The sequence below is a fragment of the Xanthomonas sp. WHRI 6106 genome (genome assembly GCF_040202405.1).
Classification (GTDB): Bacteria; Pseudomonadota; Gammaproteobacteria; order Xanthomonadales; family Xanthomonadaceae; genus Xanthomonas; species Xanthomonas cannabis.
In genome coordinates this window covers 494552-539514 of the sequence record NZ_JBEGFC010000002.1, presented here as the reverse complement: position 1 = coordinate 539514, position 44963 = coordinate 494552, and the positions used below count along the sequence as shown (strand labels likewise).

Here is a 44963-nt window from a genome sequence, read left to right as displayed (position 1 = left end):
CTCAGATCCAGGCTCATACGGCAGCCCACGCCGGCTCTCGACACCTACGCTGCCACATTCCGAACAGATAAGGCTCTGGCGCGGCATCCATGCCGCTCAAGGTCCCGCGACGGTGGGCGGGCAAGGACCAGTGAAGTTGGTCGGTGCGCATGGCTTTCGATCAAACAGCCAGCAAAATTTCTGGTGCGGTGAGTTCTTTTTCAATAAAGCCGCCAGCCAACTATCTGGTGCGGTGAGGGCACCGCGCCCTCGACGCTGCGAGTTTGCTGCAGGGCCCTTGCCCGCCCACCATCGCAGGACACGCTGCAAGTACGTCCTTGTAGCTCTGGGGCGGCATCCATGCCGCTCAAGGTCCCGCGACGGTGAGCGGGCAGGACCAGTGGAGATGGTCGGCGTGCAAAGTTTTCAACACGCAGCGAGTAGTGGTCTGGCGCGGCGCCTCTGTTCTTCAATAAACCACCAGCCAACTGTCTGGTGCGGTGTCCTCGCCGATTGCGGGATCGTTGGCGGCATGGGTGCCGCCACCGAGCCCCCATGGACGGGTTAACGGCGTGTCCCGCGAGCGGTGAGGGCACCGCGCACTCGATACACCAGGCTTTCGACCTGAGGCATCTGACGACATAGGAGGCGCCGCTACGACTTGAGATTTCCGTTGCCGCGCAGGTGGGAACAGTCAGGTGCAAAGCGAGTTTCAACGCTTGCATCAACCAAGATTGAGAAGCGCACCTACCCGCATCAGGCGCGCAGGAACACCCGGGTGGGTGGCCGCACCCTTGGCGTTTGTTAAGCTCCGGCCTTTGTGTCCAGAACAAGGCCGACCAGATGACTGCATCCCCAGCCGCGCGCCGCCCGGGCCTGCCCCTGCATTGGAAGATGGGGATCGGCTTCGCCGTCGGCCTGTTGTTGGGTCTTGCGGTCTATTACCTGGCCGGCAGCGACGCCGAGTGGGTGCGTTTGGTGACCAAGTACGTCACCACGCCGTTCTCGCAGGTGTTTCTCAATCTGATCTTCATGCTGATCGTGCCGCTGCTGTTTTCGGCGCTGGTCATGGGCATTTCCGAGATGGGCGACATCCGTGCCCTTGGACGGGTGGGCTGGCGCACCCTGGGCTATACCGTGGTGCTGTCCGGCGTCGCGGTGTTGCTGGGCCTGGTGCTGGTCAACGTGCTCAAGCCCGGCGCCGGCGTGGACCCGCAGCTGGCCAACCAGCTGATCCAGGAAAACGCCGACCGCACCCGCGAAATCATCTCCAGCTCCGGCACCCAGCCGCAGGGCATGGACATGCTGCTGTCGATCGTGCCCAACAACGTGATTGCCGCCGCGTCGAGCAATGGTGCGATCCTGTCGCTGATGTTCTTCGCGGTGATGTTCGGTGTGGGCATGGTGCTGACCGCCGACGAAAAGGTCGCCACGCTCAAGCGCGGCATCGAGGGGATCTTCGAAATTTCGATGACCTTGATCGGGCTGGTGATCCGCCTGGCGCCGTATGCGGTGGCCTGCTTCATGTTCAACCTGGCGGCGTTGTTCGGCTTCGATCTGTTGATCCGCCTAGGCGCCTACGTGGGCGTGGTGGTGCTGGCGCTGGGCCTGCACATGGTGGTGAGCTACGGGCTGGCGGTGAAGTTTGCCGGGCGCTCGCCGCTGGGCTTCTTCAAGCAGACCCAGGCGGCCACGATGATGGCGTTCTCCACCGCGTCGAGTAACGCCACCCTGCCGACTGCGCTGCGCGTGGCCGACGAGATGGGCCTGCCGCCGCGCGTATCGCGCTTCGTGTTGACCGTGGGTGCCACGGCCAACCAGAACGGCACCGCGCTGTTCGAAGGCGTGACGGTGATCTTCCTGGCGCAGTTCTTCAACGTGGACCTGAGCCTGGGCCAGCAGTTCATGGTGATGCTGGTGTGCATCCTGGGCGGCATCGGCACCGCAGGCGTGCCGTCGGGCTCGCTGCCGGTGGTGGCGCTGATCTGCGCAATGGTCGGGGTCAACCCGGTCGGCATCGGCATGATCCTGGGCGTCAATCACTTCCTGGACATGTGCCGCACGGCATTGAATGTGACCGGGGATCTGGCGCTGACGACGTTGGTGGCCAAGGGCGAGGAATAGGGAATCGGGAATCGTTAAAGCGGGCTGTTGCGAGGGTAAGGAGTGATGCGTGGTTTTGCCGCGTCGCCGGAGCGGCCCGGCCCGGTGCGGAGGGGAGTCCATCGACCAACCCGCAACGCTGCATCCGATTCCCCATTCCCGACTCCCGATTCCCATAACGCCGTGTATGGGAGAATAGGTGTCTCCGCTTCCAGCGGTGTTCCCCTCCGCTTCCATAGACGCCCATGACCCAGCCCACCCGCCGCCAGCTGGCCAACGCCATCCGTTTTCTTGCCGCAGACGCGGTCGAAGCCGCCAAGTCCGGTCACCCCGGCATGCCGATGGGCATGGCCGATATCGCCGAAGTGCTGTGGAACGATTATTTCCGGCACAACCCGAACAACCCGCAGTGGTTCAACCGTGACCGTTTCGTGCTGTCCAACGGGCATGGCTCGATGCTGCAGTACGCGCTGCTGCACCTGTCCGGTTACGACCTGCCGATCGAGCAGCTCAAGCAGTTCCGTCAGTTGCACAGCAAGACCGCCGGCCACCCCGAGCGCAGCGAAACCCCCGGCGTGGAGACCACCACCGGTCCGCTTGGGCAGGGCTTTGCCAATGCGGTCGGGTTTGCGCTGGCCGAGAAGTTGCTGGCGCAGCGCTACAACCGCCCGGAACTGGAGATCGTCGATCACCGTACCTGGGTGTTCATGGGCGATGGCTGCCTGATGGAAGGCATTTCGCACGAAGCCGCCTCGCTGGCTGGCACCTGGGGCCTGGGCAAGCTGGTCGCGTTCTGGGACAACAACCAGATCTCCATCGACGGCAACACTGCCGGCTGGTTCAGCGACAACACCCCGGCACGCTTCGAGGCTTATGGCTGGCACGTCATCCGTGACGTGGACGGGCATGACGCCGACAAGATCAAGGCCGCCATCGAGGCCGCGCTGGAAAACAGCGACAAGCCCACGCTGATCTGCTGCTGCACCAAGATCGGTTTCGGTGCGCCCAGCAAGGCCGGCAAGGAATCCTCGCACGGCGCGCCGCTGGGCAAGGAAGAACTGGAAGGCGCCCGCAAGGCGCTCGACTGGCCATACGGCCCGTTCGAAATTCCTGAAGAAATCTATGCCGGCTGGCGCGCCGGCGGCACCGGCACCCTGCGTCAGGCCGAATGGGAGCAGCTGTTCGACAAGTACAGCAAGCAGTACGCCAGCGAAGCCGACGAGCTGACCCGTCGCTCGCACGGCGAACTGCCGGACGACTTCATCGCCAAGGCCGATGCCTACATCGCCAAGGCGCAGGAAGACGGCCAGACCATCGCCTCACGCAAGGCCTCGCAGCTGGCGATCGAAGCGTTTGCGCCGCTGCTGCCGGAGTTGATCGGCGGCTCGGCCGATCTGGCGCATTCCAACCTGACTCTGTGGAAGGCCAGCAAGTCGGTCGCCACCGACGACCCGGACGCCAACTACGTGTATTACGGCGTGCGCGAGTTCGGCATGACCGCCATTGCCAATGGCCTGGCGCTGCATGGCGGCTTCATTCCGTTCGACGCCACCTTCCTGGTGTTCAGCGATTACGCGCGCAACGGCGTGCGTATGAGTGCATTGAACCCGGCACATGCCATCCACGTGTACACGCACGACTCGATCGGCCTGGGCGAAGACGGCCCGACCCACCAGCCGGTGGAACACCTGGCCTCGCTGCGTTACATCCCCAACAACGATGTGTGGCGCCCGGGCGATGCGGTGGAGTCGGCGGTGAGCTGGAAGGCCGCCATCACCCGCAAGGACGGCCCGAGCTGCCTGATCTTCAGCCGCCAGAACCTGCAGCACCAGCCGCGCAGCGCCGAGCAGATCAAGCTGATCGAACGCGGTGGCTACGTGCTGGCCGATGCCGAAGGCGGCACGCCGGACGTGATCCTGATCGGTACCGGGTCGGAAGTGGGTCTTGCGGTGGAAGCCAAGAAGACCCTGGATGCCGCGGGTCTGAAGACGCGCGTGGTGTCGATGCCGTCCACCGATGTGTTCGACCGCCAGGATGCGGCGTACCGCGAATCCGTGCTGCCGAAGGCAGTGCGCAAGCGCGTGGCGGTGGAAGCCGGTGTGACCGGTTTCTGGCGCAAGTACGTGGGCCTGGACGGCGATGTGATCGGGATCGATACCTTCGGTGCCTCGGCGCCGGCCGATCAGTTGTATGCGTACTTCAAGATCACTGCCGAGCACGTGGTGAACGCGGCGAAGGCGCTGTAAATCCGCGCAGTGTGGCATTGAAAAACGCCGGCGTTTGCCGGCGTTTTTTGTTGATTACCTCAGCGCGTCGCGTGTCCTGTGCGGGCATTGCCATGGGCCGATGACACCGAGCGTGTGCATGCAGGAGCGCTTGAATACATGCCGCGTGTGCGCGCGCGCGCGCGGGGCAGGGAGGTGTCGGTGCGGGCGCACGTGGGCTTGCCAGGAACGCTGAAGCGCCAACTACGGCTACGTCGCAGTCAGGCAGGTGCAGGCGACACTTCCCCAGCACGGTACAGCGTGCATGGAGTACACCCGGTCACTGGCCGCGCATGCCCGAGCTGCCGGCGCACTAGCCGCCAGCAAACATAGATCGAAGATCCGGGCATCGACAGGCTGGTGCCGCCAGTCGCGGACCCGGGTGAAATCTCCCCTCGGCAAACGGGACGCAGGGAGCTTGCTGTCGCGGTCGCCTCTGCGCCGGAGACGTCGGCACGGGTGGACCTGATGGGTCCGGTCGCGGTGCCAGACGGCGTCCTCACAGGGGTAAACCTTGGCCCGGCAAAGGCCTGCGCGGCCCGAAATCCTGCTGAAGCGTTCGCTTCGACGCGCAGCCGCGCCAGGAGATGCGCACTGCCTGTTTAAAATGTGAATCATTCCCATTAAAATGCGGCGCTGCCACGATTCCGTGGCGTGTCCTTCCCCCTTGTCTGCCGCCGCACATCCTGCGGCGGGCCGCCCTCGATTGTCTGCGCCGGAGCTGTGATGAACCGTCCTACCGTAATGCGTCTTCTTCCCATCGCGCGGCGCCCGCGCGCGCTGTCGCATGCGGTGTTCGCTGCGCTGTGCACACTGGCCGCCGGCCAGGCACTTGCCGAAACGCCGGCCGGCGAAGCCGAGGTCACCACCCTGGACCGGCTCAACGTGCAGGGTGAGCAGGCCAAGGGCTACACCGTGGAAAAGACCACCGCCGGTACGCGCATGAACCTGGCGCTGCGCGAGATTCCGCAGTCGGTCACCGTGATCACGCGCGACCGCATGGACGACCAGAACCTGCAGAGCATCACCGACGTGCTCAACAACGTCACCGGCATCTCAGTGGCGCAGAGCGACAGCGAGCGGCTGGAGTTCTTCGCGCGCGGTTTCTACATCGACAACTACCAGTTCGACGGCATCCCGGCCTACATGGAGCAGGCCTGGAGCTACGGCGATTCGGCACTGGACGTGGCGCTGTACGACCGTGTGGAAGTGGTGCGCGGCGCCACCGGCCTGCTCACCGGTTCGGGCAATCCGTCGGCGTCGATCAACCTGGTGCGCAAGCATGCGGTGAGCCGCGACTTCACCGGCACCGTGTCGGTGGGCGGCGGCGACTTCAACAAGACCCGCAGCGTGGCCGATGTCACCGTGCCGCTGAGCCCCGAAGGCACCGTGCGCGCGCGCGTGGTAGGCGTGTATCAGGACGGCGAGTCCGACATGGACCGCTACAACCTGCGCAAGAAGATCGGTTCGGCCATCATCGATGCCGACCTCACCGACAGCACCTTGCTGAGCGTGGGCTACGAATACCAGAAGAAGGAATCGGACGATGTCACCTGGGGCGGCTTCCCGCTGTTCTACAGCGATGGCACGCGCACCAACTACGACCGCTCGTTTAACCCGGCCGCCGATTGGACGTTCTGGGACACGCGCCTGCAGCGCACCTTCGCCAGCCTGCAGCAGAGCTTCGACAGCGGCTGGACCCTCAAGGCCAACGTGAGCCACGAGAAGACCGAAGCGGCCAACCACCTGTTCTACCCGTTCTATACGATCTTCGGCTTCGACCGCGCCACCGGCGGCGGTGTGGTGCCGTATTCGGGCAACTACCTGACCGAGCGCAAGGCCGATGGCGCCGATGTGTACGCGGAAGGCCCGTTCCAGCTGTTTGGCCGTGAGCATCACCTGGTGGCCGGCGCCAGCTACAACCGCCGCGAGTACGTCAACAACGGCACCTTCGATTTCCCGGCGCCGCTGGACAGCTACTTCGGTTGGACCGGAGCCTATCCGGAGCCCAACTGGAGCCCGCGCTCGGTGCAGAGCGACGGCACCATCACGCAGAAGGCCGCTTACGTGGCCGCACGTTTCTCGCTGGCCGACCCGCTGACGCTGCTGGTGGGCGCGCGCTATACCGACTGGCAGATCGATGGCCGCAACGTCGATGCGGTGCAGGGGCTTGTACCGTTCTCCGACACGCAGACCGAAGTCACCCCGTACGCCGGGCTGGTGTACGACATCGACGATGTGTGGTCGACCTACGTCAGCTACACCGAAATCTTCAACCCGCAGACGCTGCGCGATGCCAATGGCGGCTACCTGGACCCGTTGAGCGGCAAGGGCTACGAAGCCGGCGTCAAGGCCGCATGGTTCGACGATCAGCTCAATGCTTCGTTGGCCCTGTTCCGCATCGAGCAGGACAACCTGGGCGTGGCCACCGGTGGTTTCGTGCCGGGCAGCAGCGAGTCCGCATTCGTGGCTGCCAGCGGCGTGGTCAGCGAAGGCTTCGACTTCGAGCTCTCCGGTCGCCTGACCCAGGGTTGGAACGCCACCTTCGGCGCCTCGCACTACACCGCGCGCGACGACAGCGGCACCTCGATCAACACCCACCTGCCGCGCACCACCATCAAGCTGTTCAGCAGCTACACCCCGCAGGGTGCGTGGAGCGATCTCACCGTCGGTGGTGGCGTCAACTGGCAGAACCGTGCGTACTACGTGGACCCGGTCTACGGCACCTTCCAGCAGAGCGCCTATGCCTTGGTGAGCGCATTCGCACGCTACCGTCTGTCGCCGCAGTTTTCCGTGCAACTCAACGTCGACAACCTGCTCGACAAGCGTTACTACGCGCAGTTCAACGGCGGCTATGGCGCATGGGGTGCATCGCGCAACGGCATGCTGACCTTCAACTACACGTTCTGATCCACGGCCACGCCGGGCGCCCTGCTGCCCGGTCTTGTCGCGCAAAAACACAGGCAGCCGGAACGGTGCCTGTGTTTTTTATGTCCGTCCACGCAGTGACGGGAATGGCGGGTCTGCCGTGGAGCGAAGCGTTTTGTCAGTGGCAGCCCTTGGCTGTCGCGCTGGAACGGCGTGGTGCGGCCGGGAACGCGCACGACCCGGTTGGCATGACCGCGGTGCGGCGTCTGCAGCGCGCCATGCCTGCAGCCCCCAACGACACTGCGCCGCATCGCTGCGGTGACCATCGCTCAACGCACCACCGGTTCCAGTTGCGGTGCCAGCACCTGCGCCACCCATTCCATGAAGGCGCTGACGCGCTGCGGCAGATGGCGGCGCTGCGCATACAACAACGTCACCGGCATTGGTTCGGCGGGGTGGTCGGCAAGCACGACACGCAGCGCGCCGCTGTCCAGATACGGGCGCAACGGGCTGGCCGGCGCCTGGATGATGCCCAGCCCTGCGAGCGCGGCGGCAAGATAGGCATCACCGTTGTTCACCGTCACCGGGCCCTGCATCGGCAGCAGCTGATAGCGCTGCCCGTCGTGATATTCGAAGCCGGGCGAGCGCTGCCCCAGCGTTGGCACGTAATGCACCAGGTCGTGCTGGGCGAGATCGTCCAGGCAGCTTGGCGTGCCGCGGCGGGCAAGATAGTCGGCGCTGGCGCAGCTGACGATGCGGACCGCACCCAGCGGGCGCGCGACCAGGCTGGTGTCTTCAAGCGTGCCCACGCGCAGCACGCAATCGAAGCCTTCGCGCACCACATCGACGCGACGGTCGGTGCTGCTGATCTCGACGTCCAGCTGCGGATGCCGGGCCAGAAACGACGGCAGCGCCGGGATCACGAAGTTGCGGGCGATGCCGGACGACATATCCACCCGCAGGCGACCGCGCAGCTGGCCGCGTTCGTGCTGAAACATGCCGTGCAACTCCTCCATGTCGTCGAGAAGGTCGCGGGCGCGTTGCGAGAACGCGGTGCCATCGCCGGTGAGCTGCACGCGTCGCGTGGTGCGATGCAGGAGCTGGGTACCGAGCGAAGCTTCCAGCCGTTGCACGGCGGTCGAGACGCTGGCCTTGGGCAGGCCCAGGGTGTCGGCGGCACGGGTGAAACTGCCCAGCTCGGCAACGCGCAGGAAGGCGCGCAACGACTCCATGGTGTCCATCGATTGGTCGGCGATCTTGAACGGTGAAGTCAGATTGAGCTGATTTATGCAGCACGGCAAGCGCACTAGCCTGGGCGCGTTCGTAACGCATTGCGCGGTTGCCTTATCTGATCGTCGCCACGCCACCTATCACCGTCATCACCAGGAGTTTGCCCATGTCGACCACCACCACACCCATCACCGTGATCACCGGCGGCAGCCGCGGGCTGGGGCGCAATGCCGCGCTTGCGCTCGCTGCCGATGGCAACGACATCGTGCTGACCTACCGCAGCCAGGCCGACGAAGCCACAGCGGTGGTGGCGCAGATTCAAGCGTTGGGCCGGCGCGCGCACGCGTTGCAGCTGGATGTCGCCAAGGCCGATGACTTTGCCGGATTCGCCGCGCAGCTGAAGGCGGTGCTGGCCGGGTGGGGGTGCACCCAGTTCGATGCGCTGGTCAACAACGCGGGCACCGGCCTGCATGCCGCCATCGCCGACACCACGCCGGCGCAGTTCGACGCGCTGGTCGACACCCATCTCAAGGGGCCGTACTTCCTGACCCAGGCGTTGTTGCCACTGATCGCCGACGGTGGGCGCATCCTCAACGTTTCCAGCGGGCTGGCGCGTTTCGCGCTGCCGGGTTCCTCCGCCTACGCGATGATGAAGGGCGGGGTGGAAGTGTTTACCCGCTATCTCGCCAAGGAGCTGGGTGCACGCGGCATCCGTGCCAACACGTTGGCGCCGGGAGCGATCGAGACCGATTTCAACGGCGGCACGGTGCGCGACAACGCGCAGGTCAATGCGATGGTGGCTTCGGTCACCGCATTGGGCCGGACGGGCCTGCCGGACGATATCGGGCCGGTGGTGGCGGCCTTGCTGGCACCGGGCACGGGCTGGATCAACGCGCAGCGCATCGAGGTCTCCGGCGGGATGCTGATCTGAGGCGTCTGCGCAATGCGGCGATGTCGTTGGTCAAAACGCCATCGCCGCGTGCGGCAGGTCCAGCTGCAATGACGCTGCACTCCGGTACGAGGGCGCAGCGTCAGGGGAATCACTGCAGTGGCTGGTCGCCATGCAGGATGGGATAGGGATTGAGCACATCGCCTTTCCACCACTGCTTTTCCGGGCCCAGGCGGTGGATTTCGAAATGCAGATGCGGCGCGGCCGGATTTGCGTTGCCGGTGCTGCCTACATAGCCGATGACCTGGCCACGCTGGATGGATTGCGTCTCTGCCAGCCCATCGGCATAGCGTTCCAGGTGGGCGTAGTAATAGCAGTACGTGCCACCCGGCGCGAACTGATACACGGTCAGACCACCACGTTCGCTGTTGAACAGCTTTTCCACTGTCCCGTCGGCGACCGCAAGTACAGGTGTGCCGCTCGGCGCCAGGATATCGATGGCGTCATGCACCCGGCCTTCGCTGCGCGCATCGGTGAAGGTGTCCTGCAACTGGTCGCGGCCAATGCCTTGCACCGGAATCAGCAGGCCGGAGCCCGCCGCCGACGCATCGGCTGTCGGGGCTGAGGCGGCAGGCGCCGGGGCAGCGCTCACGGGCTCTGCCGCGGCCGCGACAGTGGGTGCGGGTGCGGGCGCAGCTTTCGACACGGCCGCAGTTGCCGTGGACGGCGCTGCAACGGCCGGTGCAGCGCTCGCTGGCGACGGCACCTGCGCCTCTGGCGCGCTGCGCTCCAGCCACCAATAGCCGCCTGCGCCGATCGCCACGCCCGCGATCAAGATCATCAGCAGTTTCATGCTTACTCCTGCATCACCACCGGCAGGGACGGACCGACCACACTGGCCAGATTGACCACATCCCAGTTGGTCAGGCGCACGCAACCATGCGATTCGGTCTTGCCCACATGGCCCGGTTCCGGCGTGCCGTGCAGGCCGTAGTGCGGCTTGGACAGATCGATCCACACGCGCCCGACCGGGTTGTTCGGGCCTGCCGGCAACGTGGCCTTCTTATCGTCTTTCTTCGCGTCCCAGAACAACTTGGGGTTGTACTTGAACACCGGGTCGCGCGCGACGCCCAGCACCTTCCAGCGGCCGATCGGCAGCGGATCGTGCTTGCTGCCGGAAGACACCGGGAACTGTGCATACACCTTGCCGTCGGCATCGAACAGGCGCAGCGTCGATTCGGACTTGTCCACCACCAGCTTGGCCGGCTTGGCCAGGGGCGCGACGCCGTCGATGTTCGGCACCTGGATGACGCTGCCGGCCTTGCCCAGATCCACGCCGGGGTTGAGCTGGCGCAGCAGTTCCGGCGCGGCATGGAAACGTTCGCCCAGCGCCTCGTCCACCGATGCGTAGCCCAGCGCAGACAACGTGGCCTGCTCGGCCGGGCCTTTGGGAATCGGCTGGAAGGGGCCGGCAACGTCGGCGTCGGTCAGCGTGTACTGCACCAGCGCCGGCGTGCTGTCGGCCTGCAGCGCCTGCCAGGTGGCGTCATCCAGCTCGCCGGTCACCTTGATCTTGTGTGCAGCCTGAAAGCCGGACACCGCCCGCTTCTGGTTGGAGCCACGTTCGCCATCGATCTGGCCCGGCGAAAAATGCGCGCGGTCCAGCAGCACCTGCGCATGCAGATCCGATCGCGGCCCGGTGTCCACCGGCTTGGCGGGGGGCGCCGCTGCCGGCGCCGGCGCAGCGGCCGCGGCAGGTTGCGGTACCTGCGCCAGCGCAGACAGCGACGCGCTCAGCGCCAGGGCAAGCAAGCAGACACGAGCGAAGGAGCGTGATGGCATGTGCAGATCCAGGGGAGACATGCGCGCACCTTGCCGCAGCCGCCTGCGTCTTCTGCGTGAAATGGCTGCACCGGAACTGAGCAGTTGGGCAGGCGGTTTGGCTTCGACACGGCATGGCTGGCGGGAATGGGGAATCGGGAATCGGGAATCGTGAGAGCGGGGGATTGCGCCGGCGGATGCGTTGCAGGGAATCAGGCACGGTGGCGTATGGCCACCTGTGCTGTTCAAGAGCTACTGCTGCTTGGTATTGCGGCGCGCGCGTCAATGCGCGCGCCGCAATACCGCTCAGTAGGTGTAGCCCAGCGTCAGCATGTAGACGCGCCCGGTCTGCACATAGGCACCGTCGGCGCCGGGATCGTAGGCCATGTAGCGCCTGGACTTGCCCTGGGTCTCGTAGAAGGTGGCGGCGTTGAGCAGGTTCTTGGCCGACACGCCCACATCCACATGGTGCGGCAGGTGATAGGTGGCATTGAAGTCCAGCGACTTCACCGGCTGCAGGTAGTAGTTGAGCCGGTCGGTGGTCAGACCCAGCAATTGCAGGCCGGTGTAGTTGTAGCTCAGGTCGGTGCGCAGGTGCGTGTCGTCGTAGAACAGGTCCAGGTTGTAAAGGCGCTCGGGCGCACGTGGGAGCCAGGTCTTTTCCGGCTGATCGCTGCGTCTGCTGTCTGCCTGGCTATGTTGCAGCGTGAGGTTGGCGGTGACGCCCAGGTTGCCCAAGATTCCCGGCAACTGCTGCAGCCGTTTGCTCGCTGCCAACTCAAGGCCGTAGAGCGTTGCGGTGCCGCCGTTCTGCGGCATGGTCACCGGCACGCCGTTTTCGAAGGTGGTACCGGTCGGCACCAGGCCGCCCAGCGTGTTGTCGTTGCTGGTGGCCGATTGCGAGGTATAGATGAAGCCGGAGATGCGCTTGTAGTAGGTGGAGGCGCTGAGCACACCGCCGCTGTGGTCGTAGAACTCGGCAGACAGATCGGCATTGTCGGCCTTGCTTGGCTGCAGATCCGGATTGGGCTTGGAGATGCCGACCACCTGTTGCGTGTCGTCGATGGAATACACGGTTTGCCCGGAAATCAGGCCGAATGCCGGGCGGCTGAAACTGCGCCGGAACGAGGCGCGATACACGGTGAGATCGTCTGGACGATAGTTGATGCTCACACCCGGCAGCCATTGCCCATAGGTGCTGCCGGTCCCGACAAAGCGGCCGGTGACGCCATCGCCGCTGGACTGCCACGCATCGGCCGAGTAGCGGGTCAGTTCGTAACGCACGCCGGGCAGGATGCTCACCGAACCAAGATGCAAGGCGGCCATCGCATAACCGGCGTAGATCGCCTCGGTGCTGGAGGTGGTGTTGGCGTTGTAGTCGTTGGCGGTGTAGCGGCCGGCGCCGTTCGGATCGTCGATGTATTTGTACGGCACGGCCTGGGCGCGCATCCAGCGGCGATCCAGCAGCTTGAACGGGCCGGCATAGTGGCCGTCGAATGCGTTGTAGGTCAGCCGCCCGGGGATCGCGCTCAGTGGCGGGCCGCCGGCGGTGGGAAATGCGTAATTGGACCCGCCGAAATAGGGACCGTTGGTGACGAAGTTGCCGTCCTTGTGGAAGAACGGATGATCGTACGCCTCCCGTGCCGAATGATCGGCCGACAGGCCCAGCTTGACGCTGTCCAGCACCGGGCCGTCGGTGCGATAGGTGATGTCGGTGTGCGCATTGGCGCGATTATCGTGGCTGCCGGCATCGTGGCCCTGCACCTTCCACAGCAATGACGAATCCAGGTCGTAGAAGAATTCCGTCAAGGCCGGCGTGCTCGGGCCAATGCTCGGGTAGGTGGGGTCGCTGAGGTCGAAGGCGAAGCTGCCGGGGGTAAAGCCATACAGGCTGGCCGATACATAGTCCGGCCGATTGCGGGTGCCGCGACCGAACGAGCTGCCGTAGTCCAGGCGCAGACGATCCAGGGTGGTCTGTCCGCCCAGCTGCAGCGTCGCCAGGGTCTCGTCGATGTCGTGGGTGTTGAAGTAGCCGCCGCGCACGGCGGTGGGCTGGGTGCGAATGGTCTCCAGGCGCGCGCTGGACTGATCCTGCTGGCCGGTGACGCCGTAGCTGCCATAGATGGCACGCGCATACAGCGCGCTGGTGTCGCCTTGCCAGTCCAGCGAGAGGCTGCCGCCGTAACGCTCGATCTGGCTGGTATAGAGGCTGTATTTGTAGCGGGTGCTGATCAACGGGCCGACGTTGCGCAGGTCGGTGGCGTCGGCAAGCGCCGGGTCGGCCGGAACGTATTTGCTGTTGGGCGCCGGGGCCTGCGCCATGTTGTTGTTCCTGCCGTAATACGCCGAGGCATACAGCCCGAACGCGTGCCCGTCGCCGAACATCCAGGCCAGCTCCTGTTGCACGGTGCCGCCGCCATCGGAACCGCCCAGATGCGAGGCCAATGCATTGAGCTGGCCGCGCGCGGTGGTCCTGGCATAGAGATCCTGCGCGAAATCGAAGGCATTCGGCGTGCGCATGTCGATGGCGCCGCCGATGGAATCGCCCGGCATATCGGGCGTGGGCGATTTGGACACCTGTACCGACTGGATGCCGAACGGTGCGAGCATGTTCAACGAGATCGCGCGCGTGGACGAGTCGGTTTCCGGCATGGCGAAGCCATTGAGCGTGTACGCGTTATAGCTGGCGTCCATGCCGCGGATGCTGACGTAGGCATTTTCGCCGGTGGTGGCCTGGCCCAGATGCATGTCGCTGTAGGCCGACAGGCCCGGCATGTGCGAGACCACATCGGCGATGCCCCCGGAAGGAATCGCGTCGATCTGCTGCTTGCTCATCACGCTGTTGACGCTGTTGGACAGGCGCTGCTCATTCAGCGATCCCGGCGCCGCGGCGTGGGTGGCTTGCACGTTGACCGAATCCAACGTGGTGGTCAGCTCTGCAGCGTGTGCAAACGCTGGTGCGGAAAGCACCACGGCAATGGCACAGCTCAGGCGATGGAAGGGACGGAAAGACTGCATGCTGAGGGCTCGCGGAAGTGGGAAGGAGTGCCCGCATCCGGTGAACGGGCGCGGGCTTAGATCGCCGACGCCTTCCATTGCGACAGGTCTGATGCGTGGGGCAGCTGGCGCGTGTATGCGCGGCCCTGCGCTCAGTGGCGCAGGTCGAGGCCGCTGCAGTGCACGCGCGGTCGCTGCGGATTACAGCGCGCCACCGCAGCGTGATCGAAGTGCACCACGTAGCCGTTATCGGCCGGCTCATTGATCGGGAAATCGGTACTGAGCAATTGCGCGCCGCTGGCCAGCATGGCATCGCGCCGGGAGGTGTCGTTGCGCTGCGCTTCTTTCAGGTCGGCATCGGTACGCGTACGCACCAGATAACCGGCCTTGACCAACTGCGCGATGTCATCGACGGGGCCGTCGTTACGCTCGACAAATGCCGCATCGTCCTCGCCCGGTACCGCGTTGGTGAAACACACGCGGCCGCGCAGCGATGGATGGCCGGGCAGGTAGCTGGCGCCTGCAACGCGTTGGTCGAGCAGAAACACCACTTTGCCGCGCGCTTGATTCAACGACGGCCAGCCATGCGCGAGCACGCCTGCATTGAGGGTACGCGCGCTGCCCCGCACCTGATCGGGGCTGATGTACTCACCGGGCTGGGACACCGAGCGTAGTTCGGTATCCAGCGCATCCATCGCTTTTGTGTCGAACGGTTCGGGTTGCGTGGTGGGGAATGCCAGCGCTATCGGCGTCTGCTTGGTTTCCAGCAGGATGAAGATCGGCACATGACCCGGGTGCTGCTTCGACCAGGTGCGGATGTCCTGCAGGCAGGCAATCAACGGTTGGCAATTGCTGCGCTGGTCAAGATCCTGCACATGCATGACCTTGAAGCCCGGCGTCTCCATCACCCCGGCCGGCGCGCTTGCCGGTGCGGCCGGTAGTCCGGCTTTGGCGATCTGCGCGACGATGGACGGGTGCGCATAGCGCCCGCCCTGTGCATCGGCGAAGACGTCCAGCTCGAGTTGGCGCACGCCAGCGTCGAGTTGTTGCGTCAATGCGGGATGGCGGTAATCCAGTGCAGCAAACAGTGCCGGGTCCATTTGCTTCAACACAGCCGCTTCGCTGGGTGCAAGGCCGGCGTGGTAGCTGTTGTGGCTGCCGATATACTGCAGATCGGTGAGACGCGGCGCAGCTTGCACGGGAACATTGCTCAGCACCAGCGCGGTGAAGCAGACGATACACGTGGTGGTTCTTCGCTTCGCGCGCACCAGCTTCGGTTTGCGGGTGATGCCTGACGTGACAGCAGTAAAAGCGCCAAAAAGATGCATGCAGCACAGCCGGAAAGCGACGAGGTCGCCATCATCGCGGCCCAGCTTGACGCATCTCTTTCCGCAGTGTGTCCGTGATGCGTCAGGTCTTACTGCAATCGGTATCGTGTCGTTTGCAACATCGTGGCACTGTTTTTCATGACGGGGCGGTCTGTTGCAGCGCATAGGTCAGCAACCGCGCCTGCACGCGGTCGCCCAGGCTGCGTGGCGCACGCAGCGCCATGCGTTGCAGGCAGGCAATATCATTCGCATCCGACGCTTTGCGTGCGAGCAGTGCGCGGCACACCGTGGCGATTTTTCCGCCGGTGCCAGCTGTTGCGCATTTGAGCCAGCTCAATGCACGCAGCAGACGTTGCTCGATCTCGGTGAAATCGCTGCCGAGCGGGTAATCGGGTAGGCTGCCGTCGCGTCGAAACGGCGCCAGCGCCTGTTCCAGTGCCTGTGGCGTGTTGCGTTGCGCACGCGCCGGCAGCACCGGGTCGGTGCGCAGCTTGCGCGACTGTTTCGCCTGGGCAAGCAGCTCGTCCTGGAAGCGCGCATCGCAAATGCCGGCCATTTCCAGCACGCAGTCCTGATCGGTCTTGTGGCGCAGATCGGCGATGCCGTATTCGGTGATGTAGACATCGCGCAGGTGGCGCGGAATGGTGGTGTGGCCGTAATTCCAGCGCACATTGCTGTCCACATGTGCGCCGGTCTCGCGGGTGGCACGCAGCATCAACGTACTGCGTGCCTGCGGCAAGGCATGCGCCATCGCCACGAAGTTGTACTGCCCGCCCACGCCGGAGACCACGCGTCCATCGTCCAGGCCGTCGGACACCGCCGCGCCCAGCGCGGTGGCCATCATGCAGGAATTGAAGAAGCGCGCATCGTGGCGCTGCAAGCGCTCCAGCGCTTCATTGCCGCCGTAGAGCTGGTTGATCTGGCTGATGCGGCGCATGCCGATGGCAGCGCGCGTGGCGGGCGGAAGGTCGCGCAGCCATTGATAGAAGTCCGGCGAGCCAAGATAGAACGCGCCATGCAGGAACTCGCCCTCCTGCGCCAGCCGCGCGTGGTCGGCAGCGTCGGCGCGGCCGTCGGCCATGCGCTGCATCAGCGCTAGATCGTCGTGCACCTTGCGGCGGATCACGCCACTGTCCACCAGTTGTTTGAAGCCTTCGTTGAGCATTTCGCTGCAGCCGTACAGGCCCACATCAAACGGCGCCAGGCCACCGCTGGCGCGTACGGCAGGGTGCTGTTCCAGATCCGGGTCCAGCGCCTGCAGCACACGCCGATAGGTGGCGTTGTCGGTATGCCGCAGGACCAGCGCATGGCTCAGCGCGTCGGCCAGGGTGCCGATGCCGATCTGCAGCGTGCCGCCATCGCGTACCAGCGTGCTCGCATACAGGCCGATGGCGTAATCGACGCTGGTCACCGGCTGCCGCGGCAGTCCGAACAGCCGCGGCGACGGGCCGGGCAGGTCGATGACCAGGTCGAAGAACGCCGCATCCACCGCCGCCGTGCCGCCGATCCACGGCAGCTGCGGGTCCACTTCGGCTACCAGCAATGGACGCGGCAGGCCCAGCGCCTGCACCGCGTCCAGGGTGTCCTGGGTGATGTCGTTGTTGCACGACAACGACAGCCGCGCGCCGCCGGGTTCGCGTGCGACCTTCTGCACGATCAGGTTCGGCGCACGCTGTGCCACTGCCGCGGCGGCGTGGGTGTAATTGAGGCTGGTGTAGTCGGCCTGGGCCTGGCTGGAATGCAGCAACCCGCCGGACTGCATGTAGAACTCTTCCACCTGCACATGCGCGGGCAAGGCGTCGCGCAGCATCGCGTCCACATACGCCAGACGCGGGAACTCCTCGCCGAAGTGACGCGCTATGAACGGTGCGGCAAAACGGCCCTCCATCCCCGCGCCCGGCCTGGGCGGGTTGAGCGAGAGCGCGGTGTACAGCGCCAGCGGCCGTGACGGGGTGTCCTTGAGTTGCGCGTACAGCGCGTTCAACAACCGGTGCGGTTTGCCGATGCCCAGGGGCGCGCCCACCCGGAGCGGGCCATCGATGCGCTGCAGGATCCGCTCCACGGCGGTGGACAGGCTGGTGAGGTGTTCGGTCATCGGTGCAGGGTAGCCGAGCCGATGGGAGAGCGCGTGTTGCAGAGCCGGCGCGACGACCGTGCACGATGGGCCTTGGTCAGCGCTTGACATGCTTTTCGTTTACGCGCGTAATCGCAAAAAATGACGGGTGTCATTGCATGGCGATCAGCGACGCAGAGGCAGTGGTGATGCAGGTGCTGTGGGACCGGGCACCTCGGACCGCAGAGGAGGTGGTGGCGGCACTGGCAAGCACCGACTGGGCCGAGCCGACCATCAAGACCTTGCTCAACCGCCTGCTCACCAAGGGCGCCATCGCGGCGCAGAAGGACGGACGCAAATACCGTTACACCCCGGTGTTGCAGCGCGAGCACTGGGTGCAGCAGCAAAGCGAAGGATTGCTGCAACGGTTGTTCGGTGGACGGGTGGCGCCGCTGGTGGCGCACTTCAGCGAGCGTGGAAAGCTCAGCGCGTCCGACATTGCCGAATTGAGGCGGCTGCTCAAGGAGTTGGACGATGAGTCTTGATCCCGTGCTGTGGCTGCGCGCCGCGCTCTACACCACCGCAGCGCTGCTGGCCTGCCTACTACTGCGCCGGCCGCTGCGTGGCCGGCTCGGGGCAGGGGCCGCCTATGCACTCTGGGGCGCGGTGCCGCTGGCCCTGGTGGCGGGGTTGCTGCCAGGTCCCCCGATGGAGATCACGCTGTTGAAGATGCCGGCGCTGGTGCCCGTGCCGGTTGCGGCGCATCCGGTCGGGCAGGGCGCCGGCTGGCAGCGCATGCTGCTCGCCGTGTGGCTGGCCGGTGCGCTGCTGACCGGCCTTTCCCTCTGGCGTGGACAGCGGCGTTTCGTGCGCAGCCTCGGGCCCTTGCGTGCGCTGGACAGTACCGTGTGGGTGGCCACGCACGACGGCGGCCTTCCGGCGTCGCTGGGCATCTGGCGTCCGCGGATCGTGCTGCCGGGCGATTTCACCACGCGTTACAGCGCCGGGGAGCGTGCGTTGATCCTGGCGCACGAGCGCCTGCATCTGCGCCGCGGCGATCTGCATGCCAATCTGCTGGCCAGCGCGCTGCTCTGCCTTGGCTGGTTCCACCCGTTATTGCATCTGGCATGGCGCGCGTTTCGCCTGGATCAGGAGCTGGCCTGCGATGCAGCGGTTCTGGCACGCCATCCGGGCCAGCGCCGCCGCTATGCCGGTGCGATGCTCAAATGTCAGTTCGCCGGCAGCACCTCGCCGCTGGCCTGCCACTGGGCGGCGAGGCCTGCATTGTTGCAGCGGCTGGCGGCCGTGCATGCGCCAGCGCCGGATGCGCGGCGTGCACGCCGGAACCTGCGCAGCGTGGTGGCGCTGACGCTTCTGGTCAGCGTCGGCGGCTGGTTGCTCCAGCCTGCGCCTGTGCAGGCCACGCACGGCTCGGCGGCTGCCTTCGACTACAGGACGATGCAGGCGCCGCGGTACCCGGCGAACGCGATCGCCGCCAATCTCGGTGGCGTTGTCGAACTGCAGATTGCGGTGAGCCCGCGTGGCGCGCCCGACCACATCGCCATCGTGCACAGCCGGCCCGCCGGCGTATTCGATCAGGTGGTGCTGGAGGCCGCGCGTCACTGGCGCTTCCAGCCCGCGCTGGTGGATGGGCAGCCAGTGGCCGCGCAGATACGCGTGCCGGTGCGGTTCGATCCGGACCCGCCGGAACCGCTGGCCACTGACGCCGGTGCCGGTGGTGATGGTCGGCATGCTCCAGCGTCCGGGCGCCTTGCCGCCTGCGCGACAACCGGATGCGTACCGCAGGAGATGCTGCAATGAACGACCGGCGTGGGTGGTGGATTGTGGGTGTGCTGTTGATCAGCGGATGCGCCAGCCAGCGCGTGGCCGAGCCGCAGCGCCACCAGCGCGAGGATTCGGTGGATCAGCGCATGCTGCCGTCGCAGCCGGGTGCGGGGAGCGCTTCCACCGCCTCCTACACGCTGTCGCAGACGCAGCGCTTCCGCATGCCACGCGCGCTGCGCAGCGAAACGCCGGCGCTGCCGCCGGACTCGCCACGCCAGACCCTGCCGCCAACCACCGTGTGCGCGCATGTGATCCTGTCCGCTGACGGCGCCGTGCAACGCGTGGACCCGATGTCCGATCGCGGCGAGTGCGCCGCCGGGCTGTTGCCGAGCAATGCGGATCTGATGCAGGCCGTACGCAGCACGGTGCAGCACTGGCAGTTCGTCCCGGCGGCCCTGTGTACGTACGCGCCCGGCGCGGCGCAGCCGTCCGCCCCTGATGACTGCACCGGGGCGACTCGGCAGGAACCAGTGCCGGTCACGCTATCGTTTGCGTTCACCTTCGAGGTGCGGCAGGGCAAGGTGAGCGTGCGTACCGGCAAGGTTGCGCGGTGACGGCAACTTTTTGCAGGCCTGCGTCAGCCCGTGTTGCGTCGGTCTTCGGTAGGCGGATGGATTACGCCGTCCTGCAACGGGTGGGTCTCCAGCCGGGGGCGCTCACGCCAGCACGTGCACGCTGTCGGCAATGCGCTGCACTTCGTCCGGGTTGTGGCTGACGTAGAGCATCGGCAGGCGGATTTCATCGCGCACGCGCTGCAGGTAAGGAATCAGCTCTTCGCGACGTGCCTGGTCCAGCGCCGACAACGGTTCGTCGAACAACAGGATGGCCGGTTGCGACAGCAACGCACGCCCGATCGCCACCCGTTGCGCCTCGCCGCCGGACAGGTTGCGCGGCCGGCGCTGCAGCAGCGGCGCGATGCCGAGCAGGGCCACCACATCGTCGAACCCGAATGGCGCCGCCCCCCGCGCATGCCGGCCGTAGCGCAGGTTGCGCCGCACATCCAGGTGCGGGAACAGCCGCGCATCCTGGAATACGTAGCCGATCCGGCGTTTGTGCGTGGGCAGGTCCACGCCGTGCCGGTCGTCGAACAGGCAGCGTCCATCGATGCGGATATGCCCGGCATGCGGGCGCACCAAGCCTGCGATCGCATTGAGCACGGTGGTCTTCCCGGCGCCGGACGGCCCCACCAGTGCCACCACCCGCGCCGCATCCTGGATGAGGATGTGCCGCCGGAACTGGCCGCGCTGCAGCTGCAGATCGATCTCCAGCATCAGTCCTCCTCACGCGGGTGCGGCCGCCGCACCAGCCATTCGGACAGCAGCAAGGCCGCCAGCGAAATCGCCAGCGCCACGCCGGCAAGACGCCACACGCCCGATTCCATGCCCGGCACCTGCATCAAGCCGTAGATGGCCGACGACAGCGTCTGCGTCTGGCCCGGGATATTGGAAACGAAGGTGATGGTGGCACCGAACTCACCCAGCGCCTTGGCAAAGGCCAGCACCATGCCGGCCACCAGGCCGGGCCAGGCCAGCGGCAAGGTGATGCTGAAGAACACCCGCCACGGGCCGGCACCCAGCGTGGCGGCCGCCGCTTCCAGGCGGCGATCGGTAGCTTCGATCGACAGCCGGATCGCGCGCACCATCAACGGAAATCCCATCACCGCGCAGGCCAGCGCCGCACCGGTCCAGCGGAACGCGAACTGCACGCCGAAGTGTTCCAGCAACCAGCTGCCGACCGGCCCCTGCGTGCCCAGCAGGACCAGCAGCGCATACCCGGTCACCACCGGTGGCATCACCAACGGCAGATGCAACACCGCGTCCAGCACTGCCTTGCCCGGGAAACGCCGCCGTGCCAGCAGCCAGCCACAGGCAATCCCTGCCGGCAGGCTGGCCAGCGCGGCCACGCCAGCCACCTTCAGACTCAGGGCGATGGCGGTCAGCTCTTCCGGGGTGAACATCGACAAACGGTGCGCCTCAATCCTTCGGCAAGAAGCCGCGACGGGTGAAGATCGCCCGGGCAGGTGCGCTGCGCAGCCACTGCACGAACGCTGCCGTCTGCGGGTTGCGGCTGTTCTTCAGCGCGGCCACCGGATACACGATCGGCGCATGACTGGCAGCGGGAAAGGTGGCCACCACGCGCACCTTGGGGTCGGCGCGCGCGTCCGAGCCATAGACGATGCCCAGCGGCGCCTCGCCGCGCGAGACCAGCATCAGTGCTGCCCGCACACTCTCCGACTCGGCCAGGTGCGCACGCAATACGTCCCACTGGCCGAGCGTGCGCAGCGCGGCGGCCGCGTATTTGCCGGCCGGCACGCTGGTGGTTTGGCCGACCGCCATGCGCCCGTCCTTGCCCAACGCCTTGGCAATGCTGCCCGGCGGACCCAGATCCAGCTGCAACTTGCTGGCGGCCGGTGCGATCAGTACCAGCGTGTTGCCGAGCAGATCGTGGCGTTGCGCCGGCGCGACCAGGCCGCGCTGTTGCAGATAGTCCATCCATTCCAGATCCGCGGAAAAAAACACATCCGCTGGCGCGCCCTGTTCGATCTGACGCGCCAACGCCGAGCTCGCCGCGTACGACACGCGCACCGGCGTGCCGGTGGCCTTCTCGAACGCGGCCGCGGCCTCGTCCATCGATTCCTTCAGACTGGCCGCCGCAAACACCGTCACCGGCGCAGCTTGCGCAACGGCCAGTACGGGCAGGGCAAGCATCAGCACGCACAACGCGCGCTGCCAGAAACCGATCGTGCGCATGGGCAACTCCAGCAGGGGCAGACACCGATCATAGCGGCTGCACCGTGACCGGCGTGGCGAACGCCAGCGAATGCTACCGAGCCAGGTCGTCGCAGCGGCCGGCCTGCAGGTTGGCCTGCAAGGCCGGGCGGATCAGTCTGGGCTCCGGCAAGGTGGCATCGCGGGCCTGGCGCTGGGCCACGAAACTCTCGATGTCCACGCCGTCGCGCACATGGATGTTGCTGCGCCGCTGCACGCCGATGGTGGTCTCATGCGCCACGGCCCGACCACCGGGGCCATAGTCGTGGCAGACGAACACCCGCGTGTCGTCCGCCAACGCGTACAGCCGCTGGATCGATGCATACAGTTGCCGTGCGTCGCCGCCGGGGAAGTCGCAGCGTGCGGTTCCCGCGTCGGGCATGAACAGCGAGTCGCCGGGAAACAGCGCGTCGCCGATCAGGTACGCGATGCTGTCGCTGGTGTGCCCGGGCACGGCAATGACGCGTGCGGCGATGCCGCCGAGCATGAAACGCTCGTCATCGGCAAACAGATGATCGAACTGCGAGCCATCGGCACGGAAGTGCTGCGGCAGTGCGTAGCGTGGTGCAAGCGCCTGCTGCACCTGGCGGATGCCTTCGCCGATCGCGATGCGCGCCTGCGGCCAGTGCTGCTTCAGCCACTGCGCTGCCGACAGGTGATCGGCATGTGCATGGGTTTCCAGCAGCCAGTGCAGGTGCCAGCCGCGCTGCCGGATGGCATCGGCGATGGCCTGCGCGGCACGGGTTTCGATGACGCCGCTGTCGGCTGCATAGTCCAGTGCCGGATCGATCACCGCGGCCGCGCCGGACGCCGGATCGGCGACCACGTAGGTGAAGGTGTTGCTCTCGGCATGGAAGAACGCAAGCACCTCAGGCTGCATCGGTGTCTCCAGGTCAGGGGGTGGCCAGTGCTGCGTTGAGCACGGCGGCCAGTCGGTCGCCGGCCAGGCGCAGCTGTGTCTCGGCCATCGGTCGATAGGTGGCGATGTAGCTGGCCGGCAGGACGTGCGTGGCCGGATACACGCCCGGTGTCACGGCGATCCTGCACGAAGCCTGCGCCCAGGCGGCGGCGGGCGGCGGCAGGACCGGCGACACGGCGGAGGCCGCCGGCAGGGCCAGCAGCCGTTGCAGGTAGTCCGCGTCGCCGAGGTGACGGTCGTTGAGCATGCCGCTGTCCCACAGCGCATGCAGGTTGCTGCCCTTGCCATCGACCTGCAGCTGGAAGTCGTTGCCGCCCTTGTCGTGCGCGTAGCCGGCGTGCATGGGCTGATGGATGTCGCCGACAAAATGCACCACGAACTTCAACGCCTGACGACGCACCTCCAGCGGCTGGCTGCGGTCGGCCAGCAGGGCGGTCTGCCGATCGAGAGCGGCGATCACGCAGTTGCCATCCGGGCAGTCGCGCGGCGGCGCATAGCTGCAGTCGTGTTCGCCCAGGTTGACGTAATGCCACGGCCCGGAACGCTTGCCCAGGTCCGGGTCATGCTCGCGCAATTCATCGGCCCAGGTCGCGACGCCATGCAAGGTCGCATCGGGCTCGCCGGCAAGCAACTGCGCCACCTGCGCGCGTGCCTGCGGGCTCAGCTCGGTCTCGGCCACGCGTGCTACCAGGCGGTGCCCCTGCGGGCCCCAGGCGAACGCGGTGATGGGCTGGATCGCCGCGGTCAGCGCCACGGCAAGGACAACGAAAGCGGGGGAGAAGGTCTTCATCCCCCGATTGTACGCAACCGCCCGGGACGGTTTGATGGCGGTTGCAGTCATGTCGCCGCCGCGCAATGGCGACGGCCCGCACGATCAGTAATAGACCAGGTAGGAGATGCCATAGGTCAGTGGATCGACCCGGGCCTTGCCCAGCCGTGCGCCGTTGACATCGACGTTGCTGCGCGAGTCGGTCCAGCGTGCGTCGATGCGCAGGCCGCTGCGCTCATCGAAGATGAAGTCCACACCGACGTGCGCAGTCGCGCCCACCGAATCACCGAAGCGCAACTCGCCGTTGCCGATGCCTTGCGCGGTGTCTTCGCCCACGAAGGCGGTGTAGTTGATGCCGATGCCCACGAACGGGGACACCGTGCCATAGCCGTTGATGTGGTACTGCAACAGCACGCTGGGCGGCACCGACCAGTAACTGCCCACCTTGCCGGCACCTTCCAGCTCGATGTCGTGCTTGCCTGCCACCGCCGCATGCACTTCGATTCCCAGATTGTTGCGCAGGAAGTATTCGTAGGTGAACGACAGCGCAGGCGCGCCCTTGATCTCCCCGCGTGCACCGCCGAAGGTGCCGCTGTCTGACTTCGGCGAGACATAGCCGGCGCCGTAGCCGGTCGTCCAATGGCCGGCCGACTGTGCAAGAGCGGGAGCGGCCGAAGCGGCCAGTGCGATGGCGAGGGCGGTGCGGATGAACGTGCTCATGGAATCCCCGGTAGGTCGGACAGGCGTTCGACGTGACCGACCTGTCCGCAACTCCGGCGGTGGATGCACGTCCCTGGATCGCCAGTGTGCCAGAGATGCACCGCGCTTGCCGCTGTGACTCAGAAGCGGTGCACGTACGCCGCGCCATAGACCAGCGGATCGATGTTGACCGTGCCGATCCGGGTGCCATTGAGGCGGGCCTCGCTGTCGATGTCGATCCAGCGCACATTCACGCGCAGGGACCCGCGTTCGCTGAGTTTGACGTCCAGGCCCGCGTGCAGGGCCAGGCCCCATGAATCGTCCAGCTCCAACTCGCTGCCGGCCAGCGCGCCGCGGGTGTCGGTGCTGAAGAAACGGGTGTAGTTGATGCCCGCGCCGAGGAAGGGCGACACTTTGCCCTGGCTGTTGAAGTGATACTGCAGCGATACCACCGGCGGCAGGTGCTTGGTGCTGCCGACGCGGCCCAGTCCACGCAGCGCGATGTCGTGCTCGAACGGCAGCGCGGCCAGGACCTCGATGCCGAGGTTGTCGGCGATGAAGTATTCGGCGGTGAAGGTCGGCTTGATGTCCTTGCCTACGTCTGCTTCCAGCGTGCCGCCAACCAGGCGGCCATTATCGGATTTGGGAGCGACCTGGTGGGCGCCGACGGCAACGGTCCAGTCGCCTTTGGATTGAGCCAGTGCGGGGACGCTGGCGAACGTGGCGGCCAGACCGGCGAGCAGGAGGGTAGAGCGCATGCGCATGGAAACTCTCGTTGTGTGCAGGGGATGGACGAAGTCTTGTGGGTTTGGCCCGGCGACGCCTTGATCCTGATCAAACCAGGGCCGGTTGCGTGCGATGGATGCGCGCGTTGCCAGCGGTCAGGCACCGGCTGCTGCGCTGCGTCGCAGGTGTGGCAGCAGCGCTCGCCCTGGAGGAGATCAAGCGCGCGCGGCGCATCGGGTGCGGCGTGCGCCGCGGGTCGCGCCACCGTCGGCAGGGGAGGTGTGCTGACGGTGACGCGCGCCAGGGCGCAGTCAGCGGGTGGCGTGTCGCGATGCGACCGCACTCACTTGGCCCTGGCGACCTTCGGTGTATCCACTTCCGGCATCGCCGAGCTGTGGTGGTTGATGATCAGCCACTTGCCGTCGCGCTTTTCGTACACGAAGGTGTAGCGCGCCTGCACGTCGCTCTTCTTGCCGTCCTTGTCGGTGAGCGTGAAGGTGTAGACACCGGCGTCCACGGCGCTGTCGTCATCGAGCACGCGCACGGTGCGGTAATTGACCACGCCCTTGGGCTTTTTGGCCAGGAACATCTCGAAGTACTTTTCGATCTGCGAGCGTGACGCGCGGACTTCGTTGGAGACCGTCGGCAGCAATACGCCATCGGGGGCATACAGGTCGGCCACCTTGTGCGGGTTGCCCGAGGCCAGGGCCGCGTTCCAGGTGTCGAACAGCGCAGCGACTTCGCGCGCTTCACCGTCGGCGGGCAGCGAAGCCTTTTCGGTGTAATGCATCACGCCAGCGGCCAGCGCCGGGGTGGCGGCCAATGCCAAAGCGACAGAGAACAGGGTGCGACGCATGGGGAATCTCCGTGTGAGTGAGTGGGTGCCTCAGCAGGCAGGGCCAGTATCGAAATCCACGGAGTGCCGAAATGCTGCTGGTCGGCATATGCCTGAATACGCTTCTCGGCATAGTTGGTTGAAAGGTAAGTTATTGGAAAACAAAGTAGACCGGTGCGTGGCGTAGTGCGCCCGCGCCTGCGTTGGTCATGCAAGCGGGCATCGTCAGGCCTGCTTGGCAGGCAGGTGGCCCGTCACCAACCGCATCGCGCGCCGGACCGTGCCGATCTCTACCGAACCAGAGCAGGCGTTGCCACCTCTTCTGCGGCTCTCCTTCCGTCTCCCCCCTTCGCACTGCCAGCGTTGACGCGGGTGCACGGCCGCACCAGAAGGACGCTGCTAGAATGGCAGCCCCTTTCCATCCGCCGCGCTGTCGCGGCCGCAGGAGCTTGTGAACATGGCAATCAAGGTTGGCATCAACGGATTCGGTCGCATCGGACGCAACGTGCTGCGCTCTGCGGTGCAGAACTTCGCCAATGACATCGAGATCGTGGCCATCAATGACCTGCTCGAGCCCGACTACCTGGCCTACATGCTGCAGTACGACTCGGTACACGGCCGCTTCAAGGCCGAGGTCTCGGTCGATGGCAACACGCTCATCGTCAACGGCAAGAAGATCCGCCTGACCCAGGAACGCGACCCGGCCAACCTCAAGTGGGACGCTGTCGGCGCCGACGTGGTGATCGAGTCCACCGGCCTGTTCCTGACCAAGGACACCGCGCAGAAGCACATCGATGCCGGCGCCAAGAAGGTGATCCTGTCGGCGCCGTCCAAGGACGACACCCCGATGTTCGTCTACGGCGTCAACGACAAGACCTACAACGGCGAAGCCATCGTCTCCAATGCCTCGTGCACCACCAACTGCCTGGCGCCGTTGGCCAAGGTCATCAACGACAAGTGGGGCATCAAGCGCGGCCTGATGACCACCGTGCATGCGGCGACCGCAACCCAGAAGACCGTGGACGGCCCGTCCAACAAGGATTGGCGTGGCGGCCGCGGCATCCTGGAGAACATCATTCCTTCTTCCACCGGCGCGGCCAAGGCCGTGGGCGTGGTGATTCCCGAGCTCAACAAGAAGCTCACCGGCATGAGCTTCCGCGTGCCGACCTCCGACGTTTCGGTGGTCGACCTCACCGTCGAGCTGGAAAAGCCGGCCACCTACGCCGAGATCTGCGCCGAAGTGAAGGCACAGAGCGAAGGCGCGCTGAAGGGCGTGCTGGGGTATACCGAAGACAAGGTCGTGGCGACCGATTTCCGCGGCGAAACCTGCACCTCGGTATTCGACGCCGACGCCGGCATCGCGCTGGACTCCACCTTCGTCAAGCTGGTGTCCTGGTACGACAACGAGTGGGGCTATTCCAACAAGTGCCTGGAAATGGTGCGGGTGGTTGCCAAGTAAGTTTTTGGCTTGAAATAAAAGGGCCCCGGCATGCCGGGGCTTTTTTTTGAGGCCACGAATTTTCGTGTGTCCTGCATTGTCGCCCTTTGCCTGGCTGCTCAGAAGTGGACTTTGACCGACTCACGTGCGCTAATTCACCCGCACGGCGGCCGTTCCCGTGTCGTGTACGAAGGATCGGGGAACTCCATGGATCGAGAGAATGACGATGAATAAATTTCTTGCGGGCGCACTGGCGTTCGGTGTGGTCATTGCGGTTTCAGCTCCGCTGGACAGCTGGGCGGCCAAGAAGCAGACCGGTACGCCGGCCTGGATGAATGCCGATGGTGAGGTGATCAAATCGTCCGATGTCGAAGCCGGCTACGGCGAGACGGTCAAGGGCGTCAACGATTACGAAGGCGAGATCACCGGCAAGCCGGCACCGGACAGCAAGTTCACCCAGTTGAAGATCGGGATGCCGATGAAGCAGGTGACCGATCTGATCGGGCAGCCAACCGACCAGGGTTCGTATGTCACCGGCAAGGCCTTTATCCCGTTTTTCTATGGTGGCGACCGCTATCGCCATGAGATGGCCTACAAGGGTCAGGGGCGTCTGGTCTTCGCTGGCAAGTCGATGGATACCGGCGGCAACCTGATCTGGATCATCCATAACAAGAACGACAGCGGCTACCGCGAATAAGTGTTCAAAGCGCCCGGTTCTCCGGGCGTTTTCTTATGCAAGGTGCCACTGCAGCCACGCGTAACGCCGCTGCTTGTCCACTCTCCAACCAGCGGCATGATCTGCAGATTGCTGCCCAGCCGCGGCCCGAGGCTGTATGGTTCGCGCATTCGGCTGGACGCCGGCTCGGGGATTGCTGCGTTGGAAACGATGATCGTGTTGGTGGCCCTGGTGCTGCTTGCCGTGCCGGTGGGTGTGGTGGTCGCGCTGGTGTGGATTGCCGGGCTGCGGCGCCGGGTGGAGACGCTGGAGCAGCGGCTGGCGCAGTGGCAAGCCGGGACTGGCGAGGGCGCGGATGCGCGAACGGATGCGTCCGTGGACGCGCAGGGCAGGGCGTGGGAGCAGCCTGGTGCAGCGCCCGATCTCGATTCCACTCTGAGTGCTGGTGCCTACACGGATGCACCTGGGTTCGGTAGGTCTGGCGCTGTTCGACAGGGCGACGGCGGGAACCTGCCTGCCGTTGCACATCCGCCTGCGGATCAGGGCGTGATTGATGCGGCTTCCAGGGCGGTGCCGCCCCCATTGCCTGCGCAGGCCCCTGCAGATGTGACGGCACGCGGTGCTCACGCTGCGTCGGCGTTGCCAAACCAGCACGCTCAGGCAACCCGGTCTCAACCTGCGCAACCGCAACCGCCGCAGTCACCCCCCACCCCGGCCGAGCCGGGCGCCATCACGCGCGCGGCCAGTGCGTTGAAGCGCTGGTTCACCGAGGGCAACGTACCGGTCAAGGTCGGCATGCTGGTATTGCTGGCCGGCGTGGCGTCGCTGCTGAAGTACGCCAGCGATCAGGGCTGGATGCGCATGCCGATCGAACTGCGCTTGGCCGGCATCAGCGTGCTTGCCTTGGCCGGTCTGGTCTTCGGCTGGAAGCAACGCGGGCAGCGGCCGGGTTTTGCACTGGCACTGCAGGGCGGGTCGATCGGCGGTTTGTTGTTGACCGTGTTCGCCGCGTTCAAATTGTATGGATTGCTCGGCGCAGGCCTGGCGATGGGCATCAGCGTGGTGCTGATTGCCGGCATGTGCGTGCTGGCGGTGCTGCAGGAGTCGCGCACGCTGGCCGTGCTGGGTGTGCTGGCCGGCTTCCTCGCGCCGATCTGGTTGTCCACCGGCAGTGGCAACCATGTCGCGCTGTTTTCGTACTACGCCGTGCTCAACGCCGGCATCGTGGCGATTGCATGGGCGCGGCCGTGGCGGGTGCTCAACCTGCTCGGATTCGCCTTCACCTTCGGCATCGCGACGTTGTGGGGCGCGCTGCAGTACACCCCGGCAAAGTTCGCCAGCACCGAGCCGTTCCTGCTGCTGTTCTTTGCCATCTACGTGGCCATTCCGGTGCTGCATGCGCGGCGTGGCGATGGCAGTGCGGGCAGGCTCATCGATGGCAGCCTGTTGTTCGGAACGCCGTTGGTCGCCTTCGCGATGCAGGCACGCCTGCTGGATGGCGAGCGCCTGACACTGGCGTTGTGCGCGGTGGCGGTGGCCGGCATGTACGCCGCTCTGGCAACGTGGTTGCTGCGTCGTGCATCCACGCGCCTGCTTGGCGAGGCGCACGCGATGCTGGCGGTCGGGTTTGCGACATTGGCCGTGCCGTTGGCGTTGTCTGCGCGCGTCACTGCTAGCGTGTTTGCGCTAGAAGGCGCCGGGCTGTTGTGGTTGGGCCTGCGTCAGCGGCGGCGCATCTCGCAGGTCAGTGGCGTGGCGTTGCAACTGCTGGCCGCCGTTGGCGTGGCCTTCGGCGTGGACGCGTGGCGTAACGACGCCATGGCGGTGGCCAACGCCACCTGCATGAGCACCATGCTGCTGGCGGTTGCCGGCTGGGCCAGTGCCTGGTTCCTGCGCGATGCAGGACATCCGCGGCGTGCGCTGGTGGCGTATCTGTGGGGCCTGGGATGGTGGGTGCTGTGCGGCGTGCACGAGATCCTGCGCTTTGCCGACGACCTGCGCAGCGAGCCGGACCTGCTGCTCGGCTTTGTCGCGCTCAGCGTGTGGCTGGCGGCCGAGGTGCACCGCCGTCGTCCGGCAGCGGCGCTGGTGTGGACGGTCATGGCCGGCCTGGCGCTGGCCGCGCCGCTGGCACTGTGGCAGGAGCATGCACACACGCAGCCGTTTGCGCACTGGGGTGCACTGGCCTGGTTGGGGTTTGCGCTGGCCGGCACGCGCGCGTTGTGGTGTCTGCGCATGCAGCCGGGCGCCGGCGCGATGCTCGCGCAGTTCATCTGGTGGTTGCTGTGGCCGATGGTGGCGTCGTTGGGTATTGCCTGGCTGGCCGATGCCTTCGCGCTCGCCAATGGCTGGCGGTGCGCGTTGCTGGCAGCGCCATGGCTGGCGGTGGCGGCGACCGCTCTGCTGCGCTGGCGCTGGCTGGCATGGCCACAAGGCGTGCGTTTCGATGCGGCCCGCACTGCCTTGCTGGGCTGCGTCCTTGCGGTGCTGGGGGTCGGCTGGTTGCTCGCATTGGTCGATCCGGTGAGCGCTGCGCCGCTGCCATGGGTGCCGTTGCTCAACCCGGCCGAACTTGCACAGCTGGCGGTGCTCGCGCTGGTTGCGCGCTGGGCATGGTCGGCCGCTGCGCCGTCGATGCTGCAGGCGCGGCGCGTCACTGCGCTCGGTGTATTGGGCTGGGTGTTGATCACCGGCAGTACGCTGCACAGCGTGCATCACTGGGGCGCGGTGCCGTGGGATGCCGCGCTGCTGGGTGCGACGGTGTCGCAGACCAGCCTCACCATCGTGTGGAGCGTACTGGGTGTGCTGGGCTGGGTGATCGGCTCGCGTCGCGGGCAGCGCGGGTTGTGGCTGGGCGGTGCGTTGTTGATGGGGCTGGTGCTGGCCAAGCTGGTGCTGGTCGATCGCCAGCATCTGGGCAATCTGCTCGGCATCGGTTCGTTCATGGCCTATGGCCTGTTGTGTACGGTGGTGGGGTATCTGGCGCCGGCGCCACCACGTCTGGTGGTCGAGGAACGCACCGTCGACAACGCTGACGCGGCAAGGGATCAGGCATGAGTACCAAACGGTGGGGATGGGTGTTGCTGGTGCCGCTGATGGCGCAGGCGGCCGATGTGCGGCAGGACTATCGTCAGCAGTGGCCGTTGCAGGTGGCCGGCTCCGACGCCGGGCTGTACCAGGTGAGGTTGAACGAGGCGGTGTATCGCAGTGCCGTCGACGCCGGGCTGCGCGATGTCGCGGTGATCGATGCACGTGGCGAAGAAATGCCGACCGCGCCGCTGGCCGCCGACGCCGTGCCGGCCGCAGCGCCACGTCGGCAGGGGTTGCCGTTGTTCGCGTTGCCCGAAGGTGCAGCGGCGGCCAATGGCGACCTGCAGCTCATCGCCGAGCGCGATGCCAGCGGTGCGGTGCGGCGGCTGGAGGGCCGCTTCGCCACCGGTGCGCCTGCGGCGCCCGGCAGTGGCGGCAGTTGGTTGCTCGATGCCAGCGCACTGCGCGACCGGCCGCGCGCGCTCTGGCTGGACTGGGCGGGCGAGCCGCCGGTGCAGGCCCGTCTGCGCGTGGAGGGCAGCGACGATCTGCGCACTTGGCGCGTGCTGGCCTCCGATGCCACCGTCATGGCGCTGGACAACCAGGCGCAGCGGCTGCAGCAACGCCGCATCGCGCTGGAGCAGGGCGCACGCTACCTGCGTCTGGTGCCCGTGTCCGGCGCATTGCCGACACTTCGCAATGTCGAGGCAGAACTGGACGGGCGTACCGCACCCACCCCGCTGTCGTGGCTGGAGCTGCCGGGCACCGCACAGGACACGGGCGTGACCTACCGCATGCCCGGCCGCTTTCCCGTCACGCAGCTGGATGTCGGCGCGGGTCAGGCCGAGGCCGTGGAATGGACGGCGGACAGCCGCGATGCCGACGCCGCCGCCTGGCTGAGGCGGGCAGGGCCGTGGCTGGCGTATCGGCTTGGCACTGGCGCGTCGCCGCCGCAGCGGTTGTCCGCGCCGGTACGCGATCGTCAATGGCGCCTGGTGGCGGCACAGGGGCGCAGCCCGGCGGTTCCGAGCTTGCGGGTGGGCTATCAGCCGGAGCGGCTGATGTTTCTCGCCCAGGGCCAGCCCCCGTATGCGCTGGTGGCCGGCAGCGCACGCGTGCGACGCGGCGACGCACCGTTGGCGTCCATGCTGCAGGCGCTACGACGTGCACGCGGCGCACAGTGGCAGCCGGCCACGGTGCGCCTGGCTGCAGAGGCGCAGCCATTGGCAGGCGACGCAGCGCTGCAGCCCGCCACCACCCCGCGCGACTGGAAGCGCTGGCTGCTGTGGGCGCTGTTGATCGGCGGCGCATTGCTGGTGGGCGGTCTGGCGATGAGCCTGCTGCGCACATCCGGCACCGATCGGCCGGCCTGATCCTTTGGCCGGATGCGGTTGCCGGCCGCGTCCGGGGATGCGGGTTTGCCGCATCGGGGCGAAGGCCGGACAATGGGCATCCCCCGTCGCCAAGGCAGCCGCATTGCCCGTCGTGTTCGACCGACCAGAGTTTGCGCCCTCCTCAGTTGCGGTGGCGCCCGCCCAGCGCACCGCCGGGTTGCGGTGCGGCGTGCCGATGCCGAGCCCTGATTGCCCGATCCCCGCCGCCAAGGCAGTCGCCTTGCCCGTGGTCTCCGAGCCACTGCCGTCGGCGTCTGCCGCAGGTGCAATGGCGGCATTGTTGTGAACGACGGCGCCACGCCAAGCTGGCGCAGTAGCGCCATTCCTCCGCGCAGAGCATGTGCCAACGCGCGGCGCCGGGTACCAATCCCCAATCCCGATTCCCTAATCCCCAGACTCAGCGAGCCAAGCCCATGTCCATCGTCCGTATGACCGACCTCGATCTCTCCGGCAAGCGCGTGCTGATCCGCCAGGATCTCAACGTGCCGATCGACAACGGCCAGATCACCTCCGAACAGCGCATCACTGCCTCGGTGCCCACCATCAAGCTGGCGCTGGAAAAGGGCGCCGCGGTCATGGTCACCTCGCATCTGGGCCGGCCCAAGGAAGGCAGCTGGACCGAAGACGATTCGCTCGCGCCGGTGGCCGCGCGCTTGACCGCGCTGCTCGGCGTGGACGTGCCGCTGGTGCGCGACTGGGTCGATGGGGTGGAGGTGGCGCCGGGCCAGGTGGTGTTGCTGGAAAACTGCCGCATGAACGTCGGCGAGGGCAAGGACGACGAGACCCTGGCGCGCAAGTACGCCGCGCTATGCGATGTGTTCGTGATGGATGCCTTCGGCACCGCGCATCGCGCGCAGGCCTCCACGCATGGCGTGATCCGCTTCGCGCCGGTCGCCGCCGGTGGCCCGTTGCTGATGGCCGAACTGGACGCGCTGGCCAAGGCGCTGGACAACCCGGCCAAGCCGTTGCTGGCGATCGTGGCCGGCAGCAAGGTCTCCACCAAGCTGGAGTTGTTGTCCAACCTGGTCAACAAGGTCGACCAGTTGATCGTCGGCGGCGGCATCGCCAACACCTTCATCGCCGCCGCCGGGCATGACGTGGGCAAGTCGTTGAACGAACCGGACCTGATCCCGACCGCCAACCAGATCGTGGCCGATGCCAAGACACGTGGCGCAGAGATTCCGCTGCCCACCGATGTGGTCGTTGCCAAGCAGTTCCTGCCCGATGCCGAGGCCAGCGTGAAGTCGCTCGATGCGGTGGATGCGGACGATCTGATCCTGGACATCGGCCCGCAGACCGCGCAGCGCTACGCCGAGCTGATCGCCAATGCCGGCACCGTGGTGTGGAACGGGCCGGTGGGCGTGTTCGAATTCGAGCCCTTCAGCCACGGCACCGAAACGCTGGCACGTGCGATTGCCGGCTCCAAGGCGTTCTCGATCGCCGGCGGCGGCGACACCCTGGCGGCAGTGGACAAATACGACATCGCCCGGGACGTCACCTACATCTCCACCGGTGGCGGCGCGTTCCTGGAGTTCCTCGAAGGCAAGACCCTGCCGGCCGTGGCCGCGCTCGAGGCCCGCGGCAAGTGAGTGCAGCCACGCTGTTCTTCGATCTGGACGGCACCCTGGTTGATTCGGAGCCGGGCATCGTCGCCAGCATCGTGCATGCCTTCGATGAGATCGGGCAGCCGCGTCCCTCTGCGCAGACCTTGCGCGCCTGGATCGGCCCACCGCTGCGCGACAGTTTTACCGAGTGCTTTCCGGATGACCCGGCGCTGGTGCAGCGCGCGCTGGGCCTCTACCGCGCGCGCTACGACGCGGTGGGCTGGACCGAACTCAGCGTGTTCGACGGCATCGGCGATGTGGTCACCGGCCTGCATCGCGGCGGTCATCGGTTGGCCGTGGTGACCTCGAAGAACGAACGCTACGCGCGGCGCATCGTCGAGCATCTGCCGTTCGGTGCGTGCTTCGACAACGTGATCGGCGCCAGCGAGGATGGCGAGCGCCGCTTCAAGCCCGACCTCATCGCCGAAGCGCTGCGCCGCCTGCAGATCGACAAGACCGGCTGCGTGATGATCGGCGACCGCCGGATGGATATCGAGGGCGCCAACCACCACGGCATTCACAGCATCGGCGTGTTGTGGGGCTTCGGCGACGAGGCCGAACTGCGTACTGCAGGTGCCGGCGCGATCGCGCAGACACCGGCACAACTGCGGCAGTTGATCGGCGCGTGATCCGTGCGCATCGGCCGTCGCGTTCGCTTGGTCGTTGCCGGCGCCTTGCGTGGCGCGACCCGGCACGCGGCTCTTCACCGCCACCGGGTTAGGGTGGCGACCGCACACGTTGCCAGGCGCAACGTGTGCGTAGACGTACGTACTGTCCCGCACTGTCTGTAAGACATGCCGGAATAGAAGGGTGGCTATGCCGCAATGCCATCCTTGGTGCGTGACGTGTGTGTTAAGTTTCGCGGCTTCTACAGGGAGGCCATCATGAAAGAACGTCAACGCCGCACCAAGATCCTCGCCACCCTCGGACCGGCAACGGATGCGCCCGGGGTGCTGGATAAGCTGTTCAAGGCGGGCGTCAACGTGGTGCGCCTCAACTTCAGTCATGGCGATCCGTCCGGCCAGGCCAAGCGTGCTGCCGAAGTGCGTGCCGCCGCGGCGCGCGCCGGTGCCGAGGTCGGCATCCTGGCCGACCTGCCGGGCCCGAAGATCCGCATCGAGCGCTTTGCCGAAGGCAAGATCAAGCTGACCATGGGCGATCGCTTCGACCTGGTGGCCGATGCCAATGCACCGGCCGGTGATCAGCAGCAGGTGGGCGTCAGCTACCTGGGTCTGCCGCAGGACGTGACTGCAGGCGACGTGCTGCTGCTCGACGATGGCCTGGTGCAGTTGCAGGTCACCGACGTGCAGGGCGCGCGCATCGTCACCACCGTGCTCAACGACGGCGTGCTGTCCGATCGCAAGGGCCTCAACAAGCAGGGCGGCGGCCTGTCGCTGGGCGCGTTGACCGAGCGCGACAAGGAGCTGATCGGCATCGTTGCCAAGATCGGCGTGGACTTCATCGCGGTGTCGTTCTGCCGTAACGCGCAGGACATGCACGACGCGCGGCAGATCGCCCAGCAGCACGGCTGCGATGCGCAGCTGGTCTCCAAGATCGAGCGCACCGAAGCGATCGAAAACCTGGTCGAAATCGTCGAAGCCTCCGACGTGGTGATGGTGGCGCGCGGCGATCTGGGCGTGGAAATCGGCGATGCCGAATTGCCGGGCCTGCAGAAGAAGATCATTCGCGAATCGCTGGCGCAGAACAAGGTGGTGATCACGGCCACCCAGATGCTGCAGTCGATGGTCGAAAGCCCGATCCCGACCCGCGCCGAAGTGCTGGACGTGGCCAACGCAGTCATCGACGGCACCGATGCGGTGATGCTGTCGGCCGAAACCGCCGCCGGTGCCTATCCGGTGCGTGCGGTGGAAGCGATGGCGCGCATCTGCCTGGGTGCCGAGCATCAGTTCGAGTTCGATACCGATTTCGAAGCAGCGCAACGCAACCTGCAGCGTGCCGACCAGGCCATCGCCATGGCGACCATGTTCCTGTCCGAGCACATCGGCCTGGGCGGCGTGGTGGCGTTGACCGAATCCGGCGGCACGCCGCGCTTCCTGTCGCGCTTTCGTTCCAACATGCCGATCTACGCCTTCACCCGTCATGATGGCGCGCGTCGCCAGATGGCGATGATGCGCGGCGTGTTCCCGATCAGCTTCGACAGCCGCGGCCTGACCCCGCGCGAAGCCGCGCGTGCGGCGATCCGCCTGCTGGTGGAAAACGAGCGCATGGGGCCCGGCGACCGCGTGGTGTTCACCAGTGGCGAGCACATGGAAATGCACGGCGCCACCAACACGCTGCGCCTGCTGGAAGTAGGCGAAGACGGCCGCGCCACCGGCCTGGGCGAGCTGTAACGCCTGCTGACGCCTTCCAGCGCATGATCTAAGCCGGAAGACGCGACACACGGCGGCGGCCCCAGGGCCGCCGTCGTGCTGTGTGGAGATGCCGGGCGCGGGTAAGTGCTTGGCCTGGGTCGGCGGGTTGCTCGACGGCCGGATCCGGCGACTGCCCGGCCAGCGCACGATCGCCGCCGCGCTGCGTCACGGTGTTGATATGACGCGGCATAAGTTTCACAAGGCGATGCATGCCCACGACGGAGATTCCGCTTTCCCCGCTCATCGACGCAACGGAGCGAAGGTGAACGACGCGCGGGATGACCGGATAGGTGACGAAGAGGAAGGGCCGCGTCGTGACGTGAGTAGCCCATGCCGCAGGCCGCTTCATGCAACAGGCCAACACCCATAACGCAATCAACGCCTGCGTGGTGCAGGTTCGGCAGCGCCGCCGCACGTTGTGGGTGCCACGCATCACAGCAAAGCAAGCAACAAGCTGCACGACATGCTCAGCTTCAACGATTCCCGATTCCCGATTCCCGATTCCCGATTCCCGATTCCCGATTCCCGATTCCCGATTCCCGCATGCGAGCGGCGCCACACATCCCGTCATGCGCGCATGGTGTAATCGGTTGCAGGCATTCCGTGAAGGAATGTGTACGACTTTCGTCGCTATACTTTCGTTCTCCCCCGCAGCTGCCACAGGAACTACATGAGCATCGAACAGCTTGCCGAAACCGCCCAGGCCATGGTCGCCCCGGGCAAGGGCATCATCGCCATCGACGAGTCGACCAGCACGATCGCCAAGCGTTTTGCCAGCGTCGGCATCGAGAACATCGAAGAAAACCGTCGCGCCTATCGCGAACTGCTGCTGACCACGCCCAAGCTGAGCGATTACATCTCCGGCGCCATCCTGTTCGACGAGACCATCCGTCAGAAGACCAAGGACGGCGTGCCGTTCGCCAAGTACATGGCCGAGCACGGCATCATCCCGGGCATCAAGGTCGACAAGGGCGCGCAGCCGCTGGCCGGCATGCCGGGCGAACTGGTGACCGAAGGTCTGGATGGCCTGCGCGCACGTCTGGAGGAGTACTACACGCTGGGTGCACGTTTCGCCAAGTGGCGTGCGGTCATCAACATCGGCGAAGACATCCCCTCCGGCACCTGCATCGAGGCCAACTCGCATGCGTTGGCGCGTTATGCAGCGCTGTGTCAGGAACAGGGCCTGGTGCCGATGGTCGAGCCGGAAGTGATCATGGACGGCGACCACGACATCGAGACCTGCTACGAAGTGACCGAAGCCACGCTGCGCTCGCTGTTCGGCGCGCTGTATGAGCAGAACGTCGTGCTCGAAGGCACCATCCTGAAGGCCTCGATGGTCATCTCCGGCAAGGGCTGCGAAGAGCAGGCCAGTGTCGAGGAAGTGGCCGAATCCACCGTGATGTGCCTGAAGTCGACCGTGCCGGCGATCCTGCCGGGCATCGTGTTCCTGTCCGGTGGTCAGACCGACGAGCAATCCACCGCGCACCTCAACGAGATGCACCAGCTCGGCAACCTGCCGTGGCCGCTGAGCTTCTCCTACGGTCGCGCCATGCAGCAGGCGGCACTGAAGCTGTGGGCCAAGGACATGACCGGCAACTTCGCCAAGGCGCAGCAGATCATTTATGAGCGCGCCAAGGAAAACGGCCTGGCTGCACTGGGCAAGTGGAAGGGCTGATCGGCTGATCGCGGCTGCAAGGCCGGGTCAAACCCAGGCATGAAGACGCCGGCAGCGATGCCGGCGTTTTTTATTGGGCGTCGATGGCAATGCATCGGCTGGTCGGGTGAGCAGGCCGCGCAGCGGCGGTGCTTCAAATGCGGCGGCGTGACCGGCGCGAAGCATTGGCGTGCCGAGCATCCGCCGCCGGCCGGGCTTCCAGCCTGATGCAGTGGCTCAAACGCAACGGGCGCCTTGCGGCGCCCGTCAGTGCAATGCGCGGCTCGTGGCGTCAGGCCGCTGCGGTCTCCTGCGTTGCCAATGCCTGCTGATAGGCCTTGTAGGTGGCGTCGTTATAGGCCACCAGCACGATGTGCTTGGGCACCTTGTGCGAGCGCTGCCAGTCGCGTGTCTCGGTGACCGCGATGCGTGCGGCCTGATGCAGCGGATAGCCGTAGATGCCGCAGCTGATCGCCGGGAATGCGATCGAGTGCAGCAGCATCTGCTCGGCAAGCTTGAGCGACTGCCAATAGCAGTTGGCCAGCTGCTCCGGTTCGTTGTGCTTGCCGTCGCGCCACACCGGGCCCACGGTATGAAACACGTGACGCGCCTTCAGGTTGAAACCGTCGGTGACGCGGATTTCGCCGGTAGGGCAGCGCACGCCCGGGCGTACCTGCGGCAGGGCTTCGCAGGCCTGCAGCAAACCCGGGCCGGCAGCGCGATGGATGGCGCCGTCCACGCCACCACCGCCCAGCAGTGATTCGTTGGCGGCGTTGACGATGACGTCAACGTCGAGTTCGGTGATGTCGCCTTGCCAGACTTCGATTTTCATGGCGAGATAGTTATGGGATTTGAATGATGAACGCGTGATGGGGTCAGGCGTTGCGGAGCCTCACGCTAGCGGCCATTCATCTCATCTGCTGCGACCACGCCGGACCTCGCGAACCCTACGGCGGGCGCCCGCGAAATCGGGCGATCCAGGCGGCTTTGCGCTGCCGCCGATTGGAACAATTTATCGCCGATGCGCGACGATCCGGGATCTGCACGATTGCCCGGCGAGGGGAGGACGCGGCTACCCGCAAGCCTGCGTGCTGCTGTTCAGAGCCAGCGGCGGACGCGCGCGCAATAGTCAGTGTAATGGCGGCCGAATTCTGCGCGCAGACGCGCCTCTTCGAACGGAATGACATACAGCCGCAGCGCAAGCCAGGGCAGTGGCACCAGCGCGACCGCCCACAGCAGCCCAAGCTGCAGGCACAGGCCGACGTAGCTCAGCACCAGCGCCAGGTACATCGGGTTGCGGGTGAAGCGATATGGGCCGTCAAGCACCAGGCGCGATGGATGGCCGCTCGGCATGATGGTGGTGCGCCGACGCGCGAACAGGATGAAGCAGCTCACCGCCAGCGCAAGGCCGAGGCAGGCGATGACGCCGCCGGCCAGTTCGATCCATGCCAGTGGCGTGGGAGCGGGCAGGGGGAGCTCCAGCGCGTCCTGCAGCCATGCGCCCAGACCCAGGGCGAGCGCGAAGTGCACCGGCGAGGTCATCTTCACCAGCCATGGCGCCCGCGAGGCGCGGGTGTCGCTGTGTCCATACGGCTGGTTGCTCACGCATCTCTCCCTACATCACGGCCGTCATCCTAACGTTTCCTTGACATGGACGGGAGTGCGGGCAGTCGAAGCTGTGACCCAGAAAGCCAGACGGTCGATCCAACGAGAAGATCGCATACGTCGACGCCTTTTACTGTCCCGGTTTCCCGGTTTCCCGGTTTCCCGGTTTCCCGGTCCCACGGTTCCCCCCGTTCCCCGTTCCCCGAGTCCCGAGTCCCGAGTCCCGAGTCCCCGAAAAAAGAAGGCCGCGCATCCGCGCGGCCTCCACATCGCGACCCTCTCGTGACCGATCAGGGCAGGCCAGCCAGCCAGTCGTCGTCGGAGCCTTCGTTGATGTCGGCGAACAGCGGCGTGGAGAAATAGCGCTCGCCGGTGTCGGGCAGCATGGCCAGGATCACCGCGCCGGGCACCGCGCCTTCGGCCACGCGCAGTGCAGTGGCAACGGTGGCGCCGCCGGAGATGCCGGTGAAGATGCCTTCTTCGGCGGCCAGGCGGCGCGCCACGGTGATGGCGTCGGTGTCTTCCACGCTGAGCACCTCGTGGGCGACCTCGCGGTTGAGCACCTCGGGCACGAAGTCGGGCGTCCAGCCCTGGATCTTGTGCGGCTTCCAGTCCTGGCCCTGCAGCAGCGCCGCGCCGGCCGGCTCGGTGGCGGTGATGCGCACTTCCGGGCGGGCCACGCGCAGCACTTCGCCCACGCCGGTAAGGGTGCCACCGGTGCCCCAGCCGGTGACGAAGTGGTCGAGCCGGTGGCCGGCGAAGTCGCGCAGGATTTCCGCGGCGGTGGTATTGCGGTGGTAAGCCGGGTTGGCCGGATTGGCGAACTGGCTGGCCAGGAACCAGCCGTGCTGTTCGGCCAGTTCCTTCGCTTTACGCACCATGCCGCTGCCGCGCTCGGCGGCGGGGGTCAGGATCACCTTGGCGCCATAGGCGCGCATCAGCTTGCGGCGCTCGATGGAGAAGGTTTCCACCATGGTGGCGACGAACTTGTAGCCGCGTGCGGCGGCCACCATGGCCAACGCCACGCCGGTGTTGCCGGAAGTGGCTTCGACGATCGTGTCGCCGGGCTTGAGCAGGCCGCGCTGCTCGGCGTCCAGGATGATGGCCAGCGCCAGGCGGTCCTTGACCGAGCCGCCCGGATTGAACGATTCCACCTTGACGTAGAGGGTGACGTTGTCCGGAGCGAGGCGGTTGAGTTTGACCACCGGGGTGCGGCCGATGGTGTCGAGGATGTTGTCGTACAGGGCCATGGGGTCTCCGTCGGAATCAGGCTGCGTGGGCCAGTGTGGGCGTATCGGGCGTTGCGATGGGTGAGTGCGGCGGCGCGGCGTGCAGCGGGGCGCCGCCGTACCAGTGCAGGGACTGCGCCAGCGCGGTGACCTCGCCTAGGATCAGCAGGGCCGGAGCCTGCACGGTGTACTGCCGTGCGGTGGCGGCCAGGGTGGCGAGCGACCCGGTGATCACCCGCTGCTGCGGGCGCGAGCCATTCTCGACCAGGGCAAATGGCGTGCCCGGCGCGCGGCCGGCCTGCAGCAGGCGCTGCTGGATGCCTTCCAGGCCGGCCACGCCCATGTAGAAGGCCAGGGTCTGGCGCTCCTGGCCCAGCGCCTGCCAGTCCAGGGTGTCCAGCGAATCCTTGCAGTGGGCGGTGATCAGGCGCAGCGACTGTGCATGGTCGCGGTGGGTGAGCGGAATGCCCGCGTAGGCGGCGCAGGCGAGCGCGGCGGTGATGCCGGGCACCACCTGGAAGCCGATGCCGTGGTCGCGCAGGAATTCCAGCTCTTCGCCGCCGCGGCCGAACACGAACGGGTCGCCGCCCTTCAGGCGGACCACCCGCCGCCCCGCGCGGGCGTGCTCCAGCATCAGCGCGTGGATCTGCTCCTGCCGGGTGCTATGGCCTTGCGCAGCCTTGCCGACCTCCACGCGCAGCGCATCGCGACGGGCCAGGCGCAGGATCTGCGGGCTGACCAGGCGGTCATACAGCACCACCTCGGCCTGCCGGAGCGCGCGCAGGGCATTGCGGGTGAGCAGGCCGGGGTCGCCGGGGCCGGCACCTACCAGCGTCACGCTGCCGGGGGACGGCGTGGCAGGGCGGGTGGGCTGCACCGGGGACGGTGCCGGGGGGGACGCGGACGCGGCGGGCACCACGCGGTGGGTCAGCAGCCGGTGGCTGCTGGCCGCTGCGCACAATGCCGCGTTGAGCTCCGGCAGGTCGCTGGCGGCAATGGTGAGCCACAGCGGGGCGGTGTCGGGCTGCAACAGCCAGGCCGGGTCGAACGGGCCGGGCAGCCAGCGGATCCGGCCGGCGCGCGTCCACTGCTGCAACTGCGGGGTCAGTTGCGGCGCACCCACCAACGGCAAGGCGCCGGCCTGCAACAGCTGGGCGGTGGCACGTTCGGCATCGACGCCGCCGCCAACCACCAGGACGGCACGGCCACGCAGGTCGGCAAGGAGCGGGAACGCAGAGGTCACGGCCGGGGTATCGAAGGGGAGGGCCAGACCGTAACGCCGGCATATAGCCGTCGGAAATGACTTCATACACCCTGAAAATAGCGTTCGGTTATAAGCTGGCCCCCGGAACTCCTCTACAGTCGAAGTCCTTGTAGCGCCTCGCGCTTTTTTGGATATAAGCCCATGACGCTGACCCAACTTCGCTACCTGGTGGCCATTGCCGATGCCGAGCTGAACATCACGCTGGCCGCCGCGCGCGTGCACGCGACCCAGCCCGGTCTGTCCAAGCAACTCAAGCAGCTGGAAGACGAGCTCGGTTTTTTGTTGTTCGTGCGCAAGGGGCGCAGCCTGGACGCGGTCACGCCGGCCGGGGTGGAAGTGATCGAGCGCGCGCGCGCGGTGCTGTCGGAGGCCAACAACATCCGCACCTATGCCGCCAACCAGCGCCGCGAGAGCCAGGGCCAGCTGACCTTGACCACCACCCACACCCAGGCGCGCTTCGTGCTGCCGCCGGCGGTGGCGCAGATCAAGCACGCCTACCCGCAGGTGAGCGTGCACCTGCAGCAGGCCGCCGAGAGCGCGGCGCTGGACTTGCTCAGCCAGGGCGATGCGGATATCGCGGTGGTCAGCACCGCCGGCGGCGAGCCCAGTGCCGGCATTGCGGTGCCGCTGTACCGCTGGCGGCGGCTGGTAGTGGTGCCGCGCGGGCATGCACTGGACAACCCGCGTACTGCGCCGGACATGCAGGCGCTGTCCGCGCATCCGTTGATCAGTTACGAGTCTTCCACCCGGCCGGGCTCGTCGCTGCAGCGGGCGTTTGCGCAGGTGGGGCTGGAACCGAGCATCGCGCTGACTGCGCTGGATGCCGACCTGATCAAGACCTATGTGCGCGCCGGGCTGGGTGTGGGCCTGGTGGCGGAAATGGCAGTCAACGCCTTCGACGAAGATTTGCGCGCCTGGCCGGCGCCTGCGCCGATCGCCGAATGCATCGCCTGGGCGGTCTTGCCGCGCGACCGGGTGCTGCGCGACTACGCGCTGGACCTGGTGCACGTGTTGGCGCCGCAGATCGACAAGCGCGATTTGCGCCGCGTGCTGGACGGCAACCAGGCGCCCAACTGGCCGCTGCCGCCAACCTGGGAATCGCTGACCCAGACCATCACCAGTTGAGCCGCGCGCGATGAGCGAGCCCGTGCGTCCCCCGCTCAGCAGACTGTGGTCGCCCGACCCGGACGGCGGCATGTCGCTGCAAGTCTCGGCCAACATCGACGGCCGCGAGCATGCGGCGTTGACGGTGCTGGCCGACCCGCAGGACGAATCGCTGTGGGTGGCGCTGCAGGTTGACGGCAGGACCGTGCAGATCCCGCTGGCGGCGCTGCGTCAGGTGCTGGAAGTGGCGGCAGACGAGGTGCATTCGGCGCAGTGGTTTGCCGACCAGGACGATGTGGATCCGTTCGGGGTTTGAAGGCGCAGTCAGGCAGTCCGGGCCGATGGAGCCCGTGCCGCATCCGCTCGTTTGCGGACGCGTTATACCCCGTTGTTGTTGTGCTCGCCACATGCGAATGCGTGCTGCATTGCAGCGTGGGCCGGAACCGATTTATTCAATCGAATCAGGGCGATACGCGAGCGACTCGACGCAGTGCCTCGCGCGCTGTCGGTGATTCTCCCTACACGTGTCAGGGCCGTCTGGCCGGCGTCGCTGGCCTCCATCAAGTTGGGCGTGGCGCTGTCGTAAACAGTGATAGCAACCATGTCACGACACCTCCGGACGTCTAGGGGTGGACGGCGCAGGACCGGCGATGCAGACCTCGCCTCACCGGTTCGACTCAGCGGTGTCGTCGATGGGTTGCTAGCGCTGTCGCATCACTGTTGCGTGAGGCTGCGCACACAGCGGCTGGCGCACCCGGGTCCCTGGGGAGAGACCTGGCGTGTTTGGCGGCGGATCCGGGTCGGGAGCTCGGGTCCGCCTTTTTTTGCCAGGCCAGCGGAACGCGCATCGCGCGGCGCGTAATGCGTCAGGCCAGCGGAATGCGCACCGAGAAACAGGTGCCGCCTTCCGAGCGCGGGCGCACCGTCACCTCGCAGCCCAGCGCCTCGGCGGTGCGATGCACGATCCACAACCCGATGCCCAGCCCGTCGCTACGCGGGTCGGCCTGGCGGAACGCCTGAAACACCTGCTCTGGCTGCTCCAGATTCAGGCCGATGCCGCTGTCGATGATTTCCACAACCGCGTAACCGGGGCGGCGACGGGCGCCGACCAGCACGCGTCCGCGCTCGGTGTACTTGATGGCATTGCCGACCAGGTTGCCGATCAGGGTGGTCAGCAGGGTCGGGTGGCTGCGCACGCGCAGCGAGGTCGGCACGTGACGCAGCGCCAGGCACTTGTCGCTGGCCTGCTGGCGCCACACGCCCAGCACCGAGTGCAGCACGTCTTCCAGCTGCAACGCCTGCAGATCCGGCATCGCTGCCTTGCTGGCGGCGGCCAGCGTGGCCAGTTCGTCCAGGCTGCGCCCGACCAGGCTGATCGCATCGCGGGCGGTCACCAGGGTGGGGATGGAATCGACGTTGGCGTGCCGGCGCATCTTGTCGATGGCGTAGGCGGCGGTGCGCAGCGGGGTCTTCAGATCGTGCCCGGCAATGGCCATCAGC

36 protein-coding genes (1 of these 36 cut by a window edge) are annotated in these 44963 nt (G+C 66.4%); 17 read left to right on the top strand and 19 right to left on the bottom strand.

All coding sequences use genetic code 11. The annotated features are described in order from the left end of the window. Positions 1–822 precede the first annotated feature (822 nt). The 3 genes from ABQZ09_RS05560 (at position 823) to fhuE (ending at position 7256) form a co-directional block, all read left to right on the top strand. Positions 823–2103, top strand: a complete 1281-nt coding sequence (locus tag ABQZ09_RS05560; protein ID WP_081419363.1) for a dicarboxylate/amino acid:cation symporter — start codon at positions 823–825, stop codon at positions 2101–2103. Positions 2104–2327: 224 nt separating this feature from the next. Next, positions 2328–4328 carry a transketolase gene (tkt, locus tag ABQZ09_RS05555; protein ID WP_349776334.1) on the top strand — a complete coding sequence of 667 codons (2001 nt, stop codon included), beginning with the start codon at positions 2328–2330 and terminating at the stop codon, positions 4326–4328. A gap of 744 nt (positions 4329–5072) precedes the next feature. After that, the gene (gene fhuE / locus ABQZ09_RS05550; protein ID WP_349776333.1) at positions 5073–7256 is read left to right on the top strand and encodes a ferric-rhodotorulic acid/ferric-coprogen receptor FhuE; all 2184 of its coding nucleotides are present in this window, start codon (positions 5073–5075) and stop codon (positions 7254–7256) included. Between the two features lie 287 nt (positions 7257–7543). Here fhuE and ABQZ09_RS05545 read toward each other — a convergent pair whose 3' ends face one another. Beyond that, positions 7544–8521 carry a LysR family transcriptional regulator gene (locus ABQZ09_RS05545; protein WP_349776332.1) on the bottom strand — a complete coding sequence of 326 codons (978 nt, stop codon included), beginning with the start codon at positions 8519–8521 and terminating at the stop codon, positions 7544–7546. Between the two features lie 89 nt (positions 8522–8610). Here ABQZ09_RS05545 and ABQZ09_RS05540 point away from each other — a divergent pair, with 89 nt between their 5' ends. Continuing rightward, positions 8611–9375, top strand: a complete 765-nt coding sequence (locus ABQZ09_RS05540; RefSeq protein WP_349776331.1) for an SDR family NAD(P)-dependent oxidoreductase — start codon at positions 8611–8613, stop codon at positions 9373–9375. A 109-nt stretch (positions 9376–9484) separates the two neighbouring features. Here ABQZ09_RS05540 and ABQZ09_RS05535 read toward each other — a convergent pair whose 3' ends face one another. The 5 genes from ABQZ09_RS05535 to ABQZ09_RS05515 form a co-directional block, all read right to left on the bottom strand. Further along, a complete protein-coding gene (locus ABQZ09_RS05535) occupies positions 9485–10186 on the bottom strand; it encodes a M23 family metallopeptidase (RefSeq protein WP_349776330.1) in 702 nt (233 codons plus the stop codon). Positions 10187–10188: 2 nt separating this feature from the next. Then, positions 10189–11118: a L,D-transpeptidase family protein gene (locus tag ABQZ09_RS05530; protein ID WP_349776352.1), complete on the bottom strand. Its 930-nt coding sequence runs from the start codon at positions 11116–11118 to the stop codon at positions 10189–10191. A 342-nt stretch (positions 11119–11460) separates the two neighbouring features. Further along, positions 11461–14172: a TonB-dependent receptor gene (locus ABQZ09_RS05525; RefSeq protein WP_349776329.1), complete on the bottom strand. Its 2712-nt coding sequence runs from the start codon at positions 14170–14172 to the stop codon at positions 11461–11463. Between the two features lie 131 nt (positions 14173–14303). Continuing rightward, the gene (locus ABQZ09_RS05520) at positions 14304–15479 is read right to left on the bottom strand and encodes a phosphatidylinositol-specific phospholipase C1-like protein (protein WP_349776328.1); all 1176 of its coding nucleotides are present in this window, start codon (positions 15477–15479) and stop codon (positions 14304–14306) included. A 136-nt stretch (positions 15480–15615) separates the two neighbouring features. After that, positions 15616–17574: an acetyl-CoA hydrolase/transferase C-terminal domain-containing protein gene (locus tag ABQZ09_RS05515; protein ID WP_349776327.1), complete on the bottom strand. Its 1959-nt coding sequence runs from the start codon at positions 17572–17574 to the stop codon at positions 15616–15618. 137 nt (positions 17575–17711) lie between these two features. Here ABQZ09_RS05515 and ABQZ09_RS05510 point away from each other — a divergent pair, with 137 nt between their 5' ends. From ABQZ09_RS05510 to ABQZ09_RS05500, 3 genes are read left to right on the top strand one after another with little or no spacing between them, the layout of a single operon-like run. After that, positions 17712–18077, top strand: coding sequence for a BlaI/MecI/CopY family transcriptional regulator (locus ABQZ09_RS05510; protein WP_047695619.1), 366 nt, complete (start codon positions 17712–17714; stop codon positions 18075–18077). Then, positions 18067–19353 carry a TonB family protein gene (locus ABQZ09_RS05505; RefSeq protein WP_349776326.1) on the top strand — a complete coding sequence of 429 codons (1287 nt, stop codon included), beginning with the start codon at positions 18067–18069 and terminating at the stop codon, positions 19351–19353. Before ABQZ09_RS05510 ends, ABQZ09_RS05505 begins: the two co-directional genes overlap by 11 nt. Beyond that, positions 19350–19931, top strand: a complete 582-nt coding sequence (locus ABQZ09_RS05500) for a hypothetical protein (protein WP_228314891.1) — start codon at positions 19350–19352, stop codon at positions 19929–19931. The genes ABQZ09_RS05505 and ABQZ09_RS05500 overlap by 4 nt, the downstream gene beginning before the upstream one ends. Before the next feature lie 102 nt (positions 19932–20033). On the opposite strand, the gene modC is transcribed toward ABQZ09_RS05500, so the two are convergent. The 8 genes from modC to ABQZ09_RS05460 all read right to left on the bottom strand — a co-directional run bounded on the left by modC (position 20034) and on the right by ABQZ09_RS05460 (position 26114). Further along, positions 20034–20648, bottom strand: a complete 615-nt coding sequence (modC, locus tag ABQZ09_RS05495; RefSeq protein WP_039564329.1) for a molybdenum ABC transporter ATP-binding protein — start codon at positions 20646–20648, stop codon at positions 20034–20036. Beyond that, positions 20648–21334, bottom strand: a complete 687-nt coding sequence (gene modB / locus ABQZ09_RS05490; protein WP_184368191.1) for a molybdate ABC transporter permease subunit — start codon at positions 21332–21334, stop codon at positions 20648–20650. The genes modC and modB overlap by 1 nt, the downstream gene beginning before the upstream one ends. Positions 21335–21350: 16 nt before the next feature. Beyond that, positions 21351–22127 carry a molybdate ABC transporter substrate-binding protein gene (gene modA / locus ABQZ09_RS05485; RefSeq protein ID WP_228314892.1) on the bottom strand — a complete coding sequence of 259 codons (777 nt, stop codon included), beginning with the start codon at positions 22125–22127 and terminating at the stop codon, positions 21351–21353. Between the two features lie 73 nt (positions 22128–22200). Then, positions 22201–23025: an MBL fold metallo-hydrolase gene (locus ABQZ09_RS05480; protein ID WP_184556955.1), complete on the bottom strand. Its 825-nt coding sequence runs from the start codon at positions 23023–23025 to the stop codon at positions 22201–22203. Positions 23026–23038: 13 nt separating this feature from the next. Beyond that, positions 23039–23854 (bottom strand): S1/P1 nuclease, encoded by an 816-nt coding sequence (locus ABQZ09_RS05475; protein ID WP_166752108.1) that lies wholly within the window; start codon positions 23852–23854, stop codon positions 23039–23041. An 84-nt stretch (positions 23855–23938) separates the two neighbouring features. Continuing rightward, positions 23939–24553 (bottom strand): OmpW/AlkL family protein, encoded by a 615-nt coding sequence (locus ABQZ09_RS05470; RefSeq protein WP_228314893.1) that lies wholly within the window; start codon positions 24551–24553, stop codon positions 23939–23941. Positions 24554–24672: 119 nt separating this feature from the next. After that, a complete protein-coding gene (locus tag ABQZ09_RS05465) occupies positions 24673–25296 on the bottom strand; it encodes an OmpW/AlkL family protein (RefSeq protein ID WP_039411063.1) in 624 nt (207 codons plus the stop codon). Positions 25297–25601: 305 nt separating this feature from the next. After that, on the bottom strand, positions 25602–26114 hold the full coding sequence (locus ABQZ09_RS05460; RefSeq protein WP_104580748.1) for an SgcJ/EcaC family oxidoreductase: 513 nt from the start codon (positions 26112–26114) through the stop codon (positions 25602–25604). A 436-nt stretch (positions 26115–26550) separates the two neighbouring features. Here ABQZ09_RS05460 and gap point away from each other — a divergent pair, with 436 nt between their 5' ends. From gap to ABQZ09_RS05420, 8 genes are all read left to right on the top strand, one after another. Further along, positions 26551–27552, top strand: a complete 1002-nt coding sequence (gene gap / locus ABQZ09_RS05455) for a type I glyceraldehyde-3-phosphate dehydrogenase (RefSeq protein ID WP_039411059.1) — start codon at positions 26551–26553, stop codon at positions 27550–27552. A 241-nt stretch (positions 27553–27793) separates the two neighbouring features. Beyond that, positions 27794–28228, top strand: a complete 435-nt coding sequence (locus tag ABQZ09_RS05450; RefSeq protein WP_372383637.1) for a hypothetical protein — start codon at positions 27794–27796, stop codon at positions 28226–28228. Positions 28229–28408: 180 nt separating this feature from the next. Continuing rightward, positions 28409–31264, top strand: a complete 2856-nt coding sequence (locus ABQZ09_RS05445) for a DUF2339 domain-containing protein (protein WP_349776325.1) — start codon at positions 28409–28411, stop codon at positions 31262–31264. Next, positions 31261–32610 (top strand): DUF3999 domain-containing protein, encoded by a 1350-nt coding sequence (locus ABQZ09_RS05440; protein WP_349776324.1) that lies wholly within the window; start codon positions 31261–31263, stop codon positions 32608–32610. Before ABQZ09_RS05445 ends, ABQZ09_RS05440 begins: the two co-directional genes overlap by 4 nt. Positions 32611–33044: 434 nt before the next feature. Next, positions 33045–34220, top strand: coding sequence for a phosphoglycerate kinase (locus tag ABQZ09_RS05435; RefSeq protein ID WP_039411055.1), 1176 nt, complete (start codon positions 33045–33047; stop codon positions 34218–34220). Then, positions 34217–34864, top strand: coding sequence for an HAD family hydrolase (locus ABQZ09_RS05430; protein WP_349776323.1), 648 nt, complete (start codon positions 34217–34219; stop codon positions 34862–34864). Before ABQZ09_RS05435 ends, ABQZ09_RS05430 begins: the two co-directional genes overlap by 4 nt. 255 nt (positions 34865–35119) lie before the next feature. Continuing rightward, the gene (gene pyk, locus ABQZ09_RS05425; RefSeq protein WP_039411049.1) at positions 35120–36586 is read left to right on the top strand and encodes a pyruvate kinase; all 1467 of its coding nucleotides are present in this window, start codon (positions 35120–35122) and stop codon (positions 36584–36586) included. 691 nt (positions 36587–37277) lie between these two features. Beyond that, on the top strand, positions 37278–38282 hold the full coding sequence (locus tag ABQZ09_RS05420) for a class I fructose-bisphosphate aldolase (protein WP_039411046.1): 1005 nt from the start codon (positions 37278–37280) through the stop codon (positions 38280–38282). Between the two features lie 271 nt (positions 38283–38553). Here the strand turns inward: ABQZ09_RS05420 and ABQZ09_RS05415 are convergent, their stop codons facing one another. The 4 genes from ABQZ09_RS05415 to cobA all read right to left on the bottom strand — a co-directional run bounded on the left by ABQZ09_RS05415 (position 38554) and on the right by cobA (position 42338). Beyond that, entirely contained in the window at positions 38554–39093 is a 540-nt protein-coding gene (locus ABQZ09_RS05415) for an O-acetyl-ADP-ribose deacetylase (RefSeq protein WP_039411044.1), read from the bottom strand. Between the two features lie 266 nt (positions 39094–39359). Beyond that, entirely contained in the window at positions 39360–39866 is a 507-nt protein-coding gene (locus tag ABQZ09_RS05410) for a methyltransferase family protein (RefSeq protein ID WP_039564334.1), read from the bottom strand. Between the two features lie 290 nt (positions 39867–40156). Beyond that, positions 40157–41116, bottom strand: a complete 960-nt coding sequence (gene cysK / locus ABQZ09_RS05405) for a cysteine synthase A (RefSeq protein WP_039415648.1) — start codon at positions 41114–41116, stop codon at positions 40157–40159. A 16-nt stretch (positions 41117–41132) separates the two neighbouring features. Then, positions 41133–42338, bottom strand: coding sequence for a uroporphyrinogen-III C-methyltransferase (gene cobA / locus ABQZ09_RS05400; protein ID WP_349776322.1), 1206 nt, complete (start codon positions 42336–42338; stop codon positions 41133–41135). Positions 42339–42500: 162 nt separating this feature from the next. On the opposite strand from cobA, the gene ABQZ09_RS05395 reads away from it, so the two are divergent. Both ABQZ09_RS05395 and ABQZ09_RS05390 read left to right on the top strand, forming a co-directional pair. Continuing rightward, positions 42501–43484 (top strand): LysR family transcriptional regulator, encoded by a 984-nt coding sequence (locus tag ABQZ09_RS05395; protein WP_039412418.1) that lies wholly within the window; start codon positions 42501–42503, stop codon positions 43482–43484. A 10-nt stretch (positions 43485–43494) separates the two neighbouring features. Then, positions 43495–43779: a hypothetical protein gene (locus ABQZ09_RS05390; protein ID WP_184556926.1), complete on the top strand. Its 285-nt coding sequence runs from the start codon at positions 43495–43497 to the stop codon at positions 43777–43779. A gap of 550 nt (positions 43780–44329) precedes the next feature. On the opposite strand, the gene ABQZ09_RS05385 is transcribed toward ABQZ09_RS05390, so the two are convergent. Further along, positions 44330–44963: the 3' portion of a sensor histidine kinase gene (locus ABQZ09_RS05385; RefSeq protein ID WP_349776321.1), read on the bottom strand. 563 nt of this gene lie beyond the right edge of the window; the window shows 634 of its 1197 coding nt (coding positions 564–1197); its start codon lies off the right edge, out of view; it ends in the stop codon at positions 44330–44332.

Coding starts and splice junctions, on each gene's coding strand:
- ABQZ09_RS05560 (WP_081419363.1), top strand. CDS start 823: ATGACTGCATCCCCAGCCGCGCGCCGCCCGGGCCTGCCCCTGCATTGG.
- tkt (WP_349776334.1), top strand. CDS start 2,328: ATGACCCAGCCCACCCGCCGCCAGCTGGCCAACGCCATCCGTTTTCTT.
- fhuE (WP_349776333.1), top strand. CDS start 5,073: ATGAACCGTCCTACCGTAATGCGTCTTCTTCCCATCGCGCGGCGCCCG.
- ABQZ09_RS05540 (WP_349776331.1), top strand. CDS start 8,611: ATGTCGACCACCACCACACCCATCACCGTGATCACCGGCGGCAGCCGC.
- ABQZ09_RS05535 (WP_349776330.1), bottom strand. CDS start 10,186: ATGAAACTGCTGATGATCTTGATCGCGGGCGTGGCGATCGGCGCAGGC.
- ABQZ09_RS05525 (WP_349776329.1), bottom strand. CDS start 14,172: ATGCAGTCTTTCCGTCCCTTCCATCGCCTGAGCTGTGCCATTGCCGTG.
- ABQZ09_RS05520 (WP_349776328.1), bottom strand. CDS start 15,479: ATGCATCTTTTTGGCGCTTTTACTGCTGTCACGTCAGGCATCACCCGC.
- ABQZ09_RS05515 (WP_349776327.1), bottom strand. CDS start 17,574: ATGACCGAACACCTCACCAGCCTGTCCACCGCCGTGGAGCGGATCCTG.
- ABQZ09_RS05510 (WP_047695619.1), top strand. CDS start 17,712: ATGGCGATCAGCGACGCAGAGGCAGTGGTGATGCAGGTGCTGTGGGAC.
- ABQZ09_RS05505 (WP_349776326.1), top strand. CDS start 18,067: ATGAGTCTTGATCCCGTGCTGTGGCTGCGCGCCGCGCTCTACACCACC.
- ABQZ09_RS05500 (WP_228314891.1), top strand. CDS start 19,350: ATGAACGACCGGCGTGGGTGGTGGATTGTGGGTGTGCTGTTGATCAGC.
- modC (WP_039564329.1), bottom strand. CDS start 20,648: ATGCTGGAGATCGATCTGCAGCTGCAGCGCGGCCAGTTCCGGCGGCAC.
- modB (WP_184368191.1), bottom strand. CDS start 21,334: ATGTTCACCCCGGAAGAGCTGACCGCCATCGCCCTGAGTCTGAAGGTG.
- modA (WP_228314892.1), bottom strand. CDS start 22,127: ATGCGCACGATCGGTTTCTGGCAGCGCGCGTTGTGCGTGCTGATGCTT.
- ABQZ09_RS05480 (WP_184556955.1), bottom strand. CDS start 23,025: ATGCAGCCTGAGGTGCTTGCGTTCTTCCATGCCGAGAGCAACACCTTC.
- ABQZ09_RS05475 (WP_166752108.1), bottom strand. CDS start 23,854: ATGAAGACCTTCTCCCCCGCTTTCGTTGTCCTTGCCGTGGCGCTGACC.
- ABQZ09_RS05470 (WP_228314893.1), bottom strand. CDS start 24,553: ATGAGCACGTTCATCCGCACCGCCCTCGCCATCGCACTGGCCGCTTCG.
- ABQZ09_RS05465 (WP_039411063.1), bottom strand. CDS start 25,296: ATGCGCATGCGCTCTACCCTCCTGCTCGCCGGTCTGGCCGCCACGTTC.
- ABQZ09_RS05460 (WP_104580748.1), bottom strand. CDS start 26,114: ATGCGTCGCACCCTGTTCTCTGTCGCTTTGGCATTGGCCGCCACCCCG.
- gap (WP_039411059.1), top strand. CDS start 26,551: ATGGCAATCAAGGTTGGCATCAACGGATTCGGTCGCATCGGACGCAAC.
- ABQZ09_RS05440 (WP_349776324.1), top strand. CDS start 31,261: ATGAGTACCAAACGGTGGGGATGGGTGTTGCTGGTGCCGCTGATGGCG.
- ABQZ09_RS05435 (WP_039411055.1), top strand. CDS start 33,045: ATGTCCATCGTCCGTATGACCGACCTCGATCTCTCCGGCAAGCGCGTG.
- pyk (WP_039411049.1), top strand. CDS start 35,120: ATGAAAGAACGTCAACGCCGCACCAAGATCCTCGCCACCCTCGGACCG.
- ABQZ09_RS05420 (WP_039411046.1), top strand. CDS start 37,278: ATGAGCATCGAACAGCTTGCCGAAACCGCCCAGGCCATGGTCGCCCCG.
- ABQZ09_RS05415 (WP_039411044.1), bottom strand. CDS start 39,093: ATGAAAATCGAAGTCTGGCAAGGCGACATCACCGAACTCGACGTTGAC.
- cysK (WP_039415648.1), bottom strand. CDS start 41,116: ATGGCCCTGTACGACAACATCCTCGACACCATCGGCCGCACCCCGGTG.
- ABQZ09_RS05395 (WP_039412418.1), top strand. CDS start 42,501: ATGACGCTGACCCAACTTCGCTACCTGGTGGCCATTGCCGATGCCGAG.
- ABQZ09_RS05390 (WP_184556926.1), top strand. CDS start 43,495: ATGAGCGAGCCCGTGCGTCCCCCGCTCAGCAGACTGTGGTCGCCCGAC.